Below are 57,163 nucleotides of genomic sequence, written 5' to 3'. Positions count from 1 at the left end.
AAGGGTGAACAGCTCCGACTTCCCGAACTCCGTCATGTTCGCCAGGATCGGCACGTCGACCGCGGCGCGCATGGCCTCGAACTCCGACAGGTCGGCCATCGCCTCCGGGAAGATCGCGTCCGCCCCGGCATCGACGAGGGCCTTCGCCCGGTCGGTGGCGGCCTTCAGGCCGTCCACCCCGCGGACGTCGGTGCGGGCCATCACCAGGAAGTCCGGGTCGCGGCGGGCCTGGGCGGCGGCGGCCACGCGCTTGACGGCCGTCTCCAGGTCCACGACGTTCTTCCCGTCCAGGTGCCCGCAGCGCTTGGGGTTGAACTGGTCCTCGATGTGGCACCCGGCCAGCCCCGCGTTCTCGAGCTCCTGCACGGTGCGGGCCACGTTCATCGGCTCGCCGAAGCCGGTGTCGGCGTCAACCAGGCACGGCAGGTCCGTGACCCGGGCGATCTGCCCGGCCCGCTGCGCGACCTCGGGCAGGGCCGTGAGGCCGATGTCCGGGAAGCCCAGCTCGTTGGCGAGCACGGCCCCGGAGATGTAGACGCCGTCGAAGCCCTGCTCGGCGATCAGCCTCGTGGACAGCGGGGTGAAGGCCCCGGGGAACTGCACGGTGCGCCCGGAGGCGAGCATCTCGCGCAGCGCCCGGCGCTTGGCCTCGGGGGTGGTGGTGGAGAACAGCATGCTCAGAAGACTCCCTTCGTGCCGGTGCGCAGGGTGCGGGCGGCGGTGACGTTGAGCGCGTCCAGCTCCCCGGCCCCGAGCGAGGTGAGGTTCTCGGCCGCGGCGATGAACCGGTCGAGCTCGGCGTCCTCGACGATGCCCTCCGCCAGGGTGCGCAGCTTCGCGACGTACTGCTCGCGGGCGAAGGGACGGGCGCCCAGCGGGTGGGCGTCGGCCACCGCGATCTCCTCGACGACGGTGGACCCGTCCGTCAGGACGATCTCGGCGCGGCCGCCGAAGGCCTTCTCCTGGGGGTCGAGGGAGTGGTAGCGGCGGGTCCACTCGGCGTCCTCGGCGGTGGTGACCTTGTGCCACAGGGACACCGTGTCGGGGCGGCCGGCGCGCTCCGGGGCATAGGAGCCCACGTGGTGCCAGGCGCCGTCCTGGAGGGCGACCGTGAAGATGTAGGGGATCGAGTGGTCGAGGGTCTCCCGGGTGGCGGCCGGGTCGTACTTCTGCGGGTCGCCCGCCCCGGAGCCGATCACGTAGTGGGTGTGGTGGGAGGTGTGCAGCACGATCCGCTCGATCCGGGAGGGGTCGGCCAGCTCGGGGCGCTCGCGGTGCAGCTTCCGGGCGAGGTCGATCCAGGCCTGGGCCTGGTACTCGGCGGAGTGCTCCTTGGTGTAGGTGTCGAGGATGGCCCGCTTGGCCTCGCCCGGGGCGGGCAGCGGCACCTCGTAGCAGGCCCCGGGGCCGTCCAGCAGCCACGCGATGACGCCGTCCTCGCCCTCGTAGATGGGGGTGGGGGAGGTCTGCCCGCGCATCGCCCGGTCGACGGCCTCGACGGCCATCTTGCCGGCGAAGGCGGGGGCGTGGGCCTTCCACGTGGAGATCTCGCCCTTGCGGGACTGGCGGGTCGCGGTCGTGGTGTGCAGGCCCTGGCCGATGGCGTGGAAGATCGTCGGCACGTCGAGCCCGAGCAGCGTCCCGATCCCGGCCGCGGCGGAGGGACCGAGGTGGGCCACGTGGTCGATCTTGTGCTTGTGCAGGCAGATCGACTTCACCAGGTCGACCTGGAGCTCGTAGCCGGTGGCGATCCCGCGCACCAGGTCCGCACCGGAGGCCCCGGCGTGCTGGGCGACGGCGAGGATCGGCGGGATGTTGTCCCCGGGGTGGGAGTACTCCGCGGCGAGGAAGGTGTCGTGGTAGTCGAGCTCGCGCACCGCCACGCCGTTGGCCCAGGCCGCCCACTCGGGGGAGACCTTCCGCTCGCCGGGGTGCACGCCGAACAGCGCCGAGCCGGTGCCGCCGGGGGTCGCGGCGTGGGCCAGGGCCTGGTCGCGGGCGGAGACGATCGGGCCCCGGTCCAGGGAGGCGATGGCCACGGAGGCGTTGTCGAGGATCCGGTTGATCACCATCTCGGTGACCTCGGGGGTCACCTCGACCGGGTCGGCGGCGACCTCGGCCATCTTCCAGGCCAGCTGCTCCTCGCGGGGCAGGTTGTCCGCGGACGGGTGGACGCGCACGGTGTGCAGGACGGTCATGGGTCTTCCTCTCGGGTGTAGCGTTCGGGGCGGTCGGTGGTTCGGGGGTGCGTGGGTCGGGGGCCGGCCCGCCGTGCCGGGCGGGCTCAGCCGGCCTCGTCCAGCGGCGGGGCGGGGGCCACCCACTCGCGCACGGGCGTGGTGAGCACCGCCTGCAGCGAGTTGGCCAGGTGCACGCGGGTGGCGGCCTCGGCGAGCTCCTCGGCGCCCGCGGCGATCGCCCGGGCGATCTGGGCGTGCTCGGCGGCGGCCCGCACGAGACGGTCGGGGTTGGTGCGGGAGAGCTTGCGCACCCGCGCCAGGTGCAGGCGCAGGGAGCGCTGGGCGGACGCGAGGTAGGTGTTGCCGGCGGCCTCGTCGATGGCCCGGTCCATGCGCTCGACGAGCTCGTAGTAGCCGCCCCGCTCCGCCGCCGGGGCCGAGGCGGCCTCGAGCTCGGCGGCCAGGCCCTCGAAGACCCGGGGGTCGCGGCGGCGGGCGGCGAGCCGGGCCGCCCGGCAGTCCAGGGCCTCCCGCAGCTCGAACAGCGCGCGGACGTCCTCGAGGGAGACCTGGGAGACGACGACCCCGCGGCCGCGGTGGGGCTCCGCGAGCCCGTCGGCCGTCAGTCGGCTCAGGGCCTCGCGCACGGGCGTGCGGGAGATGCCGAAGCGCTCGGACTGCTCGACCTCGCCGAGCAGCTGTCCCGGCAGCAACCGCCACTCGACGATGTCCTCGCGCAGGGCCTGGTAGGCGCGCTCGCTGGCTCGCACGGCGGCCTCCTTCCTCGCTCCCGGTCCGCGGCCGGGGGCCGCGGGGCCGATCCGGTGATCCATCTCACAGGACATCGTCAGTGTATACATAACAGCCCCAGGTTAGCCAGGCTTCGGCCAATTGTCCCAGACTTTCCGCCAGTTGTGTATACACACCCCTTGCCGGGTGTGATCCTTGCCACTAGATTGGCAGACACGACCAGCACCCTGCCGCCGCCCCGCCCGCGTGCCGATGCGGGCGGGGCGGCCGGCACGGCACCCGCGAGGCACCGGAGGAACCATGAGCGACGACCGTCCCACCCCGCCGCAGGACGCACCGGCCGGCCCCGGCTACGCCGAGGTCTACCGCCGCAGCACCGAGGACCCGGAGGGCTTCTGGCTCGAGGCGGCCCGGGCCGTGGACTGGGACGAGCCGCCCACCCGCGCCCTCGACGACAGCTCGGCGCCCCTCTACCGCTGGTTCCCCGACGGCCGGCTCAACACCGCCTACAACGCCCTGGACCGCCACGTGGAGGCCGGCCACGGGGAGCGCACCGCCCTGATCTACGACTCCGCGGTCCTGGGTGTGCAGGAGCACTACAGCTACGCGCGACTGCGCGACGAGGTCGCCCGCTTCGCCGGGGCGCTCGCCGCCCGGGGCGTCGGCAGGGGCGACCGCGTGCTGATCTACCTGCCGATGATCCCGCAGGCGCCGGTGGCGATGCTGGCGTGCGCCCGCCTGGGCGCCGTGCACTCGGTCGTCTTCGGCGGCTTCGCCCCCAAGGAGCTGGCCGCCCGCATCGACGATTCCCGGCCGCGGCTGGTCGTGACCACGACCGGAGGGGTGGAGCCCAAGCGGCGGATCGAGTACATCCCCGCCGTGGAGGAGGCGCTGCGGCTGGCCGAGCACGACCCGGAGGCCGTGGTGGTGCACGAGCGGGCGGGCTTCGAGCACGACGTCGAGGGCGCCCGGGGACGCGCCGGCCGCGACGGGCAGCCCGCGGTGCAGTGGCTGAGCTGGGACGAGGCGCTCGAGGGCGCCGAGCCGGCCGCCCCCGTGCCGGTGGCGGCCACCGACCCGCTCTACGTCCTCTACACCTCCGGCACCACCGGGGCGCCCAAGGGCGTGGTCCGGGACAACGGCGGGCACGCGGTGGCCCTGACGTGGTCGATGCGCCACATCTACGACGTCCGGCCGGGGGACGTGATGTGGACGGCCTCCGACGTCGGCTGGGTTGTCGGGCACTCCTACATCGTCTACGGACCCCTGCTCGCCGGGGCGACCACGGTCCTCTACGAGGGCAAGCCCGTGGGCACCCCGGACGCCGGGGCGTTCTGGCAGCGGGTGGAGGAGCACCGCGTCAAGGTGCTGTTCACCGCGCCCACGGCCCTGCGCGCCATCCGCCGGGCCGACCCGGAGGGGGAGCTCGTGCGCCGGCACGACACCGGGTCCCTCGAGACGCTGTTCGTGGCGGGGGAGCGGCTCGACCCGGAGACCTGGAGCTGGGCCGGGCGGGTGCTGGGGGTGCCCGTCGTCGACCACTGGTGGCAGACGGAGACCGGGTGGGCGATCTGCGCGAACCCGTACGGCATCGAGCGGCTGCCGCTGAAGGCCGGGTCGCCGTCCGTACCGGTGCCCGGGTACCGGGTGGAGATCCTCGACCCGCTGGGGCAGCCCGTGGCGCCGGGGGAGGACGGCAACATCGCCCTGCGCCTGCCGCTGCCGCCGGGCACGCTGACGACGCTGTGGGGCGACGACCGGCGGTTCGTGGAGTCCTACCTCACGGCCTTCCCCGGCTACTACGCGACCGGCGACTCCGGGCACGTGGACGAGGACGGCTACGTCTACGTCATGGGCCGCACCGACGACGTCATCAACGTCTCCGGCCACCGGCTGTCCACGGGCGCGATGGAACAGGTCCTGGCGGCGCACCCGGCGGTGGCCGAGTGCGCCGTCATCGGCGTGGCCGACCCGCTCAAGGGCCAGCGCCCGGCCGGGTACGTGGTGCTCAAGGCCGGGGCGCGGATCCCCGAGGAACAGCTGCGCACCGAGCTCGTGGCCACGGTCCGGGAGCAGATCGGGGCCGTGGCCGACTTCAAGGACGTCTTCGTGGTCGAGGCCCTGCCGAAGACCCGCTCGGGCAAGATCCTGCGCAAGACCATGCGGCAGATGGCCGACGGCCAGGAGTGGACCGTGCCCTCCACGATCGAGGACTCCTCGGTGCTCGACGCCCTGGCCGAGGTGCTCCGCCCGCCCCGCTGAGCGGCCCCGGCCGGGCGGGCCCGCTCCGGACGGGGCGCCGGTCGTGCCGGGGGCGGCGCCGCCCGCCGGGAGCGGAGCGCCCCCGGCGGGCCCGTCCGCTCCCGGCGGGGGCGCTCCGCTCCCGGCGGGCGCTCAGGGGCGGGACGGGCCGCGCCCGCCGGCCCAGCCGTACTCCTGCTCCGGGCGCCCGGGCGTGCCGTAGCGTGCCCGGCGCGCCACGAGCCCGCGCTCGGCGAGGTGCTCGAGGTAGCGGCGGGCCGTGACCCGTGACAGGGCGCTGCGCTCGGCGACCTCCCCGGCCGAGAGCCAGGCGCCGCCGCGCACCAGCTCCGTCACGGCCGCGAGCGTCTGCGGGGACAGCCCCTTCGGCGCCGGCGCCGGGGCGGACTCGCCGAGCGCGGCGAAGGCCCGGTCGACCTCGGCCTGGTCCACGGACCCCCCGCGGCCCAGCAGCCCGCGGTAGCGGCGGTAGGAGGCGAGCTTCTCCTCGAGCGCGGCGTAGGTGAAGGGCTTGATGAGGTAGCCGACCACGCCGAGGGTGCCGGCCCGGCGCACGGTGGCGACGTCCCGGTGGGCCGTGACCACGAGCAGGTCCACGGACTCGCCCGCCGCCCGCAGCCCGCGGGCCACGTCCAGCCCGGAGACGTCCGGGAGGTTCACGTCGAGCAGCACGAGGTCCACGGGCCGGCCCGCACCCCGGGCGGCGCGCACGGCCTGCACCGCGGTGCGCCCCGACACGGCCGTGCCCGCCAGCTCGAAGCCGGGGGTGCGCCGGACGTACTCGGCGTGCGCGGCCGCGGTGAGCGGCTCGTCGTCGACCACGAGCACGCGCACCGGCGCGCTCACGTTGTGCCCCCCGGCGCGGCGGCCCCCGCGGTGCGCGGCAGCGGGAACGTCACCGTGAACACCGCACCGCCGTCGTCGACGTGCTCGATCCGCCCGCCCCAGCGCCGGACCACCTCCCGCACCAGGTGCAGGCCCACCCCGCGGCCCTCCGGGCCCGCGGGCTTGGTCGTGCTGCCGGCCTCCCACATCGCCTCGCCCAGGCGGGTGGCCGCGCCCATCCCGGAGTCGGCGACCGTCACGACCACGGCCGGCCGCTCCTCCTCGCCGGCCCACCCGTGGGTCAGGGCGACCTCGACCACGGGCCGGGCCCGGGCGGCGTTCTCGGCGGCGGCCTCGACGGCGTTGTCCACGAGGTTGCCCACGAGCGTGACGAGGTCCGCGGGCGGGACGGGGACCGCGGGCAGGCCGGCCTCGACGTCGACGACCAGCTCGACCCCGCGCTCGTGGGCGGCGGCGGTCTTGCCGACGAGCAGCGCCGCGAGGAACGGGTCCTCGAGCCGGTCCACGAGGTCGTGGGAGAGCTCCAGGGCCCGGGCCCGGTCGGCCGAGGCGAACTCGAGGGCCTCCCCGGCCCGGCCCAGCTCGAGCAGCGAGACCACCGTGTGCATCCGGTTCGCGTGCTCGTGGGTCTGCGCGCGCAGCGCCGCGGCCATCGTCGTGGCCGCGCGCAGCTGCCCGGACAGCCGCGAGATCTCGGTGTGGTCGCGCAGCACGACCACCGTCCCGCGCGCGGACAGCGCACCGCGGGCGGGCAGGGCCGAGACGATCAGGGTGCGCTCGCCGACGACGAACCACTGCTCCTGCACGGGCGTCCCGGCCAGCAGCAGCTGCTCGAGAGCCTCCGGCAGCCCCAGCCCGGCGACGGGCACGGCGGCGGGCCCGCCCGCGTCCCCCGGCGGGCCCGGCAGGCCGAGCAGCTCCCGGGCCCGGGCGTTGGCGACCTCCACCGCGCCGTCGTGGACGAGCAGCAGGCCCTCGGTGGCCTCGTTGAGGACGGCGTCGTGCAGGGCGTGCACCTGCGCGAGCTCCTCGGGCCCCCACCCGTGGGTGGCCCGGTCGAGGTAGCGGGCCATCAGCGCGGCCACGGCGGAGGAGGCCGCGAGCAGCAGCGCCCCGACCAGCAGGACCGCCGGCAGCTGCCGCAGCGCCCGCTCGGCCAGCGCGTCCAGCAGCACGCCCGTCGAGACCAGCGCCACGATCTCGCCGTCGTCGTCGCGCACCGGGGCGATCGTGCGCACCGACGGGCCCAGGTCGCCGCGCTCCGTGGACGTCCAGGACTGCCCGGCCAGCGCGTGCGTGCGGTCGCCCTGGTAGGGCCGGCCCACCTCGTCCGGGTCCGGGTGGGTGAAGCGGGTCCCGTCCGGGGCCATGATCGTCACGAAGTCCAGCTCCGTGTCGGCCAGCAGCCGGTCCGTCAGGGGCTGCAGCGCCGCGTGCGGGTCGGGGGAGCGCACCGCCTCCTGCACGAAGGGGTCGTCCACCAGCGTGGTGGTCACGGCGCGGGTCACGCCCACGGCCCGCTCCTCGACGGACTCGCGGGCCTGGTCGTAGAGCACCAGGGACACCGCGACGACGACGAGCACGACGACAGCGAGCTGGAGGCGCAGGAACCGCCCGGCCAGGGACATCCGCGTGCGCCTCCTCCCGCCGTCCCGCCCCTGTGGTGGGGGTCACGACCATTATGACCACAACGCGACACCGCCCCGGGCGCCGGTGAGACTCGTCACAGCCGCCCGGTCCGCCGGGCGGGACCCGTCCCAGAGCACCCCCGGCACAAGGAGAACCATGGCCGCCGTGACCACGGAGCCCGTCGACCCGAAGCGGTCCGCCCCGAAGAAGAAGGACCGGACCCACTACCTCTACATCCTCGTGATCGTCGCCGTCGTCGCCGGCGCGGTCCTGGGCCTGGCCGCCCCCGAGTTCGCGACCACCCTCAAGCCGGTGGGCACCGCCTTCATCGCGCTGATCAAGATGATGATCGCCCCGGTGATCTTCTGCACCATCGTCCTGGGCGTCGGCTCGATCGCCCGGGCGGCGACGGTCGGCAAGGTCGGCGGCCTGGCCCTGGGCTACTTCATGGCCATGTCGACCCTCGCGCTGGCCATCGGCCTGCTCGTGGGCAACTTCGTCCACCCGGGCGAGGGCCTCGACATCCAGGGCAGCGCCTACGAGGTGCCGGCGAGCTCACACGGCGAGGACGAGGGCACGGTCGGGTTCCTGCTGGGCATCATCCCCACCACCCTGGTCTCGTCCCTGACCGAGGGCAACATCCTGCAGACCCTCTTCGTCGCCCTGATCGTGGGCTTCGCCCTGCAGCAGATGGGCGAGGCCGGCAAGCCCGTCCTCAAGGCGGTCGCCCACCTCCAGGCCCTCGTCTTCCGCATCCTCGTGATGGTCATGTGGGTCGCCCCCATCGGCGCCTTCGGCGCGATCGCCGGCGTGGTCGGCGAGACCGGGGTGCAGGCGATCGTCTCCATGGCCACCCTGATGCTCGCCTTCTACCTCACCTGCGTGCTGTTCATCGTCCTCGTGCTGGGCACCCTGCTGAAGCTCGTCACCGGCGTGAACATCTTCCGGCTGATGAAGTACCTGGCCCGGGAGTACCTGCTCATCTTCTCCACCTCCTCCTCCGAGGCCGCCCTGCCGCGGCTGATCGCCAAGATGGAGCACGCCGGGGTGTCCAAGCCGGTCGTGGGCGTGACCGTGCCCACCGGCTACTCCTTCAACCTGGACGGCACCGCGATCTACCTGACCATGGCCGCCCTCTTCGTGGCCTCGGCCACGGGCTCCCCGCTGGCCCTGGGCGAGCAGATCTCCCTGCTGGTGTTCATGATCATCGCCTCCAAGGGCGCCGCCGGCGTCACCGGCGCCGGTCTCGCGACCCTCGCCGGGGGCCTGCAGTCCCACCGGCCGGACCTGGTCGACGGGGTGGGGATCATCGTGGGCATCGACCGGTTCATGTCCGAGGCCCGCGCGCTGACCAACTTCACCGGCAACGCGGTGGCCACCCTGCTCGTGGGCAAGTGGACCCGCGAGATCGACCTCGTGCAGGTCGAGCGGGTGCTCTCCGGCCTGGACCCCTTCGACGAGGCCACCATGGACGCGGGCGTGCACGCCGCACCGGCCCGCCGGGAGGCCCCGGCCCAGGTCGCCGAGGCCGCGGCCGGGCGCTGACCGGCCCGCCCGCACCCGCCGTGCCCGCCGTCCCCTCCGGGACGGCGGGCACGGCCGCTGCCGGGGACGGTTTGCGGGCCCCGCCCGCGGCGGCGGTACCCTGGAGGCTGATCCGGCGCCGACGACGCCCCAGGTCGGCCCCGCCGGCCGCCGGAGCCGCCCCAGAACCCGACACGGAAGAACGGTGCCACGAGTGAGCCAGCGCAGCGACGAGCGGATCCCCGGGACGGGCCGGGACACGGCGGGGGCCGTCGGCCCCACCGGCCGCCCCGTCCGGGACTTCCCCGAGCCCCCCGAGCTGACCGAGCACGGGCCCGCGCGCATCATCGCGATGGTCAACCAGAAGGGCGGGGTCGGCAAGACCACCTCCACGATCAACCTCGGGGCCGCGCTGGCCGAGCTGGGCCGGAAGGTGCTGCTCGTGGACTTCGACCCGCAGGGCGCGCTCTCCGCGGGCCTCGGGGCGAACCCGCACGAGCTCGAGCTGACCGTCTACAACGTGATGATGGACCGCTCCGTGGACGTGTGGGACGTCGTGCAGGAGACCGAGGTCGAGGGCGTGGACCTGCTGCCGGCCAACATCGACCTCTCCGCCGCGGAGGTCCAGCTCGTGACCGAGGTCGCCCGCGAGCAGGTCCTGGCCAGCGCGCTGCGCAAGGTCGAGGAGCACTACGACGTCATCATCATCGACTGCCAGCCCTCCCTGGGGCTGCTGACGGTCAACGCCCTCACCGCCGCCCACGGGGTGATCATCCCGCTGATCGCCGAGTTCTTCGCCCTGCGGGCCGTGGCCCTGCTCGTGGACTCCATCGAGAAGGTCCAGGACCGGCTGAACCCGCGGCTGCAGATCGACGGGGTGCTCGCCACGATGTTCGACTCCCGCACCCTGCACTCCCGCGAGGTGATGGCCAGGATCGTGGACGCCTTCGGGGAGAAGGTCTTCGACACCGTGATCAAGCGCACCGTGAAGTTCCCCGACGCCACCGTGGCCGCCGAGCCGATCCTCTCCTTCGCGACCGCCCACCAGGGCGCCGAGTCCTACCGGCAGCTGGCCCGGGAGCTGATCAGCCGCGGGGGCGCGCCCTGATGAGCCCCGACGAGCCCCCGGTCCCGCACGAGGGTCCCGGGGGCTTCGCCGTGCGCCTGGAGAACTTCGCCGGACCCTTCGACGTGCTGCTCTCCCTGATCGCCCAGCACGAGCTCGACATCACCACGGTGGCCCTGGCCACCGTCACCGACGAGTTCCTCCGGTACGTGCGCGCCCTGCAGGAGGAGGGCTCCGCCCGGGCCCTCGACGAGGCCAGCGAGTTCCTCGTCGTGGCCGCCACGCTGCTCGACCTCAAGGCCGCCCGGCTGCTGCCGCGCGGGGAGGTCGAGGACGAGGAGGACCTGGCGCTGCTCGAGGCCCGGGACCTGCTCTTCGCCCGGCTGCTGCAGTACAAGGCGTTCAAGGAGGTGGCCGGCCTGCTCGACGAGCGGCTGCGGGCCGAGTCGGCACGCCTGCCCCGGTCCGCGCCCCTGGACCCGCAGGCCGCCGCCGCCCTGCCCGAGCTGGACTGGCGGACCACTCCCGAACAGTTCGCCGCCCTCGCGCTCGCCGTCCTGAGCTCCCGCCCGGAGGCCCCCGCAGAGGTCGGCACCGACCACCTGCACGGCGCCGCCGTGACCGTGCGCGACGAGGCCGAGGTGCTCGCCGGGCTGCTCGCCGACGGCCGCCCGCACGGCTTCCGCGCCCTCGTGGCCGACGCCGCCTCGGCGCTCGTGGTGGTCGTGCGGTTCCTCGCCCTGCTGGAGATGTTCCGCGACGCCGTCGTCGACCTGGTCCAGGACGGACCCCTCGGGGAGCTGACCGTGCGCTGGACCGGAGGGCCCGGCTGGAGCGCCGACCGGCTGGCCGAGGACACGGACGGTGCCGGGGCGGCGGACCCGGCCCGCGCGCCGGCCCCGGAGGGCCCCGTCGTCGAGGGCCGGGCGGAGGTGCCCGCGTGAGCGACCCCGCGCCGCCGCCCGGGGAGCGCGCCGGCCCCGACCTCGAGGCGCTGCCCGGCGGGCTGCGCGCGGCCGTCGAGGCGATCCTCATGGTCGCCGACGAGCCGGTGAGCGAGTACGCGATCTCGGCCGCGCTCGTGGTGCCCGTCGCCGCGGTGCAGCGGGTCCTCGACCGGCTGCGCGCCGAGTACGACGGCCGCCCGGCGGATCCGGGGTATGATGGTCAGCTGGAGCCGCGCGGCTTCGAGCTGCGCAGCACCGGCGCCGGCTGGCGGATCTACTCCCGCAGCGAGTTCGCCCCGGTGGTCTCCGCGTTCGTCGCCGAGGGGCAGACGGCCCGGCTGTCCCAGGCGGCCCTGGAGACCCTGGCCGTGGTGGCCTACCGCCAGCCCGTGAGCCGCGGGCGGATCTCCGCGATCCGCGGGGTGAACGTCGACGGCGTGGTGCGCACGCTCCTGCAGCGCGGGCTCGTGCGGGAGCTCGAGCGGGACGCCGCGTCCGGTGCCGTGCTCTACGGCACCACCGCGCTCCTGCTGGAGAAGTTGGGCATCGGCTCCCTCGACGAGCTGCCCGACCTCGCCCCCCACCTGCCCGGCATCGACCAGATCGACGACTACGAGGACTGAGACACCACCATGGCTGCTTCACGATCATCATCCGGCCGCCCCGGCGACCGGCGCGGCACCCCCGGCGGGCGTCCCGCGCAGGGCCGCGGCTCGGCCGGCAGGGCCGTGGGCGGCTCCGGCCGGGGCAAGGGCTCCGGCGCGGGCGGGGCCCGGGGCCGGACCCCCGACCGCGGCGCCGCCGGCGGTTCGCGCGGCTCGGCCCAGGGCGGCCCCCGCGGTGGTGCCCAGGGCGGTCCCCGCGGTGGTGCCCAGGGCGGTTCGCGCGGCTCGGCCCAGGGCGGTCCCCGCGGCTCGGCCCAGGGCGGCCCCCGGACCGGCCCCGCGGCCGGAGGGCGCGCCGGCGCGAAGGGCGCCGCGCGCGGCGCCGGACCGGAGCGCACCGGCCGCCAGGGCGGCCCGGCCCGCTCGGGCGGTCCCGCCGGACCCCGGCCCTTCGCCGCCTCCGAGCGGGGGGCGCGCCGGATGCCGGCGGTCCCGCCCAAGGGCCCGCACCGCAAGCGGCGGCCCAAGAACCCGCCCGTGGACCGCCTGGACCAGCACGATCCCGCCGGTGTGCGCCTGCAGAAGCTCATGGCCCAGGCCGGGGTCGCCTCCCGGCGCGTGTGCGAGGAGATGATCGAGGCCGGCCGCGTGCAGGTCAACGGGGAGACCGTCACCGAGCTCGGTCTGCGCGTGGACCCCGCCACGGCGGAGATCCACGTGGACGGCATCCGCGTCCAGCTCGACGAGAACCTCGTCTACTACGCCTTCAACAAGCCCGAGGGCGTGCTCTCGACCATGGAGGACCCCGAGGGCCGGCCGTGCGTCGCCGACTTCCTGGACCACCGCCGCAACGAGCGCGTCTTCCACGTCGGCCGCCTCGACGTGGAGACCGAGGGCCTGCTGCTGCTGACCAACGACGGCGAGCTCGCCAACCGCCTCACCCACCCCTCCTACGAGGTCCCCAAGACCTACCTCGTGCAGGTCCGCGGGCCCATGGACAAGGGCATCGGCGCCGTCATGAAGGCCGGCATCGAGCTCGAGGACGGCCCGGCGAGGGTCGACTCGTTCCGCCTCGTCGACTCGACCCCCGGCCACCTGCTCGTGGAGGTCGTCCTGCACTCGGGGCGCAACCGGATCGTGCGCCGGCTCTTCGACGCGGTGGGCCACCCCGTGGAGAAGCTGGTGCGCACCCAGGTCGGCCCGATCCGCATCGGCGACCAGCGCCAGGGCACCGTCCGCCGCCTGTCGAAGACCGAGGTCGGGCACCTGCTCGCCTCGGTCGGGATGTGAGGGACGGCGGTGGCGGCGCGCACCCCCGCGGCTGAGCCCGCGACGCCCCCCGCCGCGACCGAGGGCCCCGTCCTCGTGGTCGGCGCCGGGCTGCTCGGGGCGAGCATCGGCCTCGGGCTGCGCCACCTCGGGGTGGAGGTCTGGCTCCAGGACGCCTCCCCGACCGCCGAGGCCGTCGCCGAGGACATCGGCGCCGGCCGCTCCTGCCGCGCCGCGGCGGGGGACCGGTTCCCGGAGCCGGCCCTCGTCGTCGTCGCCGTCCCGCCCGACGTCGCCGCCGAGACGGTCGCCCGGGCGCTGGAGGAGCACCCGGCGGCCGTCGTCCTCGACGTCGCCTCCGTCAAGGAGGCCGTGCTCGAGGGCGTGCGCGCCCGGGGGGCCGACCTCACCCGCTACGTGGGCACCCACCCGATGGCCGGGCGCGAGCGCTCCGGGCCGGTGGCCGCCCGCGGGGAGCTGTTCACGTCCATGCCGTGGGTCGTGTGCGACTCCGGCAGCTCCTCGCCCGCCGCGCTGGCGGCCGCCCGGCACCTGGCCGTGGACCTCGGGGCGACCGTGACGTTCATGGACGCCCGCGAGCACGACGCCACGGTCGCGCTGATCTCCCACCTGCCGCAGGTGATGTCCTCGCTGCTGGCCTCCCGGCTGCAGGAGACCCCGCTGCACCACCTGTCGCTGGCCGGGCAGGGGCTGCGGGACACCACCCGCATCGCCGCCTCCGACCCCGGGCTGTGGGTGCAGATCCTCGCCGCCAACGCCGGGCCCGTCGTGGCCGCCCTGCACGGGGTCCGGGAGGACCTCGACCGCCTGATCGCCACGCTCGAGGCCCCCCGGGCCCCCGGCGCGCGCCTGGACATCGCCCAGCTGATGGCCGAGGGCAACGCCGGGCGGGCGCGGATCCCCGGCAAGCACGGCGGCGCGCCCCGGGCCTTCGAGACCGTCACGGTCCTCGTCGGCGACGTGCCCGGCCAGCTGGCCCGCCTGCTGGCCGAGATCGGGGAGATCGGCGTCAACCTCGAGGACCTGCGCCTCGAGCACTCCCCGGGACAGCCCGTGGGCCTCGCCGAGGTCTCGGTGCTGCCCCACCGCCGCAAGGAACTGATCGAGGCGCTCCAGGAGCGCGGATGGAAGGTCGTGCAGTGAACACGGGTCCCACCGAAGCAGTCGTCGCGTCCCCCGGCGGGGCGCCCGCCGGGGCGGGGGAGGAGCCCCTGGTCGTCGCCATCGACGGCCCCTCGGGCTCCGGGAAGTCGAGCGTCGCCAAGGAGGTGGCCCGCCGCTTCGGCCTCGCCTACCTGGACACCGGGGCGATGTACCGCGCCCTGACCTGGTGGTGCCTCGAGCAGGGCGTGGACCTGACCGACGCCGCCGCCGTGGCCGGGGCCGCGGCCGAGCTGCCCCTCGAGCAGGGCACCGACCCCGACCGCGAGGTGGTCGTCGTCGGCGGCACCGACGTCGCCGCCGCGATCCGCGGCTCGCGCGTGACCGACGCCGTCAGCGCGGTCGCCACCAACCCCGGGGCCCGGGCCGTGCTCGTGGCCCGCCAGCAGCAGGTCGTCGCCGCCAGCGGCCGGCGGATCGTGGCCGAGGGCCGCGACATCACCACGGTCGTGGCCCCCGACGCCGACGCCCGGATCCTGCTCACCGCCGACGAGCGGGCCCGGATGGCCCGCCGCGGCCTGCAGCTGGGCGGGGAGCAGGACGCCGAGCGCCTGCACTGCCAGGTCGTGGGCCGCGACGCCAAGGACGCCACGGTCGTCGACTTCACCCGCGCCGCGGACGGCGTCGTGACCGTCGACTCCTCCGAGCTGACGGTCGAGCAGACCGTCCAGGCCGTGATCGACGTCGTCGTCCGCGCCGCCGGGCGCCCCGCCTAGACTGGCGCCGGGGACCGCCCCGCTCCGCCACCCGCACCCGAACCGGCCGCACCGGCCCAGCGAAGGACAGCCATGACCGGCACCCCCGAGACCCCCGAGCACGCCCACGACGACGAGACCTACGGGCCCGCGACCGACGACGTCGCCGAGCGGCTCGCGGCCCTCGGCGACGACGAGGCCGAGCAGCGCGCCCGTGTGCTGCGCGCCGGGCTGGAGGACTACGAGCTCGACGACGAGGACGCCGCCCTGCTCGAGGACTGGAGCGGGGCGGAGGAGGAGACCCCGGCCCGCCGGCCCGCGCCGGTGCTGGCCGTCGTGGGCCGGCCCAACGTCGGCAAGTCCACCCTGGTCAACCGCATCCTGGGCCGCCGCGAGGCGGTCGTGGAGGACGTCCCCGGGGTGACCCGCGACCGCGTCTCCTACCGGGCCACCTGGAACGGGCGCAACTTCACCCTCGTGGACACCGGCGGGTGGGAGTACGACGCCAAGGGCATCAACGCCCGCGTCGCCGAGCAGGCCGAGCTCGCCGTGGAGCGCGCCGACGCGGTGCTGCTGGTCCTCGACACCACCGTGGGGGTCACCGCCGCCGACGAGGCCATCGTGAAGATGCTCCGCCGGGTGAAGAAGCCGGTCGTGCTCGTGGCCAACAAGGTCGACTCCCCGGCCCTCGAGGTCGAGGCCACCTACCTGTGGTCCCTCGGCATGGGCGAGCCCCACCCCGTCTCCGCGCTGCACGGGCGCGGCGCCGCCGACGCCCTGGACGCGGCCGTGGCCGCCCTGCCCGAGTTCTCCGCCGTGGGCGGGACCGAGATCACGGGCGGGCCCCGCCGCGTGGCGCTCATCGGCCGGCCCAACGTGGGCAAGTCCTCGCTGCTGAACCGGCTCGCCGGCACGGAGCGCGTCGTCGTCGACCCGCTGGCCGGCACGACCCGCGACCCCGTCGACGAGATCGTCGAGCTGGGCGGGAAGCCGTGGCGGTTCATCGACACCGCCGGCATCCGCCGCCGCGTGCACATGCAGCAGGGCGCCGACTTCTACGCCTCCCTGCGCACCCAGGCCGCGCTCGAGCGCGCCGAGGTCGCGGTGGTGCTGCTGGCCGCCGACGAGGTGCTCTCCGAGCAGGACGTGCGGATCCTGCAGATGGCCGTGGACTCCGGGCGCGCGCTCGTGCTCGCGTTCAACAAGTGGGACCTCGTGGACGAGGACCGCCGCTACTACCTCGAGAAGGAGATCGACCGCGACCTCGCCCACGTGGCGTGGGCCCCGCGCGTGAACGTCTCCGCGCGCACCGGCTGGCACAAGGACAAGCTGGTGCCCGCCCTCGAGACGGCGCTCGAGTCGTGGGACACCCGCATCCCCACCGGCCGGCTCAACGCGTTCCTCGGCGAGATCGTCGCCGCCCACCCGCACCCGGTGCGCGGCGGCAAGCAGCCCCGCATCCTCTTCGGCACCCAGGCCTCCTCCCGGCCCCCGAAGTTCGTGCTGTTCACCAGCGGGTTCCTCGAGCCCGGCTACCGGCGCTTCATCACCCGCCGGCTGCGCGAGACCTTCGGCTTCCGGGGCACCCCGATCGAGGTCTCGATGCGGGTGCGCGAGAAGCGGGCGCGCCGGCGCTGACCCGCCGGGCGCCGAGATGAATTCCGTCCGGGGTTGCTGTATGGTGTTGCGAGTGCTCAGGGCGGGAACGCACTGAGGAATTCGGGCTGTGGCGCAGCTTGGTAGCGCACTTGACTGGGGGTCAAGGGGTCGCAGGTTCAAATCCTGTCAGCCCGACGAATTCGAGGCCGGTGGACCGCGGGAACGCGGACCACCGGCCTCTTCCCGTGCCCGGCCCGGCTCCCGGCCCGGGCGAGGGTCCGGGTCCGCTCAGCCGCGCGGGGCTCCCCGCCGCACGAGCCCGGGGGACAGCCCCGGGCGCCCGCCCGCGGTGCCGGCGACCTGCGCGGAGGCCGCCGCCGCCCACCGGGCGGCGGTGCCGGGCTCCTCGCCGTGCAGCAGCCCGACCGCCAGCGCCGCGACGAACGCGTCGCCCCCGCCCGTGGGGTCCACCGGGTCCGGCTCGAGGTGGGGCAGGACCACGTGCCCGCCGGGCCAGGCCACCACGTCCGCGCCCTCGGGGCTCGCCAGGGCGACGACGCGCGGGCCCCGCCCCAGCAGCTCCCGCGCCGCCCGGAGCGTCCCGGCCGTGTCCTCGGGGGCCCGGCCGGTCAGCGCCGCGGTCTCGGCGGTGTCCGCGCGGACCGCGTCGGCGCGCTCCAGCACCAGCTCCCGGACCCGCTCGTCGCCCGGGGCGCCGTCGGCGACGACCAGCGACCCGGGGGCGGCGGCGCGCAGCGCCTCGGCCACGGCCGGGCCGGGCTGCTGGAGCTGCAGGAGCACGGCCTCGGCACCGCCGAGGAGCGCGGCGGCCGCCCGCACGTCGTCCGGGCGCAGCAGGACCTCCTCCGGGACGTCCTCGAGCAGCCGGCGGATCCCCGGCGGGCCGACCACGTCGACCAGCAGCGCCGTGGCCGCCCCGTCCCGGCGGACCACCCCGGTCACGTCGATGCCGTCGGCGGCCGCCGCGGCCAGGGCGTCCGCGCCCGCGGCGTCGGCGCCCACGACGGCCACGAGCGCGGCCTGCACCCCGAGCTGGCGGCAGCCCACGGCCTGGTTGGCGCCCTTTCCCCCGAGCAGCTCCCGGCGCCGGCGCACCGGCGCGGACCCGCCCTCCGGGGGGATCCCGTCCACCTCCAGGACCAGGTCCCGCCCGACCTGCCCGACCACCACGATCCCGCCCATGCCGTCCTCCTGCTCCGTGCCGTCCCGTCGCTGCCCGGGGCGCCGCCCGCTGCCGGGACGGCCCCCGGGGCGAGCCTAGGCGAGCCGCCCGCCGCCCGCCGCCCGCCGGGCGCCGGTGCGTAGGATGCGGGGAGCGCGCCCGCCCGGGCGCGCCCGAGCGCAGGAGGAGAAGACGGTGGCGGACGCGCGGAAGGACCTGGACGCCCTGCCCAAGGCGGAGCTGCACCTGCACGTCGAGGGCACCCTGGAGCCGGAGCTCGCGTTCGAGCTGGCCGCCCGCAACGGGGTGGACCTCCCGTACGCCTCGGTCGAGGAGCTGAGACGGCTGTACGACTTCGAGGACCTCTCCTCCTTCCTGGAGCTCTACTACGCGACCACGGCCGTCCTGCGCGGGGCCGCCGACTTCGAGGCCCTCACGAGCGCCTACCTCGACCGGGCCGCCGCGCAGGGGCTGCGCCACGTCGACCTGTTCTTCGATCCCCAGGCCCACACGGTGCGGGGCGTGCCGCTGACGGCGGTCGTGGAGGGCATCCGCTCCGCCCTGGACGCGGCCCGGGCGGAGCGGGGGATCACGAGCACCCTGATCATGTGCTTCCTGCGCGACCGGCCCGTGGCCGAGGCCCTCGAGCTGGTCGACGCCGCGGTGGCGCAGCCGGGCCTGGTCGACGGCGTCGGCCTCGACTCCGCCGAGGTGGGCCACCCGCCGGGGCTGTTCGAGGAGGTCTTCGCCCGGGCCCGGGCCGCGGGGCTGCACGTCGTCGCCCACGCCGGGGAGGAGGCCGGCCCCGAGTACGTCCGGGAGGCCCTCGACGTGCTGGGCGTCGAGCGGGTGGACCACGGCATCCAGTGCCTGCGCGACCCCGCCCTCGTCGAGCGGCTCGTGCGGGAGCGGGTGCCGCTGACCGTCTGCCCGTTCTCGAACGTGCGCCTGCGGGTGGTCGGCGAGCTCGCCGACCACCCGGTGCTGCGGATGCTCGAGGCGGGGCTCGTGGTCACCGTCAACTCCGACGACCCGGCGTACTTCGGCGGCTACGTGGGGGACAACTTCCGGGGCCTGCGGGAGGCGCTGGGGCTGACCGACACCCAGGCCGAGACCCTGGCCCGCCACGCCGTCGACGCCTCGTTCGCCGGCCCCGGCCGCCGCCGGGAGCTGCACGCCGAGATCGACGCGTGGGCCGCCGGCTGAGCCCCGCGGCGCGCCCCGGACGCCGGGGCGCCGTGTGCCATAATCGAGCCGACCGCACCCGACGGACCAGGAGTGACCCATGAGCACCGTTCCCGCCGACCTGTCCTACACGGCCGAGCACGAGTGGATCGCCGCGCCCGACGCCGAGGGCGCGGTGCGGATCGGCATCACCGACCACGCGCAGAGCGAGCTGGGCGACGTCGTCTTCGTCCAGCTGCCCGAGGTCGGCGAGATCGTCGAGGCGGGTGCGGCCGTCGGGGAGATCGAGTCCACGAAGTCGGTCAGCGACATCTTCGCCCCCGTCGCCGGCGAGGTCGTGGCCGTCAACGAGCGGCTGCAGGACGAGCCCGGCGTCGTCAACTCCTCGCCCTACGGGGACGGCTGGCTCTTCGCGGTCCGCCCCTCCGCCGAGGACCACCGGGCCGGGCTGCTGGACGCCGAGGGCTACACCGCCCAGATCGGCTGACCCGGCCCTCCCCGGCAGCGGCCGCCGCGCCGCGCCCCGTCGCACCCACCCGGTACACTGAGCACCATCCGGGCGGCTCCGGCCGCCGCCCGGGACACCGCCGGGAAGGCGGTCGTGCGGCCGGGGTCCGGCACGGACCAGTCGTCCACCACCACGAGTCGAGGGAACAGATGTCCACACAGCGCCACGGCCCGAAGGTCCCCCAGGGGGAGCCGGACACCACGTCGATCCAGATCGTGGGCGAGGTCCTCTCCCGCGCGGCCTCGCACAAGCTCTCCCCCGAGGAGAACGCCGCCGTCGCGGCGCTGCCTCCGCGCTCCGCGCTGCTCGTGGCCCACGACGGCGCCGGCGCCGGCTCGCGCTTCCTGCTGGACCGGGACGAGGTCCCCGCCGGGAGGCACCCGTCCTCGGAGATCTTCCTCGACGACGTCACCGTCTCTCGCCGCCACGCCCGCTTCGTGCGCCGCGGTGAGACCTTCGAGCTCTTCGACGCCGGCTCCCTCAACGGCACCTACGTCAACGGCGACCGCGTCGACCACGTCGTGCTCGACAACGGCGACGAGGTGCAGATCGGGAAGTTCCGGTTCACGTTCTACCGCTCCCTGCGCCAGCAGCCGGAGCAGTAGAAGGGAGTCATGACCGACCACGCGCACGCCGCCTCCGCCCGGGACGAACCGGCGCCGGTTCCCCGGGTGGGCATCAGCGCCGTGCTCAAGGAGCTCGGGGAGGACCACCCCGGGATCACGGCCTCGAAGCTGCGCTTCCTCGAGGACCAGGGCCTCGTGCACCCCGCCCGCACCGCCTCGGGCTACCGCAAGTTCTCCCGCGCGGACATCGCCCGGATCCGGCGGGTCCTGGAGCTCCAGCGCGACCGCTACCTGCCGCTGAGGGTCATCCGCGACCGCCTCGACGCCGAGGAGCGCGAACCCGTCCCCGGGGCCGTGGACCACGACGACGAGCGCCGCCCCGCCCCGGAGGAGGCCGCCGCGCCCGTCACGGCACCGCTGCCGGTCGTGCCCCCGGCGCGCGCCTACTCGCTGCGGGAACTGGCCGCCCGGACGGGGGCCGGCGTCCCGCTCGTGCGCGAGCTCGTGAGCTACGGCCTGATCCGGGAGCAGGGCGGGGCCTTCGACGACCACGCCCTCGAGATCACCCGCGCGGCGCTGGCCCTGACCGCCCACGGGCTCGAGCCGCGCCACCTGCGCCCCTTCAAGGCCGCCGCGGACCGCGAGCTCGGCCTCGTCGAGCAGGCCGTGGCCCCGCTGGCCTCCCGGCGCGACCCTGCCTCCCGGGCCCGGGCCGCGGAGCGGGCCCAGGAGATCTCCGGGCTGTGCCTGACGATCCACACCTCGCTGGTCCGCTCCGAGATCGCGGCGCTGCAGGAGCGCGCAGGACTGGAGGGCTGAGATGGCCGTGCACCAGGTCCTCATGGAGATCGCCGGCGTGCGCATGGACGTCCCCTCGGCGCAGCCGGTGGTCGTGCTGCGCGAGGTCGAGGGCGGGCGCCACCTGCCGATCTGGATCGGCACCAACGAGGCGACGTCGATCGTCTTCGCCGTCCAGGGCATCGACCCGCCCCGCCCGCTCACCCACGACCTCGTGCTGTCGGTGGCCACCGCGTTCGGGCGCACGCTGACCCGGGTGCGCATCCACACGGTCGACGAGGGCGTCTTCCACGCGGCCCTGGAGTTCTCCGACGGCACGGTCGTGGACTCCCGGGCCTCGGACGCCATCGCGCTGGCCGCCCGCACCGACTGCCCGATCCTGTGCACCGAGACCGTCCTGGACGAGGCGGGGCTCGTGATGAGCGCCGACGGCGAGCTGCGCGAGCCCGAGCACCGCGAGGGCGCGGGCGGGGAGCAGGTCCCCCCGGAGACCCAGGTCCAGCAGTTCCGCGACTTCCTGGACAACGTCGACCCCGAGGACTTCTGAGCCCGGCCGGGCGGCGGCGCCGACACGGCCGCCGGCCGGTCCCGCCGTCTTTGACCCGGCCGCGGGGGAGGTCTAACGTCGACCGTAGTGCGCGCACCCCGCCGGGATCCGGGGACCGCGCGCGGACACCGGACCGGCGCCGCCGGGGCCGGCCCCACGACCGAGGAGGCCGCGTGAGCAACGGCGAGAACCCCGGCGGCACGCCCGCTCCGGGTGCCCCGCTCGCGCAGGGCACCCAGGGCGTGCTCTTCGACGACGCCGCCGTCCGCGACGAGTCCATCGGCTACCGCGGCCCCACCGCGTGCAAGGCCGCGGGGATCTCCTACCGCCAGCTCGACTACTGGGCCCGCACCGGCCTGGTCGAGCCCACCGTGCGCGGGGCGTCGGGGTCGGGCACGCACCGGCTCTACAGCTTCCGCGACATCCTCGTGCTCAAGATCGTCAAGCGCCTGCTGGACACCGGGGTGTCCCTGCAGCAGATCCGCACCGCCGTCGGCGCCCTGCGGGCCCGCGGGATCGAGGACCTCGCGCAGCTGACCATGATGAGCGACGGCGCCAGCGTCTACGCGTGCACGTCGCCCCACGAGGTGATCGACCTCGTCCAGGGCGGCCAGGGCGTGTTCGGCATCGCCGTCGGGCGCGTGTGGCGGGAGGTCGAGGGCACCCTGGCCTCCCTGCCCGGCGAGCACGCCGACCGTGCGGCGGGGCAGCCGACCGCCCCGCCGGACGAGCTCTCCGCGCGGCGGGCCCGCCGGCAGGGCGCGGGCTGAGCCCCGCGGTCCCGGTTCAGGCGGAGCGCCCCAGCAGCCCCCGCAGCAGCGCCGTGTAGCGGCCCGCCAGGTCGCGGGCCTCCCCGCCCGGCCAGCGGTGGATCGGCCAGGCGGCGCCCTGCGCCTGCTGCCACACCGGCAGGTCGGGGAGCACCGGGTCCACCAGCAGCGGGCCGAACAGCTCCGCCAGCTCGTCGAGGCGGTGCCGGTGCTCCGCGGAGGAGTGGCGCACCTTGTTGACGACCACCCCCGCCGCCGGCACCGCCCACGTGCGGCTCTGCTCGAACTGGGCGATCGCCGTCATCGTGCGCTTGGTGCCCGCCACGGAGAACAGGGACGGCTCGGCGACCGAGAGCACCTTGTCGCTGGCCGCCCAGGCCGTGCGCGTGAGGGCGCTGAGCGTGGGCGGGCAGTCGACGAGCACGAGCTCGTAGCCGGTCGTGCCCGCGAGGGCCCGCTCGAGCCGGCCGAGGTCCTTGTCCCGGTAGTCGGAGCGGTCGAAGCGCGAGGAGCGGGCCGAGCCGGGGGCGACGTCGAGGGCCTTGCTGTCGCGGCCCTCCTGGACGGCCCACGACGAGGCCATGAGCACCTTGTCGAGGGCGCCGCGGCGCGGGCGCGCGAGGACCTCGCCGACGTCGTGCCCGTGCCGGGCGCGCACGCCCAGCCCCGTGGTCGCGTCGGCGTGCGGGTCCAGGTCGACCACGAGGGTCGGCACGCCCTCCTGCAGCGCCGCCGAGGCGAGGCCCAGGGTCACCGAGGACTTGCCGACCCCGCCCTTGAGGCTGCTGACGCTGACGATCTGCACCGGGGGACATCCTTCGGTCGGGGGGATCGGACGGGGCGGCGGGGACCGCCCGGTCGCCCGCGGCGGTCCCGGACCATCCTAGCCGGGGGTCCTCCCCGGACCCGCGGCGCGGCACGACCGGCACGGCCTGCGCCCGGGCCCGTCCGGCGCGTGTGACGGCGGACACACGCCGTCCCGTCCCCGGCGTGGTTGACTGTGTGCCACGGACCACGGCCGGCCACCCCGGCCGCGGTCCTCGCTCTGCACGAAATCCAGCGAACAAGCGCCTGCGACGCGGCGGGCGCGGGACGGGTGTCAATGTTCTCCAAGATCCTGGTCGCCAACCGCGGCGAGATCGCCATCCGGGCCTTCCGGGCCGCCTACGAGCTCGGTGCCAAGACCGTGGCCGTCTACGCCTACGAGGACCGCAACTCGATCCACCGGCAGAAGGCCGACGAGGCCTACCGCATCGGCGAGGAGGGCCACCCCGTCCGGGCCTACCTCGACGTGGACGAGATCGTGCGCGTGGCGAAGGAGTCGGGGGCCGACGCGATCTACCCGGGCTACGGGTTCCTCTCCGAGAACCCGGACCTGGCCCGGGCGGCCGAGGCCGCCGGGATCACCTTCGTCGGCCCGCGCGCCGAGATCCTGGAGCTGGCCGGGAACAAGGTCGAGGCCCTGCGCGCGGCGAAGCGCGCCGGGATCCCCACCCTGGAGTCCTCGGACCCGTCCGCCGACCCCGACGCGCTGCTGGCCGAGGCCGAGCGCATCGGCTTCCCGATCTTCGTCAAGGCGGTCGCCGGCGGCGGCGGGCGCGGGATGCGCCGCGTCGAGACCCCGCAGGAGCTGCCCGAGGCGCTGGCCGCCGCGATGCGCGAGGCCGACACCGCCTTCGGCGACCCCACGGTCTTCCTCGAGCAGGCCGTGCTGCGCCCGCGCCACATCGAGGTCCAGGTCCTCGCCGACGACGAGGGCGGGATCGTCCACCTCTTCGAGCGCGACTGCTCCCTGCAGCGCCGCCACCAGAAGGTCGTGGAGATCGCCCCGGCCCCGAACCTCGACGAGGGCATCCGGCAGGCCCTCCACGCCGACGCCGTGCGGTTCGCGAAGGAGCTGGGCTACGTCAACGCCGGGACCGTGGAGTTCCTCGTGGACACCGCCGGCGAGCGCGCCGGCCAGCACGTGTTCATCGAGATGAACCCCCGCATCCAGGTCGAGCACACGGTCACGGAGGAGGTCACCGACGTCGACCTCGTCCAGTCCCAGCTGCGCATCGCCGCGGGGGAGACCCTGGCCGACCTCGGGATCGCCCAGGACCGGCTCGCGGTGCGCGGCACGGCCGTGCAGTGCCGGATCACCACGGAGGACCCGGCCAACGGGTTCCGCCCCGACGTCGGGAAGATCTCCGCCTACCGCTCCGCCGGCGGCGCCGGGGTGCGCCTGGACGGCGGGACGATCTACGCGGGCGCCGAGATCTCCCCGCACTTCGACTCGATGCTCGTGAAGCTCACCTGCCGCGGGCGCGACTACGCCACGGCCGTGCACCGCGCCCAGCGGGCCCTCGCGGAGTTCCGCATCCGCGGGGTCGCCACCAACATCCAGTTCCTCCAGGCGGTGCTCGGGGACCCCGAGTTCCTCGCCGGGGACGTCGCCACCGACTTCATCGAGAAGCGCCCCGAGCTGCTGCGGGCGCGGGTTTCCGCGGACCGGGCCACCAAGGCGCTGACCTGGCTCGCGGAGGTGACGGTCAACAAGCCCAACGGCGAGCGCGTGGAGGGCATCGACCCGCGCACCAAGCTGCCCGCCCACCCGGGGGACAAGAGCGAGGAGCCGGACCGCTCGCCCTTCGACGGGCCCTCGGCGCACACCCCGCCGCCGGGCTGGCGGCAGCGGCTCCAGGAGCTCGGCCCGGAGGGCTTCGCGAAGGCCCTGCGCGAGCAGCAGGCCGTGGCCGTGACCTCCACGACCTTCCGCGACGCCCACCAGTCGCTGCTGGCCACCCGGGTGCGCACCCGCGACCTGCTCGCCGCCGCCCCCGCCTACGCCCACACCCTCCCGCAGCTGCTCTCGGTGGAGGCCTGGGGCGGGGCGACCTACGACGTCGCCCTGCGCTTCCTGGGCGAGGACCCGTGGGAGCGGCTGCGGCTGCTGCGCGAGGCGATGCCGAACATCCCGATCCAGATGCTGCTGCGCGGGCGCAACACGGTCGGCTACACCCCGTACCCCACCGAGGTCACCGACGCGTTCGTGGCCGAGGCCGCGGCCACCGGCGTGGACATCTTCCGGATCTTCGACGCGCTCAACGACGTCTCCCAGATGGCCCCGGCGATCGAGGCGGTGCGCCGGACCGGGACCGCGGTCGCCGAGGTCGCCCTGTGCTACACCGGGGACCTCAACGACCCCGACGAGCAGCTCTACACCCTGGACTACTACCTCGACCTCGCCGACCGGTGCGTCGAGGCCGGGGCGCACGTGCTGGCGATCAAGGACATGGCCGGGCTGCTGCGCCCGGCCGCGGCCGCGAAGCTCGTGAGCGCGCTGCGGGAGCGCTTCGACCTGCCCGTGCACCTGCACACCCACGACACCGCCGGCGGGCAGCTGGCCACCCTCATGGCCGCGATCGACGCCGGGGTCGACGCCGTGGACGTCGCCGACGCCTCGATGGCCGGCACCACCTCGCAGGTCCCGGCCTCCGCCCTGGTCGCGGCGCTCGAGCACACCGAGCGGGACACCGGCATCCCGCTGGAGGCGATCTCCGCGATGGAGCCCTACTGGGAGGTCATCCGCCGGATGTACGCCCCGTTCGAGTCCGGGCTCACCGCCCCGACCGGGCGCGTCTACCGGCACGAGATCCCCGGCGGGCAGCTGTCCAACCTGCGCCAGCAGGCCATCGCGCTGGGCCTGGGGGAGCGCTTCGAGGCGATCGAGGACATGTACACCGCCGCCAACGCGATCCTCGGCCGGCTGGTGAAGGTCACCCCGTCGTCCAAGGTCGTGGGCGACCTCGCCCTGCAGCTCGTGGGGATGGGCGTGGACCCGGCCGAGTTCGAGGCCGACCCGCAGCGCTTCGACCTGCCGGACTCCGTGATCGGCTTCCTCGCCGGCGAGCTGGGGACCCCTCCCGGGGGCTGGCCCGAGCCGTTCCGCGCCAAGGCGCTCGAGGGACGCACCGTGAAGGTCGGGGTGACCGAGCTGAGCGAGGAGGAGCAGCAGGGTCTGGCCGGGGACTCCGCGACCCGGCGGGCCACGCTCAACCGGCTGCTGTTCCCCGGTCCGACCCGCGAGTACGAGGCCGGCCGCGAGAAGTACGGGGACGTCTCCGTGCTGCACACCCGCGACTTCCTCTACGGGCTGACCACCGACCACGAGCACATCATCTCGCTGGGCAAGGGGGTGCGCCTGCTCGTGACCCTGCAGGCCATCTCGGAGCCCGACGAGAAGGGCATGCGCACCGTGATGGTCACCCTCAACGGCCAGCCGCGCATGGTCGAGGTCCGTGACGCCTCCGTGGCCTCGGCCGTGCCGGAGACGGAGAAGGCCGACGCCTCGAACCCCGGGCACGTGGCCGCCCCCTTCGCCGGGGCCGTGACCGTGACCGTGGCCGAGGGCGAGACCGTCGAGGCCGGCGCCCAGGTGGCCACCATCGAGGCCATGAAGATGGAGGCCTCCATCACCGCCCCCACGGGCGGGACGGTCGAGCGGGTGGCCCTCCAGGGTGTCACCCAGGTCGCCGGCGGCGACCTGCTGCTGGTGCTGCGCACCGACGGCTGAGCCCCGCCCCGCGCGGCCCCGCCCGGCCCGCCCCGTCCCGGGCGGGGCCGGGCGGGGCCGCGCACATAGGATGGGCCGCATGCGGACATTCGACCTCATCATCATCGGCTCCGGCTCCGGGAACTCCATCCTCACCGAGGACTACGAGGGCCTGGACGTGGCGGTCGTGGACGGCGGGACCTTCGGCGGCACGTGCCTGAACGTCGGCTGCATCCCCACCAAGATGTACGCCTATCCGGCCACGCTGGCCCGCCACGCGGTGGAGGCCGGCCGCCTCGGGGTCGACGCGCAGCTGGCGGGGGTCGACTGGCGGGGGATGCGCGACCGCATCTTCGGGCGGATCGACGCCATCTCCCACGGCGGTCTCGAGTACCGGAAGTCGCTGCCGAACGTCACCGTCGTCGAGGAGCGGGTGCGCTTCACCGGTCCGCGGACGCTGCGCACGGCCTCGGGGGACGAGCTCACGGCCCGGCAGGTCGTGGTCGCCGCCGGCTCCCGCCCCGTCCTGCCGGAGGTGCCCGGCATCGACCTGCCGCAGGTCCACACCTCGGACACGGTCATGCGCCTGGAGGAGCTGCCGCGGCGGGTCGTCGTCGTCGGCGGCGGGTACATCGGCGCGGAGTTCGCCCACGTGTTCTCGAGCCTCGGCGCGAAGGTCACCCAGGTCAACCGCTCGCACCGCATCCTGCGCTACCACGACCCCGAGATCGCCGAGCGCTTCGCCCGGGAGGCCTCCCGGCAGTGGAAGCTCGAGATGGGCTGGACGCTCACCGGCGTCGAGCCGGCCGCGGACGGCGAGGCCGCCGTCTCGGCCACGTTCTGCGACCCGGAGGACCCGGAGCAGACGATGCGCCTGCCCGCCGACGTCGTGCTCGTGGCCACGGGGCGGCGCCCCAACACGGACGTGCTCGACGCCGCCGCGGGCGGTCTGGACGTGCGCGAGGACGGGCTGCTGGCGGTCGACGAGCAGCAGCGGGCGCTCTCCGGCGGCCGTCCCGCCGAGGGCGTGTGGGCGCTGGGGGACATCAGCTCCCCGTACCAGCTCAAGCACGTGGCCAACGCCGAGGCGCGCACCGTCCAGCACAACCTCCTGCACCCCGAGGACCTGCGGGCCACCGACCACCGGTTCGTGCCCTCGGCCGTGTTCACCAGCCCGCAGATCGCCTCCGTCGGGATGACCCAGGAGGAGGCCGAGGACTGGGCGCTCGAGCACGGCACCGAGGTCACCGTGAAGGTCCAGGAGTACGGGGCCACCGCCTACGGGTGGGCCATGGAGGACCGGACGGGGCTGTGCAAGATCATCGCGGAGAAGGGCACCGGCCGGCTGCTCGGCGCGCACCTGATCGGGGAGGAGGCCTCCGTGCTCATCCAGCCGCTCGTGCAGGCGATGTCCTTCGGCCTCGACGCCGGGAGCATGGCCCGCGGGCAGTACTGGATCCACCCGGCGCTGAGCGAGGTCGTGGAGAACGCCCTGCTCGGTCTCGAGGTCCCGGAGCACAGCCCCCTCGACGCCGCGGCACTCGCCGGCCGCCGCTGACCGCCCGGGGCCGACCCGCCCGGATCGGCCCCGGGCGGGCGGGTCAGGCCCGGCCCGGCAGGTGGACGCCCGAGAGCCGCTCCCGCAGCCGCTCCCCGGTGCCGGGGACCGGGGCGGGCCGGGAGTAGATCTCCTCGATCTCGGCGGCGAAGTCCCGCGCGATCTCCGCCCGCCGGATCTTCAGCGAGGGGGTCAGGTGCCCGGAGGCCTCGGTCCAGTCGGTGCCGAGGACCTCGAAGGCGCGGATCCCCTCGGCCCGGGAGACCGCCCGGTTGGCGTGGTCGACGATCTCCTGGACGTGCGCCAGCACCTCCGGGTGCCGGGCCGCCTCGGCCGCCGGCATGGCCGGGTCCAGGCCCATCAGCTCGAGCCGGGCCGGCAGCACCTCCCGGTCGAGGGTGATCAGCGCCGCCACGAACGGCCGGTCGTCGCCCACCACCATCACCTGGGAGACCAGGGCGGAGGCGCGGACGGGGTCCTCGAGCACGTTGGGCACCACGTTCTTGCCGCCCGCGGTGACGATGATCTCCTTCTTGCGCCCGGTGATCGCCAGCACCCCGTCGTCGTCGAGGGAGCCGAGGTCGCCGGTGCGGAACCACCCGTCCTCGAAGGCCGCGGCGGTGAGGTCCGGGCGCCCGTGGTAGCCGCGCATCACGTGCGCCCCGCGCACGAGGATCTCGCCGTCCTCGGCGAGCCGGACCTCGTTGCCCGGCAGGGGCAGGCCCACGGTCCCGATCCGGCCGACCTCCGGGGTGTTGGCCGTGATCGGGGCCGTGGTCTCGGTCAGCCCGTAGCCCTCGACGACGTAGATCCCGATGCCGTCGAAGAAGTGCCCCAGCCGGGACCCGAGGGCCGCTCCGCCGGAGACGGCGTGGGTGACCTCCCCGCCCATCGCCGCGCGCAGCCGGGCGTAGACCAGCCGGTCGTAGAGCCGGTGCCGGGCGCGCAGGAGGGGACCGGGGCGCCCGGCCTGCCGGGCCCGGGAGAAGGCGACGGCGGTCGCGGCGGCCCGCGCGAAGACCAGCCGCCGCAGCGGTCCGCCCTGCTCGGCGCGCAGCCGCGCCCCCTGGTAGATCTTCTCGAACACCCGCGGGACGGCGAGCACGAAGGTCGGCCGGAAGGCATCGAGGTCCGCCATGAGGTGCTTCACGTCCGGGGTGTGGGCCAGCACCGTGCCGGTGTGCAGCGCGATGACCTCCACGAACCGGGCGAAGACGTGGGCCAGGGGCAGGAACAGCAGCGTGCGCGCTCCCGGGTGGACGATCCCGGGCACCAGCAGGGCGGTGTTCTCGCACAGCCGCACGAAGTTGCCGTGCGTGAGCTCGCAGCCCTTCGGGGGGCCGGTGGTCCCGGAGGTGTAGATGAGGGTCGCGACGTCGTCGAGACCGCGGGAGGCCCGCCGCGCCTCCAGCTCGTCGTCGTCGACCGCGGCGCCGGTGCGCGTCAGCTCGTCGAGGTCGGCGCCGTCCAGGCGCCAGACCCGCCGGGCCGCCCCGGTGTCCTCCCCGGCGGCGTGCACGCGGCGGGCGAGCTCCTCCGTCCCGGCGAACACGGCCCGGGCCCCGGAGTCGGCGAGGATCCAGGCGATCTGCTCGAGGGAGGAGGAGTCGTAGACGGGCACCGGGACCGCCCCGGCGTACCAGATCGCCAGGTCCGCGAGCGTCCACTCGTAGCAGGTGCGCCCGAGGATCGCCACGCGGTCGCCGGGCTCGATGCCGGCGGCGACGAGCCCCCGGGCCAGGCCCCGCACCGCGGCGTGGACCTCCTGCGCGTGCACGGGCCGAGAGGTGCCGTCCGGGGCGAGGACCGCGTAGAGCTGCGGGTTCTCCGGGCGGGCGGCCTGCGCGAGCAGGAAGTCCGTGACGGAGCGGTGCACGGGCGGGTCCACGAACGCGTCCGTGACGACGTGGTGCATGGGGGGCTCTCCTCGGCTGCGGGCACTGGGACGGGGCGGTGCTGCCGCCAGTCTAGTGAGCGTGCCCGCGGCGGCCGGCTCAGACCCGGGCGCCGTCGTCGAGGTCGTCGCGGTCCTCGGGCAGGGACCGCAGCAGGTGCCCGATCGCGACCAGCACGGCCGTCAGCCCGGCCCCCGTGACCCACCCGGGCAGGGGTCCGGGGAGCAGGGCCAGGACCACCAGCAGCACCGGCACGCCCACGAGCACCGTCCACGCCAGCAGCGCCCCGCGGCGCATGCCCCGCACCACCGGGCCCGGGTCGGGGGAGTAGGGGGCGTCCTCCTCGTCCGCCGCGGGCGCGCCCGGGACGGCCTCGGGGCCGCGGCCGTCCCGGACCGGCCGCTCCGGGACCGGGTCCCCGGGGGCGTCCCCGAAGACGGCCTGCTCCGGGGAGCGGTCCCGGGCCCCGTCCAGGTGCCGGTCCCCGGCCCGGCGCACGTCCTGGAGCTCCGCCACGATCCGGGCCCACTCGTCGTCGGGGTCGGGCCCGCGGCCCGTCGTCCCGCTCACCGGGCGCCCCCGGCGACGGGGCCGGCCCGGTCCACCGGGCCGGCCCCGGACAGCGGGCGCCCCGTCACCGGGTCGGTCCCCGCCACGAGGTCCGCCACGAACCGCTCCGACCGGGCGTGGACCACGTCCGCGTCCCGGTCCAGGGTGGCCACGTGACGGCTGCCGTCCAGCCGGACCAGCTCCACGCTGCCGCCCACCGACCGGAGCACGTGCTCGTGCGAGCGGTCGGAGACCACGCCGTCGGCGCGGGAGCGCAGCACCAGCACGGGCACCGTCACGGACGGCAGCAGGCGCCGGGTGCGGACCATGAACCGCCCCAGCTGGGCCACGCCGGCCACCGGGGTGCGCGGATAGGCGTGCTCGGTGACCCCGGGCAGGGAGATGTCGTCGCCCACGGCGGGGACCGAGGGCACCAGCCGGTGCAGGGCGGGGGCGAGGCGGGCCGTGCGGCTGACCACCGACAGGGCCGGGTTGAGCGCCACCACGCCGTCCACCGGCAGCAGCGCCGCCAGGTGCAGGGCCAGGGCCCCGCCCATGGACAGCCCGCACACCACGACGACGTCGTGCTCGGCGCGCAGCCGGCGCACGTGCGCCGCCGCGTGGTCGCGCCACTGCTCCCAGCGGGTCCCGGCCAGGTCCTCCCAGCGGGTGCCGTGCCCCGGCAGCAGGGGCCCGCTCACGTGCACCCCCGCACCGTGCAGGGCCCGCCCCCACGGGCGGACGCTGTGGGGCACCCCCGTGAAGCCGTGCAGCACGAGCGCGGCCGCCGGCCCCGCGGCCGGCAGCTCGAAGGGCTCGGCGGGGGAGAGCGCCCCGGGCTCCCCGGCGGGGTCCGGGGGGAGGAGGTGGTCCGCGACGGGAGGCGTCATGGCTCCATGATGACAGGCCGCCGGGTCCGGTGGGGGCGCCCCGCCCGGCTCCCGCGCCGTCCGGGCGGGGGACCGCCCGGACGGCGCGCGGGGCGGCGTCTCCGCGGTGGCCCGTGCGCACGCGAGAGGGCCCGGCGCCCGCCGGTCCGGCCGTGCCCGGACCGGGCCCGGCGGCCGGCGTCGCACGGGCCCCGCGCGGACGTGAGAGAATGTGCCCAGCCCGGAGACCGTCCGCGCGGCAGGAGCCCCCGCGGCCGGCCGCCCCGCACGAAGGAGCCCTCTGCCCATGGTCTACATGTTCCTCAGGAGCTACGTCGTCCGCCCCCTGGTGGCCCTCGCCTTCCGGCCCGAGGTCCGGGGGCTGGAGCACGTCCCCACCGAGGGGCCGGCGATCCTGGCGAGCAACCACCTGTCCGTCTCCGACTCGGTGTTCATGCCCGTGGCGGTGCCGCGACAGGTGTTCTTCCTGGCCAAGGCGGACTACTTCAACGGCCCCGGGGCCAAGGGCCGGGTCGTGGCGGCGTTCATGCGCGCCATCAACCAGATCCCGATGGACCGCTCCGGCGGGCGGGCCTCGGCGCGCTCGCTGAGCGCGGGCGGGCGCAAGCTGCAGGAGGGCCAGCTGCTCGGGATCTACCCCGAGGGCACGCGCTCCCCGGACGGGCGGCTGTACAAGGGCAAGATCGGCGTGGCCCGCCTGGCCCTCGAGAGCGGGGCGCCCGTGGTGCCGATCGCGATGGTCGGCACCGACAAGGTCCAGCCCATCGGGTCCCGGCTGCCGCTGCCCCGGCGCGGCACCCGCGTGACCACGATCTTCGGCGAGCCCCTCGACTTCTCCCGATATCGCGGGCGCCAGGGCGAGCACGCGGTCCTGCGCGAGGTCACCGACGAGATCATGCGGGCCATCCAGGCGCTCTCCGGCCAGGTCTACGTCGACGTCTACGCGGCCGAGCACAAGCGCCGGCTCGCGGAGCAGAAGCGCCAGGAGGCCAAGCAGGCCGCCGCCGAGATGCTCGGCACCGCCAAGGACAAGGCCCGCAGCGCGGCGCACACCGCCGCCCAGTCCGCCCGGCACGCGGCGGACTCCCTCACCCACCGCGACTCCCCGGCCGTGCCGGGCGAGGACGCGGCCCGGACCACCGAACCCTGATCCCCCGTCCGGCCCCGCCGGACGAGACATAGGAAGACACGATGCTCGACTTCACCGTTCCCGACGCCCTCAGCCGGTCCGCCGCCCCCGTGCCCTCCGCGGCCGACTACCCCGGGCTCGACGCGTGGCGGGACCTGGCCGCCGACCAGCAGCCGACCTGGCACGACCACCCGGAGTTCCCCGCCGCGATCGAGGAGCTCAGCTCCGTGCCGCCGCTCGTGTTCGCCGGCGAGGTGGACCAGCTGCGCGCCCGGCTCGCGGAGGTCGCCCACGGCCGGGCCTTCTTCCTCCAGGGCGGCGACTGCGCCGAGACCTTCGAGGGCGCCACCGCCGACCGGATCAGCGCCCGCGTGAAGACGCTGCTGCAGATGGCCGTCGTCCTCACCTACGGCGCGTCCATGCCCGTCGTGAAGATGGGGCGCATGGCCGGGCAGTTCTCCAAGCCCCGCTCCTCCGGCGAGGAGACCCGCGACGGGACCACCCTGCCCTCCTTCCGCGGGGAGATGGTCAACGGCTTCGACTTCACCCCGGAGTCGCGCGCCCACGACCCCCGCCGCATGGTGCGCGGCTACCACACCTCCGCCTCCACCCTGAACCTGATCCGGGCGTTCACCACCGGCGGCTTCGCCGACCTGCGCCGGGTGCACGCCTGGAACATGGGCTTCACCACCAACCCGGCCCACGCCCGCTACGAGTCGCTGGCCCGCGAGATCGACCGTGCCGTGAAGTTCATGGACGCCTGCGGGGCCGACTTCGACGCGCTGCGGACCACGGAGTTCTACGCCGGGCACGAGGCGCTGCTGCTGGACTACGAGCGCGCCCTGGCCCGCATCGACTCCCGCACGCACCTGCCCTACGGCACCTCCGGGCACTTCCTGTGGATCGGCGAGCGCACCCGCGAGCTCGACGGCGCCCACGTCGACCTGCTCTCCCGGCTGCGCAACCCCATCGGCGTGAAGCTCGGCCCGAAGACCACGGGCGAGGACGCACTGGCACTGATCGACAAGCTGGACCCCGAGCGCGAGCCGGGCCGGCTGACGTTCATCACCCGCATGGGCGCGAAGAACATCCGGGAGAAGCTGCCCCCGCTGGTCGAGGCCGTCGAGCGCTCCGGGGCGAAGGTCGTGTGGGTCACCGACCCGATGCACGGCAACACGGTCTCCCTGCCCTCGGGCTACAAGACCCGCAACTTCGACGACGTCGTCGACGAGGTGCGCGGCTTCTTCGAGGTGCACGAGGCGATCGGCTCGTTCCCGGGCGGCATCCACGTCGAGATGACCGGCGACGACGTCGCGGAGTGCCTCGGCGGCGCCGACCCCGTGGACGAGTCCTCCTTCGGGGACCGCTACGAGTCCCTGTGCGACCCGCGCCTGAACCACATGCAGTCGCTGGAGATCGCGTTCCTCGTGGCGGGCTACCTCTCCCGCCGCTGAGCGCCGCCCGGACGGGGCCGTGCCCGCCGCTCCCTCACAGGACGGTGAGCACGACCCCGTCCGCGGTCGTCTCCTGGGCCACGACCACGCCCAGGGACACGCCCAGGGGCTCCTCCACGACCACGGGCCACCCGGCGGCCTCGAGCTCGCGCACCGCGTCGGCGACCGGGGAGCCGAGCACCCCGGGGGCCTCCTGCGCGCGGGGCCCGGCGGAGACGGCGAGCAGCACGGACTCCCCGCGCGCCACGGCGGTGCCGGCCGCGGGCTCCTGGCCCACGACCGTCCCGGCGGCCGCGTCCGAGGGCACCTCCGTCCGCTCTCCCGGCTGCAGACCGGCGTCGGCCAGCCGGTCCCCGGCCTCCTCCACGCCCATCCCCACGACGTCCGGGGCGACCACCTGCTCGGGCCCGGTCGAGACGATCAGCACCACCTGCTCGAGGGGACGCGCCGCCGAGCCCTGCGCGGGGTCCGTGCCCACGACCGTGCCCTCGGGGGCCGTCGGGTCGGGGGACTCGCGGACGACGACGTTGCGCAGGCCCGCGCCGGCGAGGTACTGCTCGGCCAGCTCCGTGCCCGTGCCGCGCACGTCGGGGACGGCCACCGGGGCGCCGGGGCCGGAGCCGAGCAGCCAGCCCAGGAAGGCGGCCGCGGCCACCGCGAGCGCCGCGACCGCGAGCACGCCGGCGGTGCGCAGGGGCCGGGCCGGGCGCAGCTCGACCGCCGGCCGCCACGGGTCCGTGGAGCCGGAGGCGCCCCGCTCCTGCCGGTCCGGGCGGCGGGTGCCCAGCGCCCGGGTGGGGTCGCCGGGGCGCAGCACCTCGGTGGCGGTGCTGCCGCCCGGGACGTGCCGGGCACCGAGGACGCGGGTGCTCCCGCCGTCGCCGGGCGGGCGGGCGCCGAGCACCTCGGTGGGGGCGTCCCCGGCGGGCGGGCGGGCGCCGAGCGCCTGCGCGGGGTGCTCGCGGCCGAGGGCGGCCCGCACGGCGCGCAGCTGCTCGAGCATGCGGCCGGCGTCGGCCGGGCGGTCCTGCGGGTCGTGCGCCGTGGCCCGGGCGACGAGGTGCGCGACAGGAGCCGGGACACCGGGGGCCGCGGAGCGCACGTCGGGGACGGGCCCGTCGGCGTGGGCGCGGGCCACGACCAGGGGCGGGCCGTCGAAGGGGCGCCGCCCGGCGAGCAGCTCGAACAGCACCACCCCCGCGGCGTAGACGTCGGAGCGGGCGTCGACCCGCCGGCCCGTGACCAGCTCGGGGGCCGCGTAGCCGACCGTCCCGAGCACGGTGCCGGTGCCGGTGTGCTGGTCGGCCGCCCGGGTCAGGCCGAAGTCGGCCACCGTGATCCGCCCCCCGGCGTCGAGCAGCACGTTCTCGGGCTTCACGTCCCGGTGCACGAGCCCGGCGCGGTGGGCGGCGGCGAGGCCGTCCAGCAGCGCCTCGAGCACGTCCAGGGCCTCGGGCACGGGCAGGGCGCCGCGCTCGCGCAGCACCCGGCGCAGGGTCGGGCCCTCCACGAGCTCCATGACCAGGTAGGGCGTGCCGTCGGGGGAGCGGCCCTGGTCGAGCACGGAGACGACGTGCGGGTGGGACAGCCGCGCGGCCGCGCGGGCCTCCCGGGCGAAGCGCTCGGCGGCTCCGGCGTCCTCGGCGAGGTGGGGGTGCAGCAGCTTGACCGCCACGGGACGGTCCAGCCGGCGGTCGCGGGCGCGGTAGACGGTGGCCGTGCCGCCGCGGGCCAGCCGCGGGCCGAGCTCGTAGCGGCCCTCGAGGACGGTGCCGCTGAGGCGGTCGGGAACGGGATGCTGCACGCGACCAGCCTAGGCCGCGGCGCTGGAGGATCGCTGGGGCCCGGGCGGGCCGCTCACCGGGCGAAGTCCCGGGCGTGGTCCTTGACCGCCCGCACGTACTGCTTGGTGTCCTTGTACATCCCGTACTTCTGCACCCCGTGCAGACCTTGGTAGTACGCGGCGATCGCGACGTCGCGGGAGGGGGCGCTGCGCCCGAGCTGGCGGATGATCGCCACCCCGGCGGTGATGTTGTCCTGCGGGTCCAGCAGGTCCAGCTCCCGACCCACCATCCCGGAGGCCCACTCGCCGGCGGAGGGGATGACCTGCATGGTCCCGACCGCGTCGGCGGGGGAGACCGACCGGTGGTCGAAGCCGGACTCCTGGTAGGCGTGGGCGAGGGCCAGGGCGGGGTCCACGCCCATCCGCTCGGCGGTCTCGTGCACCATCGCCCGCACCTGCTCGCGCGAGGGCGCGGGACGGGCGGCGAGCTCGGCGTGGTGGCGGTTGGCCGAGTCGACGACGGGGTCGTCGTAGGTCCGGCCCAGGAAGGTCCTGCCCACGGCCCGCTCGGGGTCCGGGCGCTGGGCGGCGGGGGGCTGCGCCGCGGCCGGCTCCGGGGCCTGCTGGGGCGTGAGGGCGCCGCCGACGGCGAGGCGCTGGCCGGGCCGCAGCAGCGAGCCGACGGTGAGGTCGTTGTCCTCCAGCAGCTGCTGCACGGCCACGCCGTGGGCCTGGGAGATGCTCCACAGGGAGTCCCCGGCCCGGACCGTGTAGTCCTCGGCCGGCGCGGGGGTCGCGGCTCGCTCCGCGGGGCGGGCGGGAGCGTCCTCGGGGGCCGGGGCGGGCTCGGCGGCGAGCCGGAGGCGCTGGCCCGGGTGCAGCAGCGCGGCCCCCGACAGGTCGTTCCAGCGCATGAGCTCGGCCACCTCGACGTCGTGGCGCCGGGCGACGGACCAGAGCGAGTCGCCGGGGGAGACCACGTGGACCGGCCCGTCCTCGTCGGCGGCACCGGCCGGGTCGGGCGCCGCGGCCACGTGGGCGACGGGTGCCGGCGGGGCGGCGTGCGCGGCCGTCCCGCCCCCGAGGGCGGCCAGGGCCGCGACGGCGGTGGCGGCGCGGGCGCGGCGGCCCCAGGCCGGCTCGGGGGCGCGGGGGGCGGGGTGCTGCGGGGCGTCGTCGGGGGCGGTCGTGTCGCTGTCGGGGGGGAACGGCATGGAGGGCTCTCTGACGCTGATCGGGGACGGCGCGGAAGGCTCGGCGATCTCCGCCCGACGAGCATAGCGTGGCACGCCGCGGGGGCCGGGGCGGCACGCGCGTGCGCGCCCGGCGCCGGACGTGGCACCCTGAGGGGGTGAAGCGCACAGCCGGAATCAGCACCGAGGAGTTCGACCGACTGGACGGGCTCGTCCAGGAGTGGTTGCCCCTGCCCGACGTCGCCGAGCGGCTCGGGCTCGTCGTCACCCGCGTCCACGGCCTCGTGGACGACGGGACCCTGCTCGCCGTGCGGAACCCGCACGACGGGATCCGCCGCGTGCCCGCGGCGTTCCTCGTCGACGACGGGGTCCTGGACCCGCTGCGGGGCACGATCGCCGTGCTGCGCGACGCCGGCTACACCGATGTCGAGGCGATCGGCTGGCTGTTCGCGGAGGACGACTCCCTGCCCGGGCGACCCGTCGACGCCCTGCGCGCCGGGCGCAAGACCGAGGTCCGCCGCCGCGCCCAGGCCCTCGCCTGGTGAGCGCCGCCCGCGCGCACCCGGCGCCGGGGGCACGGCGGCCCTAGGCGCCGTGGGGTGCCGCGCCCCCGGGCGGGCCCCGCGCCGGGTGCCTCAGGCCGCCCGGCGGACCGCGGCCTCGGCCAGCGCCCGCAGGGCGGCCTCCGCCACCGGGTCGGCGCCCAGCCGGTCGAGGCCGGCGGCGGCCCGGCGGCTGAGGTCGTCGATCAGCTCCTCCGTGGCGCCCAGCGCCCCGCAGCCCTCGATGATCCCGCGCAGCCGCCCGACCTCCTCCGCGTCCAGGTCGGGCCGGCCCAGCGCCTGCTCGAGGCGGGCGATCTGGTCCTCGCCGCCGAGCCGGCGCACGAACCCCACGAGCACCGTGCGCTTGCCCTCGCGCAGGTCGTCGCCGGCGGGCTTGCCGGTCGTGGCGGGGTCGCCGAACACCCCCAGCACGTCGTCGCGCAGCTGGAAGGCCTCGCCCAGCGGCAGGGCGAAGGCGGAGCAGCGGGCCAGCAGCTCCTCGTCCGCCCCGGCGAGGGCCGCGCCCAGGGCCACGGGGTGCTCCACGGAGTACTTGGCGGACTTGTAGCGCACCACGTCCAGGGCCCGGTCGACCGCACCCGCCCGGTCCTGGGCCGCGCCGGCCACCTCGCCCTGGACGTCCAGGTACTGTCCGGCCATCACCTCGGAGCGCATCAGGTCGAAGACCTGCCGCGCGCGTCCCCCGCCGGGCAGCGCCCCCGCGGCCGCGGTGAACAGCTGCTCGCTCCAGGACAGGCACAGGTCGCCCGCGAGGATCGCCGCGGCCGTGCCGAAGGCCGCGCCGTCGAGGGCCCAGTCCTGCTCGGCGTGCAGCGCCTCGAAGCGGCGGTGGACGCTGGGGGCCCCGCGCCGGGTGTCGGAGCGGTCGATGACGTCGTCGTGGATCAGCGCTGCCGACTGGAAGAGCTCGAGCGCGGCGCCCGCGCGGGCGACCGCCGGCTCCCCGGCCGCGCCGCCGGCGGCCCGCCACCCCCAGTAGCACAGCCGGGCCCGCAGCCGCTTGCCGCCGGAGGACAGCTGCGCCACCGACTCCAGCAGCGGCAGCGCGTCGGGGGAGATCCCGGCCAGGACCCCGCGCTGGCGGTCCAGGAAGGCCTCGAGCTCCGCGTGCAGCAGCTCCCGGTGCGCGGCGTCCTCCGCCTGGAAGGCCTCCCGGTGCTCCGCCGCGGGGGCGGGCGGGACGGCGGCCTCCGGGCCGACGGTGTCGCGGGGGTGCGAGGGGGACGTCATGGGCGGGTCGACCTCATCTCGGTGCGGCGGCGGGGCGGGCCCCGGGGATCCGCCCCAGCCTAACCAAGGACCTGGGAGCCCGCGCCGGGGATGTCCGGGGCGCTGGCTATGCTGTCCTCGCCCCGGGACCGGCCCGGGCCGGGGCGTGCCGGCACCCGGCCGGTGCACCCGGCCGCCGGGCCGCGCCCCGGAGGAGGACGGAGCAGCCATGACCGAGCAGGACGCCGGGGCGCGCGAGCAGCGCCTCGCCCGCTGGCGCTCGTGCGCGGTCCTGCACGTGGACATGGACATGTTCTACGTGGGCGTCGAGCTGCTCGCCGCCCCGCACCTGCGGGGCCGGCCGGTGGTGGTCGCCGCCGCCGGGCACCGCTCGGTCGTCCTCTCGGCCTCGTACGAGGCCCGCGCCTACGGGGTGCGCTCCGGGATGCCCCTGGCCCGGGCGCGGGCGCTGTGCCCCGCCGCCGTCCTGCTCGAGCCGCACCGGCAGGCCTACGAGCAGGTCTCCCGCCGGGTCATGGCCACCTTCGCCGAGCTGACCGACCTCGTCGAGCAGATCAGCGTGGACGAGGCCTTCCTCGACGTCTCGGGGGCCGTGCGCCGGCTCGGCCCCCCGGTGGGCATCGCCCGCGGGCTGCGCGCCCGCATCCGGGCGGAGCTGGGCCTGACCGCCTCGGTCGGCATCGGCGCGACCAAGACCGTCGCCAAGATCGCCTCGACCCGGGCCAAGCCCGACGGGCTGCTGCTCGTGCAGCCCGAGGACACCGTGGCCTTCCTCGCCGAGCTGCCCGTCTCCGCGCTGTGGGGCGTCGGCGCCCGCACCGCCGAGGTGCTCACCGGGGCGGGCCTGCGCACGGTGGGCGACCTCGCCGCGGTGCCCGTGCCCCGCCTGGCCCGGCTCGTGGGTCCCGCCGCGGGGCACCACCTGCACGAGCTCGCCTCCGGGCACGACCCCCGCCCGGTCGTCCCCGTGCGGGAGGAGAAGAGCCTCGGCGCCGAGGAGACCTTCGCCCAGGACGTCGCCGACACCCGGGTCCTGCACGAGACGCTCCTGCGGCTGAGCCACCGCACCGCCTCTCGGCTGCGCCGGCAGGGGCTGCGGGCCCGGCGCGTGGGCCTGAAGCTGCGCTGGGCCGACTTCAGCACCATCACCCGCTCCCGCACCCTCGCCCAGCCCTTCACCTCCGCGCACGACCTGCACGAGCACGGCACGGCGCTGCTCGCCGAGCTGGGCCGCCGCCCCCAGGCGGTTCGGCTCATCGGCATCCGCGCCGAGCGCCTCGAGCCCGCAGGGGACGCCCTGCAGCTGAGCCTCGACGGGCGGGAGGAGGAGTGGGGCGCGGCGGAGGAGGCCATGGACCGGGTGCACGCGCGCTTCGGCCCGGGCCGGCTCGGTCCGGCCCGCCTGCTGCGGCCCGCCGGGACCCGCGGTGCCCCCGGGGCCGGGTCGGCGGCACCCGCGCCGGGGGCGGCACCCGGCCGCCCCGGTCCGAACTCGCAGGGTGTTGACAGCCGCGTCCGCGATGCCAATTCCCCACCCGACGGTCTATCCTGGTAGCACTGCGGTGCCGGATCAGCCGGGCAGCCCGCAACCGAAGGATGAGGAGGCATGACGTGCCACTGTCCGAGCACGAGCAACAGCTCCTGGCCCAGCTGGAGAAGCAGCTCCACGCGGACGACCCCCGGTTCGCCACGAGCATGGGCTCGCGTGCCCTGAAGGGCGCCTCCACCCGCAACATCGTCCTCGGCATCGTGATCGCGGTCGTCGGTCTGCTGGTCCTGCTGGGCGGGGTCGCCCTGAAGTCCGTGCTGGTCGGCGTCCTGGGCTTCGTCGTGATGGGCGCCGGCGTCTACTTCGCCACCCTGCGCTCCGGCAAGGCCGCCGGCGGCGGGGAGCGCAAGCCGCGGCGCAGCTCGCCGTTCCTGCAGAACCTGGAGCAGCGCTGGGACCAGCGCAACTCCGGCGACCAGCCCTAGACCTCCCCGATCCCGCTCCCGTCCGCGGCGCCGCGGACGGGACCGCACGAGCAGCTCCCCGGCACCGCGCCGGGGAGCTCTTCTGTTGGACGCGACGTCCGCTCCGCCGCCCGTGCGGAACAGGGTCCTCGTGCGGAGCCGGTCGGCCCTCCGGGATCCGGGTGCTCCTGCGCGATCCGGGCCCCGTGTGCCCGGCACCCGTCCGCCACCGTGCTGCCGGGGCCCCTCCGACCCCGGTTCCCGCCCCGCCTCCGCGTCCCCCTCCACCGTTCTTCCCCGGGGTCCTCCACTTCCCACCCCGTGTTCCGTCCCGGGGTCCTCCACTTCCCACCCCGTGTTCCGTCCCGGGGTCCTCCACTTCCCACCCCACCTCCCTCCCCGCGGTGCTCCACCGGGCCCCGGACGGGCGTGCCGCCGTGCTCCGGCCGGGCCCTGCCCGCACCGCGCCCCGCCCGCCGCGCCGTGCCCCCCACACCGCTCCCCGCCCGGTGCCCGGCCGCCGCCGCAGCACCGCGGGAGCGGCCGTGCGATCCGCGGCGGCGGCTCCCACCTGCGGCGACGCCCCGGCGGCGCCGGGGGAGCGGCCTTCGCGACGCCCGGGCGACCACGGCCGGTCCGCCGCGCCGCACCGCCTCCTCGGGCCGCGCGTTCGTTGACCGGGGAGTGAAGTGGAGTAAAGTGGGGCCCAGAAGAGGACCGGGAGAACCCTCGGGCTGGAGAGGCGGTGGGCATGTTCCTCGGAACGTACTCACCCCGCCTCGACGAGAAGAACCGCGTGATCCTGCCGGCCAAGTTCCGCGAGGAGCTGGCCGACGGGCTCGTCCTGACCCGCGGTCAGGAGCGGTGCCTCTACGTCTTCAGCCACCGGGAGTTCGAGCGGGTCCACGAGCAGCTCCGGGCGGCACCGCTGTCCTCGAAGCAAGCCCGGGACTACATCCGCGTCTTCCTCTCCGGTGCCTCGGACGAGGTCCCGGACAAGCAGGGCCGAGTGACCATCCCGCCGCCGCTGCGGGAGTACGCGGGACTCGGCCGGGAGCTGGCCTTCATCGGGGCCGGCACCCGCGCCGAGATCTGGGACGCCACGGCCTGGAACGACTACCTGAACGAGAAGGAGGCCGTCTTCTCCGACACCGAGGAGGAAGTGGTGCCGGGGCTCTTCTGAGCCGCGCGCCGCGGAGCACGCACCCCGGGACCGCGTCCCGGATGAGATCTCCAGCCGCACAGCCGTCACCGTCCTGGCTCACCTTCCCCTGAGCCAGGCCGGGTTCGAGGGTCGGCCAGCGGATGGGGTTCTGATCCTGGACCGCCCACCCCCGTCCCACGGCGTCGCCCGGCGCCGGCCGACCCGACCGACCGCCGAAGAGAGAGCCCATGGCGCAACGCCCCGCCGAGCAGCGGCACGTCCCCGTGCTGCTCCAGCGCTGCCTGGACCTGATGGCGCCGGCGCTCCAGGAGGACGGGGCCGTCGCGGTCGACGCGACCCTCGGCATGGGCGGGCACTCCGAGGCCCTGCTCCGGCGCTTCCCCGGCCTGCACCTCGTCGGCATCGACCGCGATCCCCAGGCCCACGCCCTGGCGGGTGCGCGCCTGGCCGGCTTCGGCGACCGGTTCCACCCCGTGCACGCCACCTACGACCGCATCCCCGAGGCACTCGCCGAGCACGGCTTCGCCCGCGCGGACGCCGTCCTGTTCGACCTCGGCGTCTCCTCCCTCCAGCTCGACGAGCGGGAGCGCGGCTTCGCCTACTCCTACGACGCCCCGCTCGACATGCGCATGGACGGCTCAGCGACCCGCACCGCCCGCGACGTCGTCAACGACTACCCCGAGGCCGAGCTGCGCCGGATCCTGCGGGACTGGGGCGAGGAACGGTTCGCGGCCCGCATCGCCCGCGCCCTCGTCGAGCGCCGGGCCCAGGCACCGCTGCGCACCACCGGCGAGCTCGTCGACGTCGTGCGCGCGGCCGTGCCCCAGGCGGCCCAGCACCGCAAGGGCCACCCCGCCAAGCAGACCTTCCAGGCCCTGCGGATCGAGGTCAACGAGGAGCTCGACGTCCTGCGCCGGGCCGTGCCCGCCGCCCTCGGCGCCGTGCGCACCGGCGGGCGCGTCGTCGTGCTCAGCTACCACTCCCTCGAGGACCGCATCGTGAAGCAGGCCTTCGCCCGCGGTGCGGCCTCCTCGGCGCCCAAGGGCTTCCCCGTGGAGCTCGAGGAGCACCGGCCCACCCTGCGGGTGCTCACCCGCGGGGCCGAGACCCCCACCCCGGAGGAGATCGCCGAGAACCCCCGCGCCGCGTCGGCGCGGCTGCGGGCCGTCGAGCGCATCCGGGAGGACACCCCCCAGCACGCAGCACAGAAGGCACAGAGGACCAGGGCATGAGCGCAACCGGACTGCAGCGACGACCGGCCCTGCGGGGCGAGCGGCGCCCCGGCGTCGGCGCCTGGGCGGCCCGCCGCACCCACCGCCCGCCCACGGACGGCAGCGCGGCGCGCCGGCTGGAGGCTCCCGCCCCCCGGACCCCCGGGGTGCCGGAGCGCTCCGGCCCCGACCGGGCGCCGCTGACGGTCGTGCCGGCCCGGGCCCGGCGCCGACGGGTGTCCACCGTGGCCGTGAGCCTGCTGGCCCTCGTGGTCGCCCTGGCCACGATCCTGGTGCTCAACGTGCAGATCTCCGGCGGGCAGTACCGGCTCGTGGAGCTGCGGGCCGAGGAGCAGGCGCTGAGCCAGCGCAACGAGGCCCTGACCCAGGACCTCGAGTTCTACAGCGCACCGCAGAACCTCGCCGTGATGGCCGCGGACCTGGGGATGGTCCCCGCCGAGGGCTCCGGCACGGTCGACCTCACCGACGGCAGCGTCGAGGGCGACCCCTTGCCGGCGCAGCCGCAGGAGGACCACGAGGTGCTCGTGGAGCACCCCCACCAGACCGGGTCCGAGGCCGCCGACCGGGCGGCCGAGCGCGCCGAGGAACGGGCCCGGGAGAAGGCGGAGCAGGACCGCGCGGAGGCCGAGAAGGCCCGCGCCGCCGCCCGCGCGGAGGCCGGCGGCGGAGGCCTCGAGGCCCCGCAGCAGCGCGCCCCCGGCAGCTGAGCCGGGGCCCCGTCCCGCACCCCCGCGGCCACCGCCCGCGGGACCGTCCGCACGCCCCCGAACGCACCAGGAAACGAGGCACCCACGTGGCACGCGCACGCTCGAGCACCGGACGCGCCCTCGCGGACCGGGGGATCGGCCGCAGCCACGTCGGCCTCGCGCTCGTGCTGGCCCTGCTCCTCGTGCTGGGCGTGCGGCTGGTGTGGGTCCAGGGCCTCGACGTCGGCGGCCGCGCCGAGTCCGCCGCCGCCGAGCGCTCCCGCACGGAGACCGTCCCGGCCCTGCGCGGGGAGATCCGCGACGCCGACGGCAACGTCCTCGCCCGCACCCTCCAGCGCTACGACGTGACGGTCGACCAGACCCTGGTGCGGGAGTTCCAGCGCCCGCGCGCCGACGGCACGAGCGAGACCGTCACCCCCACCCAGGCCGTCTACCGCCTCGCCGACGCCCTCGACCTGCCGGACACCGAGGTCAAGGACGCCCTCGACGGGGACGAGAAGTTCGCCTACGTGGCCCGCGGGGTCACCCCCGAGCAGTGGAACGCCGTGCGGGAGATCGGCCTGCCCTACGTCTACGGCCAGCCCACCTCCGACCGCATCTACCCGGACGGCCCGCTCGCCGGCAGCGTGGTCGGGTTCATGGGCGGGGACCAGGAGGCCCTCGGCGGCATCGAGCAGTCCATGGACGAGGTCCTCTCCGGCACCGACGGGCGGCGCACCTACGAGATCAGCGCCGACGGCGTGCGCATCCCGGTCGCCCCGACCGAGGAGACCCCCGTGGAGGACGGCTCCTCCGTGCGGCTGTCCCTGGACAGCGAGGTCCAGTTCTTCGCCCAGGAGGCCGTCACGGCCCGGGCCCAGGAGCTCGACGCCGAGTGGGGCAGCGCCGTGGTGATGCGCATCTCCGACGGCGCGGTGCTCGCCCTGGCCGACTCCTCGACCGTGGACCCCAACGACCCGGGCGCCGCCGAGGCCGAGGACCTGGCCGCCCGCTCCGTCACCCAGGCCGTGGAGCCCGGCTCCACCCAGAAGATCCTCACCGCGGCCGCCGCGGTCGAGGAGGGCCTCGTGACCCCGCACACCGAGATCACCGTCCCGCCGTTCCTGGAGATCGACGGCGAGAAGATCACCGACGCCTTCGACCACGGCGAGCAGGACCGCACCTTCGCGGGGATCATCGCGGACTCGATGAACACGGGCACCGTGATGGTCGGGAGCAAGCTCACCCCCCAGCAGCGCCACGACTGGATGGCCCGCTTCGGGGTCGGGGAGGCCACCGGCATCGAGCTGCCGGGGGAGTCCCCGGGCATCCTCGCCCCCGCCGACCAGTGGGACCCCCGCCAGCAGTACACGGTGCTCTTCGGCCAGGGCGTGGCCCAGACCCCGCTGCGCACGGCCACGATCTTCCAGGCCATCGGCAACGGCGGGGTGCAGGTCGAGCCGCGCGTCGTGGACGCGGTGATCGGCCCCGACGGCACCGAGAACGCCGTCGAGCGGCCCGAGGGGGAGCGGATCGTCTCCGAGGAGACCGCCCAGCAGGTCCTCGACATGATGGAGGTCACCGTCACCCGGGGCGGGGCCAAGGAGGCCGCCGTCGAGGGCTACCGGGTCGGCGGGAAGACCGGCACGGCCGAGGCGCCGAGCGCCGAGGGCGGCTACGACGGCTACACCACCTCCTTCGTGGGGGTGGCCCCGATCGAGGACCCCCAGTACCTGGTGGCCGTCACGATGCAGCGCCCCGAGGGCGACGTGCGCACCATCGGCACCACCGCGACGTTCAGCACGATCATGGGCCAGGTCCTGCGTCACTACGGCGTGCCGCCCTCGACGACCGAGCCGGTGGAGATCCCGCTGCGCACGGACGTCGACGAGGACGACCCGGAGGCCGGCGAGGACGCCGCGGCCGGGGCGCAGGAGCCCGCCGGGGACGGCGACCCGGCCGGGCAGCAGCCCGGTGCCGACCCCGCCCCGGCGGGCGCCGCCGACCGCTCGGCGTCCCGGCCCGTCGACGAGGACGGCTAGACTTCCGTAGCGCCGTGCCCGGCCGACCCCGGCCCCGCCGCACCCCCCAGGGCGGAACGACCCCCGCCGCCCGACCGACCACGAAGGACGTTGATGGACGCGACAGCCCCTCCGGGACCCGACGCGCAGACCCTGCGACCCGCCCGCCCCCGGCCCCTGCGCCTGGACGAGGTCGCCCGGCTCGCCGGCGGGGAGCTCGCGACCGGCGGCGCGGCCACCGAGGTCACGGGGATCTCCCTGGACTCCCGCGGCCTGCGCCCCGGGGACCTGTGGGCGGCGCTGCCCGGGGCCCGCACCCACGGCGCCGCCTTCGCCGCCGCGGCCGAGCGCTCCGGGGCCGCCGCCGTGCTCACCGACCCGGAGGGGCTGCGGCTGCTGGAGCGGGCCGGCGCCGGCCTGCCCGCCGTCGTCGCCGCCGAGCCCCGCCGCGCCGTGGGCGCCCTCGCCGCGCACGTCTACGACTCGCAGCCCGCCGACGGGACGGCCCCGCTGCTGCTGGCCGTCACCGGCACCAACGGCAAGACGACCACCACGTACTTCGCCAATGCGCTGCTGCGCGCCCTCGGCCACCGCACCGGCCTGATCGGCACGATCGAGATCCTCGCCGGCGACGAGCCCGTACCCTCCCGGCTCACGACCCCGGAGGCCCCCCACGTGCACGCCCTTCTCGCCGTCATGCGCGAGCGCGGGATCACCGCCGCCTCCATGGAGGTCTCCTCCCACGCCCTGGAGTTCTCCCGCGTGGACGGGGTGCGCTACGACGTCGCCGGCTTCACCAACCTCACCCAGGACCACCTCGACCTGCACGGGTCCATGGAGGAGTATTTCGCGGTCAAGGCCCGCCTGTTCACCCCCGGGCGCACCCGCCGCGCCGTGGTCGTCGTCCAGGACGAGGACGACCACTGGGGCCTGCGCATGGCCGAGCACGCCCGGGGCGAGCTCGGCGCCGAGCACGTCGACGTCCTCGCCCTGCGCGGTGGCCTGCCCGCCGACGACGACGCCGGGCCCGCCCGGCGCGGCGCCGACTGGACGCTGGGCGCCCTCGACCGCCGCGGCATCGGCCACGCCTTCGAGCTGCGCCACCGCGACGGGCGTCTCGTGCGGGCCGCCACCGGACTGCCCGGGGACTTCAACGTCGCCAACGCCGCCCTCGCCGTGCTGATGGTCCTGGCCGGCGGGGCCGACCCGCAGCGCCTGCAGCGGGCCCTCGACGAGCTCGACCCCCTGACCACGGACGTGCCCGGCCGGATGCAGCTGATCGGCACCGGGCCCACCGCCGTCGTCGACTTCGCCCACAACCCCGACGCCCTGCGCCGGGCCCTGACGGCGGTCGAGCCCCCGGACGGGCGCGGCCGGGTCATCGTGGTCTTCGGGGCCACCGGCGAGCGCGACCGCTCCAAGCGCCCCGTGATGGGCGAGGTCGCCGCCCGGCACGCCGACGTCGTGATCGTCACCGACGACGACCCGCACGACGAGGAGCCCGCCGGGATCCGCGAGGAGGTCGCCGCCGGCGCCCGCGCGGCCGCCGGGGCCCGGGCCGCCGAGGTGCTCGTGCTCGCGCCGCGGGCCGTGGCCATCCGGGCCGCCGTCGCGATGGCCGGGCCGGAGGACTCCGTGCTCGTGGCCGGGCGCGGCCACGAGACCGTCCAGGAGATCCTGGGCGTGGACCATCCGCTGGACGACAGGGACGAGCTGCGGGCCGCACTGGCCGACGCGCAGCAGGGCCGTTGGGAGGACCGATGATCGAGATGACCGCCGCGCAGATCGCGCAGGTCACGGGCGGGCGCACGGTCGGCGGGGCAGAGGAGCGCCCCGCCGTCGAGCACGTCACCACCGACTCGCGGGAGGCCCGCCCGGGCACCCTGTTCGTCGCGAAGCCGGGCGAGGTCACCGACGGCCACGAGTACGTCGGCGCCGCGCTCGCGGCCGGGGCCGTGCTGGCGCTGGCCGAGCGGGAGGTCCGCGACGCCGCCGGCGCCGTGTACCCCGCGGTCCTCGTGCCCGACGTCGTCGAGGCCATGGGCCGGCTCGCCGCGTGGACGGTCGCGCAGCTGCGCGCCGAGCACGAGCTCACCGTCGTGGCCGTGACCGGTTCCGTCGGCAAGACCACCACCAAGGACCTGCTCAAGGGCGTCCTGGGGGCCGAGGGCCCCACGGTCGCCCCGCGCGGGTCCTACAACGGCGAGGTGGGCGTGCCGCTGACCGTCTTCGAGGCCGACGCGCGCACGCGCTACCTCGTGGTCGAGATGGGCGCCACCCGCATCGGCAACATCGACTACCTCTGCCGCATGGTCCGCCCCGACATCGGGATCGTGCTGTGCGTGGGCTCGGCCCACGCCGGGGAGTTCGGCGGGGTCGCGAACATCGCCCGCGCCAAGGGCGAGCTCGTCGAGGCCCTCGGGGCCGACGGCGTGGCCGTGCTCAACGACGACGACCCGGCCGTGCGCCTCATGCACGCCCGCACCGCGGCCCCCGTGGTGTTCTTCGGGGAGTCCCCCGAGAACACCCAGCCCGAGGTGCCCGCCGCCCGCGTGCACGCCTCCGGGGTGCGCCTGGGCCCCGGGGGCAGCCCCGAGTTCACCCTGCACCTGCCCGACGGCTCCGCCCACCCGGTGCGCTCCCGGCTGATCGGGGAGCACCACGTGAGCAACCTGCTCGCGGCCGCGGCGGCGGCCTTCGTCGCCGGGGTCGCCCCCGAGCGCATCGCCGCGTCCCTCAGCGCCCAGGGCCCCGCCAGCCGGTGGCGGATGGAGCGCACCGAGCGCGCCGACGGCGTGACGGTCGTCAACGACGCCTACAACGCCAACCCCCAGTCGATGCGGGCCGCCCTGCAGACCCTCGCGCAGCTGGGCCGCGGCACCGCAGGCGCCCCGGCCCGGCGCACCTGGGCCGTGCTCGGCGGCATGCACGAGCTCGGGGAGACCACCGTCGAGGACCACGACGCCCTGGGGCGGATGGTCGTGCGCCTGAACATCTCCAAGCTCGTCGCCGTGGGCGAGCTCGCCCGCCCGGTCTACGACGCCGCCCAGCTCGAGGGCTCGTGGGGCAACGAGGCGACCTGGGTCGCGAGCGCCGAGGAGGCCGAGGAGATCCTGCGCCACGAGCTCGCCCCCGGCGACATCGTCCTGTTCAAGTCCTCCAACGCCGCGGGCCTGCGCCTGCTCGGCGACCGCGTCGCCGCGGCCGGCGGGCCCGCGCACCAGGACCCGGCCCCGCCCAACGACGCCCCCGCCCGCGGGGACCACTGGCGCTCCGCCGGCCCGTTCGTCAACGCCCCCCTGGCCGCGGGGGAGGAGCGTCCGTGATCCAGATCCTCATGGCCGCCGGCCTCGCGCTGCTGCTGTCCCTGTTCGGCACCCCCGCCTTCATCCGGTTCCTCGCCCGTCGCGGCTACGGCCAGTTCATCCGCGACGACGGGCCCACCAGCCACCACACCAAGCGGGGCACCCCCACGATGGGCGGTGTGGCGATCCTCGGCTCCGTGGTGGTCGCCTACGGGCTCACCCACCTCGTCTCCGGGCTGCTGTGGCCCTCCTACGGGGGCGTGACCCTCTCGGGCCTGAGCGCGCTGCTGCTGATGCTGGGCATGGGGGCGGTCGGCTTCGTCGACGACTACAAGAAGATCGCCAAGAAGCAGAACCTCGGCCTCTCCGCCGCCGGGAAGATCGTGCTCCAGGGTCTGATCGGCGTCGCCTTCGCCCTGCTCGTGCTGCTCGTGCCCGGCCCGGACGGGTCCACCCCGGCCTCCTCGGCCATCTCGATCACCCGCGACACGGCCCTCGACCTCGCCTTCGCGGGCCCCGCGGTGGGCGCCGTGCTGTTCGTCGTGTGGGTCAACCTCATCGCCACCGCCACCACGAACGCCGTCAACCTCACCGACGGCCTGGACGGGCTGGCCACCGGCGCCTCGATCCTCGTGTTCAGCGGGTACATGCTCATCGCCATGTGGCAGAACACCCACCTGTGCGCCACCGGCGCCCAGGGCGTGTGCTACGAGGTGCGCGACGCCGCCGACCTCGCCCTGACCGCCGCCGCCCTGGTCGGCGCCCTCGTGGGCTTCCTGTGGTGGAACACCTCCCCGGCGAAGATCTTCATGGGCGACACCGGATCCCTCGGCCTCGGCGGCGCGCTCGCCGCCTTCGCCGTGCTGACCCGCACCGAGCTGCTGCTCGTGCTCATCGCCGGGCTGTTCGTGGTCATCACCGTCTCGGTGATCCTCCAGGTCGGCTACTTCAAGCTCTCCGGCGGCAAGCGCATCTTCAAGATGGCCCCGCTGCAGCACCACTTCGAGCTCAAGGGCTGGAACGAGGTCACCATCGTGGTCCGCTTCTGGATCATCGCCGGGCTGTTCGTGGCGGCCGCGCTCGGCGTCTTCTACGGCGACTGGCTGCTCTCCCACGGAGGTATGGTCCAGTGATCCACGCGGACAACGACAACCCCGTCCTCGACGACCCCCGCCTGGCGGGGCTCACCAGCTGGGACGCCGACTGGTCCGGGCTGCGCGTGGTCGTGGCCGGGATCGGCGTCTCAGGCTTCGCCGCCGCCGACACGCTCGTGGAGCTGGGGGCGCGCGTCGTCGTCGTCGACGGCGCGGACACCCCGGCGACCCGCGCGAAGGCCGAGACCCTGCGCATCGTCGGCGCCGCCGACGTCCACCTGGGGGAGGGCGCCTACGACGCCCTGCCCGCCGTGGACGGGGCCCGCCCCGAGCTGGTGGTCACCTCCCCGGGGTTCCGCCCCGACCACCCGCTGCTGCGGGCCGCCGTCGCGGCGGGCGTGCAGATCTGGGGCGACGTCGAACTCGCCTGGCGCGTGCGCGAGCGCGCCGGGCGGCGCACCGCCGAGTGGGTGTGCCTGACCGGCACCAACGGCAAGACCACCACCGTGGGCCTGACCGCCGCCATGCTGCGCGCCGGCGGGCTGCGGGCCGCCGCCGTGGGCAACGTCGGCACCCCGATCCTCGACGCCCTGCGCGAGCCCGTCGAGTACGACGTCCTCGCCGTGGAGCTCTCCAGCTTCCAGCTGCACTGGACGCACTCGGTCTCCCCGCTGGCCTCCGTGGTGCTCAACATCGCCGAGGACCACGTCGACTGGCACGGCGGCTACGCCAACTACGCCGCGGACAAGTCCCGGGTCTACGAGAACACCCGGGTCGCGTGCGTCTACAACGCCCAGCAGCCCGAGACCCTGCGGATGGTCGAGGAGGCAGACGTCGTCGAGGGCTGCCGGGCGGTGGGCTTCACCCTCGACACCCCGGACGTGAGCATGCTCGGCGTGGTCGAGGACCTCCTCGTCGACCGGGCCTTCCTCGAGGACCGGCGCACCGCCGCCCTGGAACTGGCCTCGGTCGCCGACACCGGCCCGTTCCCCACCCGCCACGGCGTGGCCAACGCGCTCGCCGCCGCCGCGCTCGCCCGCGCCGCCGGCGTCGCCCCCGAGGCCGTGCGCGAGGGGCTGCTCACCCACGAGCCCGGCCCGCACCGCATCCAGCCCGTGGCCACGACCCACGGGGTCGTGTGGGTCAACGACTCCAAGGCCACCAACCCGCACGCCGCCGACGCCTCCCTGTCCGCGTTCGAGACCGTCGTGTGGATCGCCGGGGGCCTGTCCAAGGGGGTGCGCTACGACGAGCTCGTCGCCCGCCACGCCGGGCGCCTGCGCACGGTCGTGCTCATCGGCACCGACAACGACGCCCTGCTCGCCGCCCTCGCCGAGCACGCCCCGGAGGTCCCGGTGCTGCACGCCGGGGAGCCCGGCAGCACCGCCGGCGACGCCGTCATGGCCGAGGCCGTGCGCCTGGCCCACGAGCAGGCCCGCCGGGGCGACACGGTGCTGATGGCCCCGGCCGCCGCCTCGATGGACCAGTTCGGCTCCTACGCCCACCGGGGGGACGCGTTCGTCCGGGAGGTCGCCGAGCTCGTGGAGCGGCTGTCGTGACCGCCCTCCAGGACCGCCCCGGCGTGCAGCAGGCCGCCCGCGGCTCGGCCCGCGGGGTCCGCCGGTTCTGGCGGGCCGTCGTGGAGGGACCGCTGATCCACTCCTACTACGCCCTGGCCGGGTCCGTCCTGCTCCTGACCGCCATCGGCATCATGATGGTCCTCTCCGCCTCCGCGGTGGAGTCGATCTCCGCCGAGCGCTCCGCCTACTCCTACTTCCTGAAGCAGGCGGTCTACGCGGGCCTGGGCGTGGCGCTGATGTTCGCGCTCTCCTTCGTGCCCACCGCCTGGTACCGGCGCGGGGCCACCTGGCTGCTCGGGCTGGCCGTGGCCCTGCTGGGGCTCGTGTTCACCGGGCTGGGCAGCACCGTCAACGGCAACCGCAACTGGATCGTGGTCGGCGGGCAGAGCTTCCAGCCCTCCGAGGCCGCCAAGCTCGCCCTGTGCGTGTGGCTGGCCGCCGTGCTCGCCCGGCAGGGCAGCGCCGTGCGCGACTGGCGCCAGGCGCTGTGGCCCTCGGCGGCGGGCTTCGGCGTGCCCGTGCTCATGGTCGCGCTCGGGCAGGACATGGGCACCGTCCTGGTGTTCGTGCTCATCTACGCCGCCGCCCTGTTCTTCGCCGGGGCGCCCCTGCGACTGTTCGGCATCGCCGCGGCCGGCGCTGCCGTGCTCGGGGCGCTGGCGGTGGCCACGGCCCCCCACCGCGTGGACCGGATCACCGGGTGGCTCTTCGGGGAGTGCGGGGCCACCGACGCCTGCTGGCAGGCCCAGCAGGGGCTCAACGCGCTCGCCTCCGGCGGCTGGTGGGGCGTGGGCCTGGGCCAGTCGCGGCTGAAGTACAACTACGTGCCCGAGGCGCACAACGACTACATCTTCTCGATCATCGGGGAGGAGCTCGGCCTGCTCGGCACGGTGCTGATCCTCGCCCTGTTCGCGCTCATGGCCCTGGCCATGGCCCGGGTCATCCTGCGCGCCCGCGACCCCTTCGTGCGCCTGGCCACGGCCGGGGTCGTGACCTGGCTCGTGGGCCAGGCGTTCATCAACATCGGGATGGTCACCGGGGTGCTGCCGGTCATCGGCGTCCCCCTGCCGTTCATCAGCTACGGTGGGTCGTCGCTGATGATGAGCCTCGCGGCCGTGGGCGTGGTGATGTCCTTCACCCGCCTGCCGCGCCGGATCCCCGTCCCCTCCGGGTCCCCCCGCCCCCGCACCCCCAGCAAGGAACGCCCATGACCCCGACCGACCCGGCTCCCCGCGAGCCCTCCGTCCTGCTCGCCGGCGGCGGCACCGCCGGGCACGTGAGCCCGCTGCTGGCCGTCGCCGCCGCGCTGCGCGAGCAGGCCCCCGGCGTGCGGCTGACCGCCGTGGGCACCGCCTCCGGGATGGAGACCCGGCTCGTGCCCGCCGCGGGCCTCGAGCTGGAGCTCGTGGACCGCGTGCCCCTCCCGCGACGGCCCTCCGCGGACCTGCTGCGCCTGCCCGCCCGGCTCGCCCGGGCCGTGCGCCAGGCCGGCGCGATCCTCGACCGGGTCCGCCCCGACGTGGTCGTGGGCGTCGGCGGCTACGTGTGCACCCCCGTCTACCTCGCCGCCGCCCGCCGCGGGCTGCCCCTGGTCGTCCACGAGGCCAACGCCCGCCCGGGGCTGGCCAACCGCGTGGGCGCCCGGTGGGCGCGCACCGTGGCCACCGCGTTCCCCGGCACGCCCCTGCGCGGGGCCGTGACCGTGGGCATGCCCATGCGCCGGGAGGTCTCCGGCCTCGACCGGGCCGCACTGCGCGCCGGCGCCCGCGCCTCCTTCGGCCTCGACCCGGACCTGCCGACCGTCGTGGTCACCGGCGGGTCCTCCGGCGCGCTGGCGATGAACCGCACGGTGGCGCAGGTCGCGGGGGAGGTCGCCGGCCACGGCTACCAGCTGCTGCACGTCACCGGCCGCGGCAAGCAGCTCACCGGCGCCGGCGGCGCACCCCTCGCCGCGCCCGGCTACGTGCAGGTCGACTACGTCGACGGCATGGAGCGGGTCTACGCGGCCGCCGACCTGCTCGTGGCCCGGGCCGGGGCCGCGACCGTCTCCGAGGTCGCCGCCGTCGGGCTGCCCGCCGTGTTCGTGCCCCTGCCCGTCGGCAACGGCGAGCAGGCCCTCAACGCCCGCTCGCTCGTCGAGGCCGGCGCCGCCCGCCTCGTGGCCGACGACGCCTTCACCCCCGAGTGGTGGCGCGCGAACGTCCACCCCCTGCCGGCCGACCGCGAGCGGCTCGCCGCGATGGCCGCGGCGAGCCGCGCCCACGGCGTGCGCGACGCCGACGCCGTGCTGGCCCGTCTGATCCTCCAGGAGGTCCCCCGTGAGCGCTGAGCAGGTTCTCGACCCCGAGCGGCTGGGCCGGATCCACCTCGTCGGCATGGGCGGGGCCGGGATGTCGGCGGTCGCCAAGCTCCTGCTCGCCCGCGGCGCCGCGGTCAGCGGCTCCGACCGGCAGGACTCCCCGGCCCTGCGCGAGCTCGCCGCCCTCGGCGCCACGGTGCACGTGGGCCAGCGGGCCGAGAACGTGGCCGGGGCGGACACCGTGGTCGTCTCCACCGCCATCGCCGCCGACAACCCCGAGTACGCCGCGGCCCGCGCCGCCGGCACCCGGGTGCTGCACCGCTCCGACGGCCTCGCCGCGGCGATGCAGGGCCGCGACGTCGTCGCCGTCGCCGGCACCCACGGCAAGACCACGACGAGCTCGATGGCCGCCGTCGCCCTGCGCGCCGCGGGCCTGGAGCCCTCGTGGGCCATCGGCGCCCACGTGGCGGACCTGGGCTCCAACGCGGCGCTGGGCGCGGGCCGGTGGTTCGTGGCCGAGGCCGACGAGTCCGACGGCTCGTTCCTCCGGTACGGCCCCCGGATCGCGGTCGTGACGAACATCGAGCCGGACCACCTCGACTTCTACGGCTCGGCCGAGGCCTTCCACCGCGCCTTCGACGACTTCGCCGCGACCCTGGCCCCCGGCGGGCTGCTCGTGGCCTGCGCCGACGACGCCGGGTCGCGCGCCCTGGCCGAGCGCCACCGCGCCGCCGGCGGGCGGGTCGTGACCTACGGCACCGAACCCGGCGCGGACGTGCGCGTGCTGCCCGGGACGGCCGAGGGCCTGGCCACCCGCAGCACCCTCGTGCTCGGCACCGGTCCGGAGCGCCGGCAGCTGCCGCTGGAGCTGGGCGTGCCGGGGCGGCACAACGTCCTCAACGCCGCCGCGGCCCTGTGCGCCGCCGTGGAGGCCGGCGCCGCGCCCGAGGACGCCGCCCGCGGGCTCGCCGGCTTCACCGGCTCCGCCCGCCGCTTCGACCTGCGCGGCGAGGCCGGGGGCGTGCGCGTCGTCGACGACTACGCCCACCACCCGACCGAGGTCGTCGCGGCGCTGACCGCTGCCCGGGAGGTGGCCGGGGACCACCGCGTGCTCGTCGTCTTCCAGCCGCACCTGTTCTCCCGCACCCGGGAGTTCGCCGCCGAGTTCGCCGCCGCCCTCGCCCTGGCCGACGAGGCGTTCGTCCTCGACGTCTTCGCCGCCCGCGAGCGGCCCGTGCCCGGGCTCACGAGCGAGGTCATCACCTCCCGCGCCCCCGGCCACGTGCACTACGCCCCGGGCGCCGACGAGGCCGTGGCCCGCGCCGCCGCGGCGGCCCGCCCCGGGGACCTCGTGCTGACGGTCGGCGCCGGCGACGTCACGGCCCTGGGCCCGCGGCTCCTGGAGCAGCTCGCGGACCGCGCGCGGGAGCGCTGATGAGCCGGCACGGCCGGCCCCACCAGCCGCACCTGGGCGGCGACCCGGACGACCCCCGCCCGGAGGCCGCGGGGCAGGACGCCCCCGACGCCGCACCGGCCGAGGACCCGCGGGGGAGCGAGGAGGGGGCCCCCGGGGCCGGGGCGCCCCGGGGGAACGCCCCGGCGGAGCACGCCCCCGCAGGGCAGGCCCCGCAGGCGCGGACCCCGCAGGTGCCGGAGCAGGCGGGTCCGCCGGCGGCACGGATCCGCGTCAACGACGACGCCAAGGTCACCCCCCTGGCCGAGGACGGGACGCTGCAGGAGGTGCCCGACGCCGGTGGCCGGTTCAGCGCCTGGCGCCGGACCCGGCAGGATCGGGCGGCCGCCCGCACCCTCACGGCCTCCCGCCGCGCCGACGACCTGCCCCCGGCACCCGTCCCCGGCCCGCCCGCCGGTGCGGCGGGGCGGACCCCCGGACCGGGCGGCTCCACCGTCGTCGCCTTCCCCGGCCCCTCCGCGTCCCGCCGGCGGCGCCGCCGCCTCGCCGGGGTCCTCGCCGCCCTCGTGCTGGTCGCCGTGCTCGCCGGCGTCCTGTTCCTCACCCCGCTGCTCGCGGTGCGCGAGGTCCAGGTCCGCGGGGCCGAGCTCACGGACCCGGCCCGCGTCGAGGAGGCCCTGGCGGGCTACCACGGGGTGCCGCTGCCGCGGGTCTCCGAGGACGAGGTCCGCGACGCCGTCGGCGCCGTGCCCCAGGTCCGCTCCATCGAGGTCGTCCTCGAGCCGCCGCACCGCCTCGTCGTCGAGCTGCAGGAGCGGGTGCCGGTCGCCGCCGTGGCGGACGGCGGGGAGTTCTCGGTCGTCGACTCGGAGGGGGTCGAGCTGCGCACGGCCGCGACCGCGCAGGAGGCCGGCGTCCCCGTCGTGGAGGGCGGGCCCGAGGTCCTGGGCACCGAGCGCTTCGAGGCGATCGCCGGGGTGCTGGCCGCCCTGCCCGAGTCCGTGCTGGGCCAGCTCAGCGCGGCCTCCGCCGAGTCGCTGTCCTCCGTGGAGCTGGACTTCGCCGACGGCCGCACGGTGGTGTGGGGCACGGCCGAGGACAGCGAGCTCAAGGCGCAGGTGCTCCGCGAGCTCGTCGAGGCCCGCGGCACGGCGAGCGGCGTCGAGACCTACGACGTCTCCAGCCCCACCCGCCCCGTGGTGCGCTGAACAGGACCTGACCCTCCGCACGAGCCTGAGAGTTGGGCGCGAACCCGGCGCCGCCTGCGGTTTCGGCGAAAAGTGTCGGCATCGGGACGCGTTGTCGTGCAGGGGCACCCGGGGGTTGTTAGGCTTGGGCCGACATCGACACTCCCCGGGGAGCCGCCGAACGACGCGAGATTCGACCTTCGATCGAAGGTTGAGAATCGGTTCGCGATCCCGGACCCGCCATCCTCTCGAGTTAGGTACCCATGGACTCCTCCACCCCCCAGAACTACTTGGCCGTCATCAAGGTCGTCGGAATCGGCGGCGGCGGCGTCAAC

General features: G+C 75.9%; 48 protein-coding genes and 1 tRNA gene (2 of these 49 only partly in view). 36 read left to right on the top strand and 13 right to left on the bottom strand.

The annotated features are described in order from the left end of the window. The 3 genes from prpB to LQU92_RS02805 all read right to left on the bottom strand — a co-directional run. On the bottom strand, positions 1–675 hold the 5' portion of the coding sequence (gene prpB, locus LQU92_RS02815) for a methylisocitrate lyase (protein WP_230660591.1). 234 nt of this gene lie to the left of the window's left edge; the window shows 675 of its 909 coding nt (coding positions 1–675); it begins with the start codon at positions 673–675; the stop codon falls past the left edge of the window. 2 nt (positions 676–677) lie between these two features. Next, positions 678–2,198 (bottom strand): MmgE/PrpD family protein, encoded by a 1,521-nt coding sequence (locus tag LQU92_RS02810; RefSeq protein ID WP_101852568.1) that lies wholly within the window; start codon positions 2,196–2,198, stop codon positions 678–680. Positions 2,199–2,284: 86 nt separating this feature from the next. Continuing rightward, positions 2,285–2,950: a GntR family transcriptional regulator gene (locus tag LQU92_RS02805; RefSeq protein WP_230660589.1), complete on the bottom strand. Its 666-nt coding sequence runs from the start codon at positions 2,948–2,950 to the stop codon at positions 2,285–2,287. Positions 2,951–3,230: 280 nt separating this feature from the next. On the opposite strand from LQU92_RS02805, the gene LQU92_RS02800 reads away from it, so the two are divergent. Beyond that, a complete protein-coding gene (locus LQU92_RS02800; RefSeq protein WP_230660586.1) occupies positions 3,231–5,192 on the top strand; it encodes a propionyl-CoA synthetase in 1,962 nt (653 codons plus the stop codon). Between the two features lie 132 nt (positions 5,193–5,324). Here the strand turns inward: LQU92_RS02800 and LQU92_RS02795 are convergent, their stop codons facing one another. Both LQU92_RS02795 and LQU92_RS02790 read right to left on the bottom strand, forming a co-directional pair. Beyond that, positions 5,325–6,038 carry a response regulator gene (locus tag LQU92_RS02795; RefSeq protein WP_101852565.1) on the bottom strand — a complete coding sequence of 238 codons (714 nt, stop codon included), beginning with the start codon at positions 6,036–6,038 and terminating at the stop codon, positions 5,325–5,327. Continuing rightward, complete coding sequence (locus LQU92_RS02790; protein WP_101852564.1) at positions 6,035–7,666, bottom strand: ATP-binding protein; 1,632 nt, start codon at positions 7,664–7,666, stop codon at positions 6,035–6,037. The genes LQU92_RS02795 and LQU92_RS02790 overlap by 4 nt, the downstream gene beginning before the upstream one ends. A gap of 157 nt (positions 7,667–7,823) precedes the next feature. Between LQU92_RS02790 and LQU92_RS02785 the strand changes: the two genes are divergently transcribed. The 9 genes from LQU92_RS02785 (at position 7,824) to LQU92_RS02745 (ending at position 16,749) form a co-directional block, all read left to right on the top strand. After that, a complete protein-coding gene (locus LQU92_RS02785; RefSeq protein ID WP_230660583.1) occupies positions 7,824–9,212 on the top strand; it encodes a cation:dicarboxylate symporter family transporter in 1,389 nt (462 codons plus the stop codon). A gap of 193 nt (positions 9,213–9,405) precedes the next feature. Further along, on the top strand, positions 9,406–10,299 hold the full coding sequence (locus LQU92_RS02780) for a ParA family protein (RefSeq protein WP_058858537.1): 894 nt from the start codon (positions 9,406–9,408) through the stop codon (positions 10,297–10,299). After that, on the top strand, positions 10,299–11,201 hold the full coding sequence (locus tag LQU92_RS02775) for a ScpA family protein (protein WP_230660580.1): 903 nt from the start codon (positions 10,299–10,301) through the stop codon (positions 11,199–11,201). Before LQU92_RS02780 ends, LQU92_RS02775 begins: the two co-directional genes overlap by 1 nt. Next, positions 11,198–11,827, top strand: a complete 630-nt coding sequence (locus LQU92_RS02770) for an SMC-Scp complex subunit ScpB (protein WP_230660577.1) — start codon at positions 11,198–11,200, stop codon at positions 11,825–11,827. Before LQU92_RS02775 ends, LQU92_RS02770 begins: the two co-directional genes overlap by 4 nt. 9 nt (positions 11,828–11,836) lie before the next feature. Beyond that, positions 11,837–13,099, top strand: a complete 1,263-nt coding sequence (locus tag LQU92_RS02765) for a pseudouridine synthase (RefSeq protein WP_230660574.1) — start codon at positions 11,837–11,839, stop codon at positions 13,097–13,099. Positions 13,100–13,108: 9 nt separating this feature from the next. Beyond that, positions 13,109–14,242: a prephenate dehydrogenase gene (locus LQU92_RS02760; protein WP_230660571.1), complete on the top strand. Its 1,134-nt coding sequence runs from the start codon at positions 13,109–13,111 to the stop codon at positions 14,240–14,242. Further along, complete coding sequence (gene cmk, locus LQU92_RS02755; protein WP_230660568.1) at positions 14,224–14,976, top strand: (d)CMP kinase; 753 nt, start codon at positions 14,224–14,226, stop codon at positions 14,974–14,976. The genes LQU92_RS02760 and cmk overlap by 19 nt, the downstream gene beginning before the upstream one ends. A 72-nt stretch (positions 14,977–15,048) precedes the next feature. Further along, positions 15,049–16,593: a ribosome biogenesis GTPase Der gene (gene der / locus LQU92_RS02750; RefSeq protein WP_230660565.1), complete on the top strand. Its 1,545-nt coding sequence runs from the start codon at positions 15,049–15,051 to the stop codon at positions 16,591–16,593. 82 nt (positions 16,594–16,675) lie between these two features. Next, positions 16,676–16,749 (top strand) — tRNA-Pro (locus tag LQU92_RS02745). A 93-nt stretch (positions 16,750–16,842) separates the two neighbouring features. Here LQU92_RS02745 and LQU92_RS02740 read toward each other — a convergent pair. After that, positions 16,843–17,757: a PfkB family carbohydrate kinase gene (locus tag LQU92_RS02740; protein ID WP_230660562.1), complete on the bottom strand. Its 915-nt coding sequence runs from the start codon at positions 17,755–17,757 to the stop codon at positions 16,843–16,845. A gap of 175 nt (positions 17,758–17,932) precedes the next feature. Here LQU92_RS02740 and LQU92_RS02735 point away from each other — a divergent pair, with 175 nt between their 5' ends. The 6 genes from LQU92_RS02735 to LQU92_RS02710 all read left to right on the top strand — a co-directional run bounded on the left by LQU92_RS02735 (position 17,933) and on the right by LQU92_RS02710 (position 22,111). Next, positions 17,933–18,943, top strand: coding sequence for an adenosine deaminase (locus tag LQU92_RS02735; RefSeq protein ID WP_230660559.1), 1,011 nt, complete (start codon positions 17,933–17,935; stop codon positions 18,941–18,943). Between the two features lie 79 nt (positions 18,944–19,022). Continuing rightward, entirely contained in the window at positions 19,023–19,409 is a 387-nt protein-coding gene (gene gcvH, locus LQU92_RS02730; protein ID WP_230660556.1) for a glycine cleavage system protein GcvH, read from the top strand. Between the two features lie 170 nt (positions 19,410–19,579). Next, entirely contained in the window at positions 19,580–20,035 is a 456-nt protein-coding gene (locus tag LQU92_RS02725) for an FHA domain-containing protein (RefSeq protein ID WP_058858545.1), read from the top strand. Positions 20,036–20,044: 9 nt separating this feature from the next. Beyond that, complete coding sequence (locus LQU92_RS02720) at positions 20,045–20,815, top strand: MerR family transcriptional regulator (protein WP_230660553.1); 771 nt, start codon at positions 20,045–20,047, stop codon at positions 20,813–20,815. 1 nt (position 20,816) lies between these two features. Continuing rightward, positions 20,817–21,341: a bifunctional nuclease family protein gene (locus LQU92_RS02715; RefSeq protein WP_101852553.1), complete on the top strand. Its 525-nt coding sequence runs from the start codon at positions 20,817–20,819 to the stop codon at positions 21,339–21,341. Between the two features lie 173 nt (positions 21,342–21,514). Beyond that, on the top strand, positions 21,515–22,111 hold the full coding sequence (locus tag LQU92_RS02710) for a MerR family transcriptional regulator (protein ID WP_372490437.1): 597 nt from the start codon (positions 21,515–21,517) through the stop codon (positions 22,109–22,111). Between the two features lie 16 nt (positions 22,112–22,127). Here the strand turns inward: LQU92_RS02710 and LQU92_RS02705 are convergent, their stop codons facing one another. Further along, a complete protein-coding gene (locus LQU92_RS02705; protein WP_101852551.1) occupies positions 22,128–22,916 on the bottom strand; it encodes a ParA family protein in 789 nt (262 codons plus the stop codon). Between the two features lie 297 nt (positions 22,917–23,213). Here LQU92_RS02705 and LQU92_RS02700 point away from each other — a divergent pair, with 297 nt between their 5' ends. After that, the gene (locus LQU92_RS02700; RefSeq protein WP_230660547.1) at positions 23,214–26,666 is read left to right on the top strand and encodes a pyruvate carboxylase; all 3,453 of its coding nucleotides are present in this window, start codon (positions 23,214–23,216) and stop codon (positions 26,664–26,666) included. Between the two features lie 79 nt (positions 26,667–26,745). Next, complete coding sequence (locus LQU92_RS02695; RefSeq protein ID WP_230660544.1) at positions 26,746–28,203, top strand: mycothione reductase; 1,458 nt, start codon at positions 26,746–26,748, stop codon at positions 28,201–28,203. Between the two features lie 43 nt (positions 28,204–28,246). Here the strand turns inward: LQU92_RS02695 and LQU92_RS02690 are convergent, their stop codons facing one another. The 3 genes from LQU92_RS02690 to LQU92_RS02680 form a co-directional block, all read right to left on the bottom strand. Further along, the gene (locus tag LQU92_RS02690; RefSeq protein WP_230660541.1) at positions 28,247–30,118 is read right to left on the bottom strand and encodes a long-chain fatty acid--CoA ligase; all 1,872 of its coding nucleotides are present in this window, start codon (positions 30,116–30,118) and stop codon (positions 28,247–28,249) included. 79 nt (positions 30,119–30,197) lie between these two features. After that, a complete protein-coding gene (locus tag LQU92_RS02685; RefSeq protein ID WP_230660538.1) occupies positions 30,198–30,668 on the bottom strand; it encodes a hypothetical protein in 471 nt (156 codons plus the stop codon). Beyond that, on the bottom strand, positions 30,665–31,537 hold the full coding sequence (locus LQU92_RS02680; RefSeq protein ID WP_058858554.1) for a carboxylesterase: 873 nt from the start codon (positions 31,535–31,537) through the stop codon (positions 30,665–30,667). The genes LQU92_RS02685 and LQU92_RS02680 overlap by 4 nt, the downstream gene beginning before the upstream one ends. Positions 31,538–31,823: 286 nt before the next feature. Here LQU92_RS02680 and LQU92_RS02675 point away from each other — a divergent pair, with 286 nt between their 5' ends. After that, on the top strand, positions 31,824–32,687 hold the full coding sequence (locus tag LQU92_RS02675; protein WP_101852546.1) for a 1-acyl-sn-glycerol-3-phosphate acyltransferase: 864 nt from the start codon (positions 31,824–31,826) through the stop codon (positions 32,685–32,687). A gap of 41 nt (positions 32,688–32,728) precedes the next feature. Beyond that, complete coding sequence (locus LQU92_RS02670; RefSeq protein ID WP_058858556.1) at positions 32,729–34,120, top strand: class II 3-deoxy-7-phosphoheptulonate synthase; 1,392 nt, start codon at positions 32,729–32,731, stop codon at positions 34,118–34,120. A gap of 34 nt (positions 34,121–34,154) precedes the next feature. Here LQU92_RS02670 and pknB read toward each other — a convergent pair whose 3' ends face one another. Continuing rightward, the gene (gene pknB / locus LQU92_RS02665; RefSeq protein ID WP_230660535.1) at positions 34,155–35,924 is read right to left on the bottom strand and encodes a Stk1 family PASTA domain-containing Ser/Thr kinase; all 1,770 of its coding nucleotides are present in this window, start codon (positions 35,922–35,924) and stop codon (positions 34,155–34,157) included. A gap of 53 nt (positions 35,925–35,977) precedes the next feature. Continuing rightward, a complete protein-coding gene (locus tag LQU92_RS02660; protein ID WP_230660532.1) occupies positions 35,978–37,117 on the bottom strand; it encodes a LysM peptidoglycan-binding domain-containing protein in 1,140 nt (379 codons plus the stop codon). 137 nt (positions 37,118–37,254) lie between these two features. On the opposite strand from LQU92_RS02660, the gene LQU92_RS02655 reads away from it, so the two are divergent. Then, a complete protein-coding gene (locus LQU92_RS02655) occupies positions 37,255–37,641 on the top strand; it encodes an Rv2175c family DNA-binding protein (protein WP_058859838.1) in 387 nt (128 codons plus the stop codon). Positions 37,642–37,731: 90 nt separating this feature from the next. On the opposite strand, the gene LQU92_RS02650 is transcribed toward LQU92_RS02655, so the two are convergent. Then, complete coding sequence (locus tag LQU92_RS02650) at positions 37,732–38,892, bottom strand: polyprenyl synthetase family protein (protein WP_230660529.1); 1,161 nt, start codon at positions 38,890–38,892, stop codon at positions 37,732–37,734. A gap of 208 nt (positions 38,893–39,100) precedes the next feature. Between LQU92_RS02650 and dinB the strand changes: the two genes are divergently transcribed. From dinB to ftsZ, 15 genes are all read left to right on the top strand, one after another. After that, entirely contained in the window at positions 39,101–40,447 is a 1,347-nt protein-coding gene (gene dinB, locus LQU92_RS02645) for a DNA polymerase IV (RefSeq protein WP_230660526.1), read from the top strand. Positions 40,448–40,503: 56 nt separating this feature from the next. After that, on the top strand, positions 40,504–40,866 hold the full coding sequence (locus LQU92_RS02640) for a DUF3040 domain-containing protein (protein ID WP_230660522.1): 363 nt from the start codon (positions 40,504–40,506) through the stop codon (positions 40,864–40,866). Between the two features lie 730 nt (positions 40,867–41,596). After that, a complete protein-coding gene (mraZ, locus tag LQU92_RS02635; protein ID WP_058859840.1) occupies positions 41,597–42,028 on the top strand; it encodes a division/cell wall cluster transcriptional repressor MraZ in 432 nt (143 codons plus the stop codon). Positions 42,029–42,237: 209 nt separating this feature from the next. Continuing rightward, entirely contained in the window at positions 42,238–43,242 is a 1,005-nt protein-coding gene (rsmH, locus tag LQU92_RS02630; RefSeq protein WP_230660518.1) for a 16S rRNA (cytosine(1402)-N(4))-methyltransferase RsmH, read from the top strand. Further along, positions 43,239–43,949: a hypothetical protein gene (locus LQU92_RS02625; protein WP_230660515.1), complete on the top strand. Its 711-nt coding sequence runs from the start codon at positions 43,239–43,241 to the stop codon at positions 43,947–43,949. The genes rsmH and LQU92_RS02625 overlap by 4 nt, the downstream gene beginning before the upstream one ends. Positions 43,950–44,035: 86 nt before the next feature. Continuing rightward, a complete protein-coding gene (locus tag LQU92_RS02620; RefSeq protein ID WP_230660512.1) occupies positions 44,036–45,970 on the top strand; it encodes a penicillin-binding protein 2 in 1,935 nt (644 codons plus the stop codon). 93 nt (positions 45,971–46,063) lie between these two features. Continuing rightward, complete coding sequence (locus tag LQU92_RS02615) at positions 46,064–47,713, top strand: UDP-N-acetylmuramoyl-L-alanyl-D-glutamate--2,6-diaminopimelate ligase (RefSeq protein WP_230660509.1); 1,650 nt, start codon at positions 46,064–46,066, stop codon at positions 47,711–47,713. After that, positions 47,710–49,275 carry a UDP-N-acetylmuramoyl-tripeptide--D-alanyl-D-alanine ligase gene (murF, locus tag LQU92_RS02610; RefSeq protein WP_230660506.1) on the top strand — a complete coding sequence of 522 codons (1,566 nt, stop codon included), beginning with the start codon at positions 47,710–47,712 and terminating at the stop codon, positions 49,273–49,275. Before LQU92_RS02615 ends, murF begins: the two co-directional genes overlap by 4 nt. Then, on the top strand, positions 49,272–50,387 hold the full coding sequence (mraY, locus tag LQU92_RS02605) for a phospho-N-acetylmuramoyl-pentapeptide-transferase (RefSeq protein ID WP_058858563.1): 1,116 nt from the start codon (positions 49,272–49,274) through the stop codon (positions 50,385–50,387). The genes murF and mraY overlap by 4 nt, the downstream gene beginning before the upstream one ends. Continuing rightward, positions 50,384–51,907 (top strand): UDP-N-acetylmuramoyl-L-alanine--D-glutamate ligase, encoded by a 1,524-nt coding sequence (gene murD, locus LQU92_RS02600; RefSeq protein ID WP_230660503.1) that lies wholly within the window; start codon positions 50,384–50,386, stop codon positions 51,905–51,907. Before mraY ends, murD begins: the two co-directional genes overlap by 4 nt. Next, the gene (gene ftsW / locus LQU92_RS02595) at positions 51,904–53,139 is read left to right on the top strand and encodes a putative lipid II flippase FtsW (RefSeq protein ID WP_230660500.1); all 1,236 of its coding nucleotides are present in this window, start codon (positions 51,904–51,906) and stop codon (positions 53,137–53,139) included. The genes murD and ftsW overlap by 4 nt, the downstream gene beginning before the upstream one ends. After that, complete coding sequence (murG, locus tag LQU92_RS02590; RefSeq protein ID WP_101852537.1) at positions 53,136–54,257, top strand: undecaprenyldiphospho-muramoylpentapeptide beta-N-acetylglucosaminyltransferase; 1,122 nt, start codon at positions 53,136–53,138, stop codon at positions 54,255–54,257. The genes ftsW and murG overlap by 4 nt, the downstream gene beginning before the upstream one ends. Beyond that, positions 54,247–55,662 (top strand): UDP-N-acetylmuramate--L-alanine ligase, encoded by a 1,416-nt coding sequence (gene murC, locus LQU92_RS02585; protein ID WP_230660497.1) that lies wholly within the window; start codon positions 54,247–54,249, stop codon positions 55,660–55,662. The genes murG and murC overlap by 11 nt, the downstream gene beginning before the upstream one ends. Beyond that, complete coding sequence (locus LQU92_RS02580; protein WP_230660494.1) at positions 55,662–56,849, top strand: cell division protein FtsQ/DivIB; 1,188 nt, start codon at positions 55,662–55,664, stop codon at positions 56,847–56,849. The genes murC and LQU92_RS02580 overlap by 1 nt, the downstream gene beginning before the upstream one ends. A gap of 242 nt (positions 56,850–57,091) precedes the next feature. Next, positions 57,092–57,163, top strand: the 5' portion of a protein-coding gene (gene ftsZ, locus LQU92_RS02575) for a cell division protein FtsZ (RefSeq protein ID WP_230660491.1). Its footprint extends 1,170 nt past the window's final position; 72 of the gene's 1,242 nt are visible here — the first part of the coding sequence; its start codon is at positions 57,092–57,094; its stop codon lies off the right edge, out of view.

This window comes from Kocuria sp. LUK (genome assembly GCF_021012935.1).
Taxonomy (GTDB): Bacteria; Actinomycetota; Actinomycetes; order Actinomycetales; family Micrococcaceae; genus Kocuria; species Kocuria flava.
The sequence above is the reverse complement of the archived record's forward strand: the minus strand, read 5'-3'. Positions and strand labels throughout refer to the sequence as shown.

What these genes read in the sequence shown, in the direction of transcription:
- LQU92_RS02810 (WP_101852568.1), bottom strand. Translation starts at nt 2,198, where the DNA reads ATGACCGTCCTGCACACCGTGCGCGTCCACCCGTCCGCGGACAACCTG.
- LQU92_RS02800 (WP_230660586.1), top strand. Translation starts at nt 3,231, where the DNA reads ATGAGCGACGACCGTCCCACCCCGCCGCAGGACGCACCGGCCGGCCCC.
- LQU92_RS02790 (WP_101852564.1), bottom strand. Translation starts at nt 7,666, where the DNA reads ATGTCCCTGGCCGGGCGGTTCCTGCGCCTCCAGCTCGCTGTCGTCGTG.
- LQU92_RS02785 (WP_230660583.1), top strand. Translation starts at nt 7,824, where the DNA reads ATGGCCGCCGTGACCACGGAGCCCGTCGACCCGAAGCGGTCCGCCCCG.
- LQU92_RS02775 (WP_230660580.1), top strand. Translation starts at nt 10,299, where the DNA reads ATGAGCCCCGACGAGCCCCCGGTCCCGCACGAGGGTCCCGGGGGCTTC.
- LQU92_RS02765 (WP_230660574.1), top strand. Translation starts at nt 11,837, where the DNA reads ATGGCTGCTTCACGATCATCATCCGGCCGCCCCGGCGACCGGCGCGGC.
- cmk (WP_230660568.1), top strand. Translation starts at nt 14,224, where the DNA reads ATGGAAGGTCGTGCAGTGAACACGGGTCCCACCGAAGCAGTCGTCGCG.
- der (WP_230660565.1), top strand. Translation starts at nt 15,049, where the DNA reads ATGACCGGCACCCCCGAGACCCCCGAGCACGCCCACGACGACGAGACC.
- LQU92_RS02740 (WP_230660562.1), bottom strand. Translation starts at nt 17,757, where the DNA reads ATGGGCGGGATCGTGGTGGTCGGGCAGGTCGGGCGGGACCTGGTCCTG.
- gcvH (WP_230660556.1), top strand. Translation starts at nt 19,023, where the DNA reads ATGAGCACCGTTCCCGCCGACCTGTCCTACACGGCCGAGCACGAGTGG.
- LQU92_RS02725 (WP_058858545.1), top strand. Translation starts at nt 19,580, where the DNA reads ATGTCCACACAGCGCCACGGCCCGAAGGTCCCCCAGGGGGAGCCGGAC.
- LQU92_RS02720 (WP_230660553.1), top strand. Translation starts at nt 20,045, where the DNA reads ATGACCGACCACGCGCACGCCGCCTCCGCCCGGGACGAACCGGCGCCG.
- LQU92_RS02715 (WP_101852553.1), top strand. Translation starts at nt 20,817, where the DNA reads ATGGCCGTGCACCAGGTCCTCATGGAGATCGCCGGCGTGCGCATGGAC.
- LQU92_RS02700 (WP_230660547.1), top strand. Translation starts at nt 23,214, where the DNA reads ATGTTCTCCAAGATCCTGGTCGCCAACCGCGGCGAGATCGCCATCCGG.
- LQU92_RS02695 (WP_230660544.1), top strand. Translation starts at nt 26,746, where the DNA reads ATGCGGACATTCGACCTCATCATCATCGGCTCCGGCTCCGGGAACTCC.
- LQU92_RS02690 (WP_230660541.1), bottom strand. Translation starts at nt 30,118, where the DNA reads ATGCACCACGTCGTCACGGACGCGTTCGTGGACCCGCCCGTGCACCGC.
- LQU92_RS02680 (WP_058858554.1), bottom strand. Translation starts at nt 31,537, where the DNA reads ATGACGCCTCCCGTCGCGGACCACCTCCTCCCCCCGGACCCCGCCGGG.
- LQU92_RS02675 (WP_101852546.1), top strand. Translation starts at nt 31,824, where the DNA reads ATGGTCTACATGTTCCTCAGGAGCTACGTCGTCCGCCCCCTGGTGGCC.
- LQU92_RS02670 (WP_058858556.1), top strand. Translation starts at nt 32,729, where the DNA reads ATGCTCGACTTCACCGTTCCCGACGCCCTCAGCCGGTCCGCCGCCCCC.
- LQU92_RS02660 (WP_230660532.1), bottom strand. Translation starts at nt 37,117, where the DNA reads ATGCCGTTCCCCCCCGACAGCGACACGACCGCCCCCGACGACGCCCCG.
- LQU92_RS02650 (WP_230660529.1), bottom strand. Translation starts at nt 38,892, where the DNA reads ATGACGTCCCCCTCGCACCCCCGCGACACCGTCGGCCCGGAGGCCGCC.
- dinB (WP_230660526.1), top strand. Translation starts at nt 39,101, where the DNA reads ATGACCGAGCAGGACGCCGGGGCGCGCGAGCAGCGCCTCGCCCGCTGG.
- mraZ (WP_058859840.1), top strand. Translation starts at nt 41,597, where the DNA reads ATGTTCCTCGGAACGTACTCACCCCGCCTCGACGAGAAGAACCGCGTG.
- rsmH (WP_230660518.1), top strand. Translation starts at nt 42,238, where the DNA reads ATGGCGCAACGCCCCGCCGAGCAGCGGCACGTCCCCGTGCTGCTCCAG.
- LQU92_RS02625 (WP_230660515.1), top strand. Translation starts at nt 43,239, where the DNA reads ATGAGCGCAACCGGACTGCAGCGACGACCGGCCCTGCGGGGCGAGCGG.
- LQU92_RS02615 (WP_230660509.1), top strand. Translation starts at nt 46,064, where the DNA reads ATGGACGCGACAGCCCCTCCGGGACCCGACGCGCAGACCCTGCGACCC.
- murF (WP_230660506.1), top strand. Translation starts at nt 47,710, where the DNA reads ATGATCGAGATGACCGCCGCGCAGATCGCGCAGGTCACGGGCGGGCGC.
- murG (WP_101852537.1), top strand. Translation starts at nt 53,136, where the DNA reads ATGACCCCGACCGACCCGGCTCCCCGCGAGCCCTCCGTCCTGCTCGCC.
- LQU92_RS02580 (WP_230660494.1), top strand. Translation starts at nt 55,662, where the DNA reads ATGAGCCGGCACGGCCGGCCCCACCAGCCGCACCTGGGCGGCGACCCG.